Annotated in this window: 55 protein-coding genes, 2 rRNA genes and 1 riboswitch (2 of these 58 only partly in view); of the genes, 50 read left to right on the forward strand and 7 right to left on the reverse strand. The window is 46.3% G+C overall.

The window, feature by feature from the left end; translation table 11 throughout:
- The 17 genes from M1J35_RS04380 to purD all read left to right on the forward strand — a co-directional run.
- Positions 1–444 (forward strand): 23S ribosomal RNA (locus M1J35_RS04380) (it extends 2,490 nt beyond the left edge of the window).
- A gap of 103 nt (positions 445–547) precedes the next feature.
- Positions 548–664, forward strand: a 5S ribosomal RNA gene (rrf, locus tag M1J35_RS04385).
- Between the two features lie 767 nt (positions 665–1,431).
- Positions 1,432–2,082, forward strand: a complete 651-nt coding sequence (locus tag M1J35_RS04390; protein WP_254652828.1) for a peroxiredoxin-like family protein — start codon at positions 1,432–1,434, stop codon at positions 2,080–2,082.
- A gap of 258 nt (positions 2,083–2,340) precedes the next feature.
- On the forward strand, positions 2,341–2,871 hold the full coding sequence (locus M1J35_RS04395; RefSeq protein WP_206858423.1) for a DUF2179 domain-containing protein: 531 nt from the start codon (positions 2,341–2,343) through the stop codon (positions 2,869–2,871).
- The gene (locus tag M1J35_RS04400; RefSeq protein WP_254652829.1) at positions 2,868–3,068 is read left to right on the forward strand and encodes an NETI motif-containing protein; all 201 of its coding nucleotides are present in this window, start codon (positions 2,868–2,870) and stop codon (positions 3,066–3,068) included. The genes M1J35_RS04395 and M1J35_RS04400 overlap by 4 nt, the downstream gene beginning before the upstream one ends.
- 87 nt (positions 3,069–3,155) lie before the next feature.
- A riboswitch (purine riboswitch) is annotated at positions 3,156–3,257 on the forward strand.
- A 161-nt stretch (positions 3,258–3,418) separates the two neighbouring features.
- Complete coding sequence (purE, locus tag M1J35_RS04405) at positions 3,419–3,898, forward strand: 5-(carboxyamino)imidazole ribonucleotide mutase (protein WP_254652830.1); 480 nt, start codon at positions 3,419–3,421, stop codon at positions 3,896–3,898.
- Complete coding sequence (gene purK / locus M1J35_RS04410; protein WP_254652831.1) at positions 3,885–5,045, forward strand: 5-(carboxyamino)imidazole ribonucleotide synthase; 1,161 nt, start codon at positions 3,885–3,887, stop codon at positions 5,043–5,045. The genes purE and purK overlap by 14 nt, the downstream gene beginning before the upstream one ends.
- Entirely contained in the window at positions 5,042–6,337 is a 1,296-nt protein-coding gene (gene purB / locus M1J35_RS04415) for an adenylosuccinate lyase (RefSeq protein ID WP_061810341.1), read from the forward strand. The genes purK and purB overlap by 4 nt, the downstream gene beginning before the upstream one ends.
- Before the next feature lie 108 nt (positions 6,338–6,445).
- Complete coding sequence (purC, locus tag M1J35_RS04420) at positions 6,446–7,171, forward strand: phosphoribosylaminoimidazolesuccinocarboxamide synthase (RefSeq protein WP_224521588.1); 726 nt, start codon at positions 6,446–6,448, stop codon at positions 7,169–7,171.
- The gene (purS, locus tag M1J35_RS04425) at positions 7,159–7,413 is read left to right on the forward strand and encodes a phosphoribosylformylglycinamidine synthase subunit PurS (RefSeq protein WP_224521587.1); all 255 of its coding nucleotides are present in this window, start codon (positions 7,159–7,161) and stop codon (positions 7,411–7,413) included. The genes purC and purS overlap by 13 nt, the downstream gene beginning before the upstream one ends.
- Positions 7,410–8,096 carry a phosphoribosylformylglycinamidine synthase subunit PurQ gene (gene purQ, locus M1J35_RS04430; protein ID WP_159361075.1) on the forward strand — a complete coding sequence of 229 codons (687 nt, stop codon included), beginning with the start codon at positions 7,410–7,412 and terminating at the stop codon, positions 8,094–8,096. The genes purS and purQ overlap by 4 nt, the downstream gene beginning before the upstream one ends.
- Positions 8,080–10,314 carry a phosphoribosylformylglycinamidine synthase subunit PurL gene (gene purL, locus M1J35_RS04435; protein WP_254652832.1) on the forward strand — a complete coding sequence of 745 codons (2,235 nt, stop codon included), beginning with the start codon at positions 8,080–8,082 and terminating at the stop codon, positions 10,312–10,314. The genes purQ and purL overlap by 17 nt, the downstream gene beginning before the upstream one ends.
- Positions 10,290–11,711: an amidophosphoribosyltransferase gene (gene purF / locus M1J35_RS04440; RefSeq protein WP_034760830.1), complete on the forward strand. Its 1,422-nt coding sequence runs from the start codon at positions 10,290–10,292 to the stop codon at positions 11,709–11,711. The genes purL and purF overlap by 25 nt, the downstream gene beginning before the upstream one ends.
- 11 nt (positions 11,712–11,722) lie before the next feature.
- The gene (purM, locus tag M1J35_RS04445) at positions 11,723–12,751 is read left to right on the forward strand and encodes a phosphoribosylformylglycinamidine cyclo-ligase (protein WP_254653682.1); all 1,029 of its coding nucleotides are present in this window, start codon (positions 11,723–11,725) and stop codon (positions 12,749–12,751) included.
- A gap of 36 nt (positions 12,752–12,787) precedes the next feature.
- The gene (purN, locus tag M1J35_RS04450; RefSeq protein WP_206858402.1) at positions 12,788–13,363 is read left to right on the forward strand and encodes a phosphoribosylglycinamide formyltransferase; all 576 of its coding nucleotides are present in this window, start codon (positions 12,788–12,790) and stop codon (positions 13,361–13,363) included.
- A 118-nt stretch (positions 13,364–13,481) separates the two neighbouring features.
- Positions 13,482–15,017, forward strand: coding sequence for a bifunctional phosphoribosylaminoimidazolecarboxamide formyltransferase/IMP cyclohydrolase (purH, locus tag M1J35_RS04455; protein WP_254652833.1), 1,536 nt, complete (start codon positions 13,482–13,484; stop codon positions 15,015–15,017).
- 242 nt (positions 15,018–15,259) lie between these two features.
- Positions 15,260–16,531, forward strand: a complete 1,272-nt coding sequence (purD, locus tag M1J35_RS04460; RefSeq protein WP_254652834.1) for a phosphoribosylamine--glycine ligase — start codon at positions 15,260–15,262, stop codon at positions 16,529–16,531.
- Here purD and M1J35_RS22800 read toward each other — a convergent pair.
- Positions 16,509–16,598: an EYxxD motif small membrane protein gene (locus M1J35_RS22800; protein WP_330994755.1), complete on the reverse strand. Its 90-nt coding sequence runs from the start codon at positions 16,596–16,598 to the stop codon at positions 16,509–16,511. The genes purD and M1J35_RS22800 overlap by 23 nt on opposite strands.
- Positions 16,599–16,778: 180 nt before the next feature.
- Entirely contained in the window at positions 16,779–17,231 is a 453-nt protein-coding gene (locus M1J35_RS22805; protein ID WP_082197432.1) for a YgaP family membrane protein, read from the reverse strand.
- A gap of 125 nt (positions 17,232–17,356) precedes the next feature.
- Here M1J35_RS22805 and M1J35_RS04470 point away from each other — a divergent pair, with 125 nt between their 5' ends.
- The 17 genes from M1J35_RS04470 to M1J35_RS04550 all read left to right on the forward strand — a co-directional run bounded on the left by M1J35_RS04470 (position 17,357) and on the right by M1J35_RS04550 (position 40,527).
- Positions 17,357–19,096, forward strand: coding sequence for an adenine deaminase C-terminal domain-containing protein (locus M1J35_RS04470; protein WP_254652835.1), 1,740 nt, complete (start codon positions 17,357–17,359; stop codon positions 19,094–19,096).
- A 30-nt stretch (positions 19,097–19,126) separates the two neighbouring features.
- Positions 19,127–20,164 carry a DUF3048 domain-containing protein gene (locus M1J35_RS04475; protein ID WP_254652836.1) on the forward strand — a complete coding sequence of 346 codons (1,038 nt, stop codon included), beginning with the start codon at positions 19,127–19,129 and terminating at the stop codon, positions 20,162–20,164.
- A 21-nt stretch (positions 20,165–20,185) separates the two neighbouring features.
- Positions 20,186–20,485: a YerC/YecD family TrpR-related protein gene (locus tag M1J35_RS04480; protein ID WP_034760840.1), complete on the forward strand. Its 300-nt coding sequence runs from the start codon at positions 20,186–20,188 to the stop codon at positions 20,483–20,485.
- A 137-nt stretch (positions 20,486–20,622) separates the two neighbouring features.
- Entirely contained in the window at positions 20,623–21,309 is a 687-nt protein-coding gene (locus M1J35_RS04485; RefSeq protein ID WP_254652837.1) for a heptaprenylglyceryl phosphate synthase, read from the forward strand.
- 84 nt (positions 21,310–21,393) lie between these two features.
- On the forward strand, positions 21,394–23,619 hold the full coding sequence (gene pcrA / locus M1J35_RS04490) for a DNA helicase PcrA (protein WP_079530702.1): 2,226 nt from the start codon (positions 21,394–21,396) through the stop codon (positions 23,617–23,619).
- Between the two features lie 60 nt (positions 23,620–23,679).
- Positions 23,680–25,686: an NAD-dependent DNA ligase LigA gene (ligA, locus tag M1J35_RS04495; protein ID WP_254652838.1), complete on the forward strand. Its 2,007-nt coding sequence runs from the start codon at positions 23,680–23,682 to the stop codon at positions 25,684–25,686.
- Between the two features lie 15 nt (positions 25,687–25,701).
- Entirely contained in the window at positions 25,702–26,853 is a 1,152-nt protein-coding gene (locus tag M1J35_RS04500; protein WP_254652839.1) for a CamS family sex pheromone protein, read from the forward strand.
- A 524-nt stretch (positions 26,854–27,377) separates the two neighbouring features.
- Positions 27,378–28,967, forward strand: a complete 1,590-nt coding sequence (aceB, locus tag M1J35_RS04505; RefSeq protein ID WP_254652840.1) for a malate synthase A — start codon at positions 27,378–27,380, stop codon at positions 28,965–28,967.
- Positions 28,968–29,124: 157 nt separating this feature from the next.
- The gene (aceA, locus tag M1J35_RS04510) at positions 29,125–30,405 is read left to right on the forward strand and encodes an isocitrate lyase (protein WP_034760848.1); all 1,281 of its coding nucleotides are present in this window, start codon (positions 29,125–29,127) and stop codon (positions 30,403–30,405) included.
- Positions 30,406–30,599: 194 nt separating this feature from the next.
- Positions 30,600–31,634, forward strand: a complete 1,035-nt coding sequence (argC, locus tag M1J35_RS04515; protein ID WP_254652841.1) for an N-acetyl-gamma-glutamyl-phosphate reductase — start codon at positions 30,600–30,602, stop codon at positions 31,632–31,634.
- Between the two features lie 14 nt (positions 31,635–31,648).
- Entirely contained in the window at positions 31,649–32,878 is a 1,230-nt protein-coding gene (gene argJ / locus M1J35_RS04520) for a bifunctional ornithine acetyltransferase/N-acetylglutamate synthase (RefSeq protein ID WP_305882329.1), read from the forward strand.
- Complete coding sequence (argB, locus tag M1J35_RS04525; RefSeq protein ID WP_254652842.1) at positions 32,841–33,650, forward strand: acetylglutamate kinase; 810 nt, start codon at positions 32,841–32,843, stop codon at positions 33,648–33,650. The genes argJ and argB overlap by 38 nt, the downstream gene beginning before the upstream one ends.
- Complete coding sequence (locus M1J35_RS04530) at positions 33,647–34,807, forward strand: acetylornithine transaminase (RefSeq protein WP_254652843.1); 1,161 nt, start codon at positions 33,647–33,649, stop codon at positions 34,805–34,807. Before argB ends, M1J35_RS04530 begins: the two co-directional genes overlap by 4 nt.
- A 68-nt stretch (positions 34,808–34,875) precedes the next feature.
- The gene (locus M1J35_RS04535) at positions 34,876–35,940 is read left to right on the forward strand and encodes a carbamoyl phosphate synthase small subunit (RefSeq protein ID WP_254652844.1); all 1,065 of its coding nucleotides are present in this window, start codon (positions 34,876–34,878) and stop codon (positions 35,938–35,940) included.
- Positions 35,933–38,977 (forward strand): carbamoyl-phosphate synthase (glutamine-hydrolyzing) large subunit, encoded by a 3,045-nt coding sequence (locus M1J35_RS04540; protein ID WP_254652845.1) that lies wholly within the window; start codon positions 35,933–35,935, stop codon positions 38,975–38,977. Before M1J35_RS04535 ends, M1J35_RS04540 begins: the two co-directional genes overlap by 8 nt.
- Positions 38,974–39,927: an ornithine carbamoyltransferase gene (gene argF, locus M1J35_RS04545; protein WP_224521572.1), complete on the forward strand. Its 954-nt coding sequence runs from the start codon at positions 38,974–38,976 to the stop codon at positions 39,925–39,927. Before M1J35_RS04540 ends, argF begins: the two co-directional genes overlap by 4 nt.
- 150 nt (positions 39,928–40,077) lie before the next feature.
- Positions 40,078–40,527: a YueI family protein gene (locus tag M1J35_RS04550; RefSeq protein WP_254652846.1), complete on the forward strand. Its 450-nt coding sequence runs from the start codon at positions 40,078–40,080 to the stop codon at positions 40,525–40,527.
- Here the strand turns inward: M1J35_RS04550 and M1J35_RS04555 are convergent.
- Together M1J35_RS04555 and M1J35_RS04560 are read right to left on the reverse strand one after the other, a co-directional pair.
- Entirely contained in the window at positions 40,524–41,588 is a 1,065-nt protein-coding gene (locus tag M1J35_RS04555) for an AbrB family transcriptional regulator (protein ID WP_254652847.1), read from the reverse strand. The two genes, M1J35_RS04550 and M1J35_RS04555, sit on opposite strands and share 4 nt — an antisense overlap.
- Before the next feature lie 73 nt (positions 41,589–41,661).
- The gene (locus M1J35_RS04560; protein ID WP_254652848.1) at positions 41,662–42,018 is read right to left on the reverse strand and encodes a cupin domain-containing protein; all 357 of its coding nucleotides are present in this window, start codon (positions 42,016–42,018) and stop codon (positions 41,662–41,664) included.
- 574 nt (positions 42,019–42,592) lie between these two features.
- Between M1J35_RS04560 and gatC the strand changes: the two genes are divergently transcribed.
- The 4 genes from gatC to M1J35_RS04580 all read left to right on the forward strand — a co-directional run bounded on the left by gatC (position 42,593) and on the right by M1J35_RS04580 (position 47,744).
- Positions 42,593–42,883: an Asp-tRNA(Asn)/Glu-tRNA(Gln) amidotransferase subunit GatC gene (gene gatC / locus M1J35_RS04565; protein ID WP_226671692.1), complete on the forward strand. Its 291-nt coding sequence runs from the start codon at positions 42,593–42,595 to the stop codon at positions 42,881–42,883.
- 12 nt (positions 42,884–42,895) lie between these two features.
- On the forward strand, positions 42,896–44,356 hold the full coding sequence (gene gatA, locus M1J35_RS04570) for an Asp-tRNA(Asn)/Glu-tRNA(Gln) amidotransferase subunit GatA (protein WP_254652849.1): 1,461 nt from the start codon (positions 42,896–42,898) through the stop codon (positions 44,354–44,356).
- A 12-nt stretch (positions 44,357–44,368) separates the two neighbouring features.
- Positions 44,369–45,799, forward strand: coding sequence for an Asp-tRNA(Asn)/Glu-tRNA(Gln) amidotransferase subunit GatB (gatB, locus tag M1J35_RS04575; RefSeq protein WP_254652850.1), 1,431 nt, complete (start codon positions 44,369–44,371; stop codon positions 45,797–45,799).
- Positions 45,800–46,115: 316 nt separating this feature from the next.
- Positions 46,116–47,744, forward strand: a complete 1,629-nt coding sequence (locus tag M1J35_RS04580) for a M4 family metallopeptidase (RefSeq protein WP_371928736.1) — start codon at positions 46,116–46,118, stop codon at positions 47,742–47,744.
- Between the two features lie 76 nt (positions 47,745–47,820).
- On the opposite strand, the gene M1J35_RS04585 is transcribed toward M1J35_RS04580, so the two are convergent.
- Entirely contained in the window at positions 47,821–47,976 is a 156-nt protein-coding gene (locus M1J35_RS04585) for a hypothetical protein (protein ID WP_156030059.1), read from the reverse strand.
- Positions 47,977–48,077: 101 nt separating this feature from the next.
- On the opposite strand from M1J35_RS04585, the gene M1J35_RS04590 reads away from it, so the two are divergent.
- From M1J35_RS04590 to M1J35_RS04620, 7 genes are all read left to right on the forward strand, one after another.
- The gene (locus tag M1J35_RS04590) at positions 48,078–48,506 is read left to right on the forward strand and encodes a DUF4257 domain-containing protein (protein ID WP_034760872.1); all 429 of its coding nucleotides are present in this window, start codon (positions 48,078–48,080) and stop codon (positions 48,504–48,506) included.
- Positions 48,472–48,636, forward strand: a complete 165-nt coding sequence (locus M1J35_RS04595) for a hypothetical protein (protein ID WP_156030061.1) — start codon at positions 48,472–48,474, stop codon at positions 48,634–48,636. Before M1J35_RS04590 ends, M1J35_RS04595 begins: the two co-directional genes overlap by 35 nt.
- A 418-nt stretch (positions 48,637–49,054) precedes the next feature.
- Positions 49,055–49,621 carry a thioredoxin family protein gene (locus M1J35_RS04600; protein ID WP_224521565.1) on the forward strand — a complete coding sequence of 189 codons (567 nt, stop codon included), beginning with the start codon at positions 49,055–49,057 and terminating at the stop codon, positions 49,619–49,621.
- A gap of 181 nt (positions 49,622–49,802) precedes the next feature.
- Positions 49,803–50,183 (forward strand): helix-turn-helix domain-containing protein, encoded by a 381-nt coding sequence (locus M1J35_RS04605; protein WP_034760875.1) that lies wholly within the window; start codon positions 49,803–49,805, stop codon positions 50,181–50,183.
- 343 nt (positions 50,184–50,526) lie between these two features.
- Positions 50,527–51,303, forward strand: coding sequence for a class I SAM-dependent methyltransferase (locus M1J35_RS04610; protein WP_254652852.1), 777 nt, complete (start codon positions 50,527–50,529; stop codon positions 51,301–51,303).
- A gap of 14 nt (positions 51,304–51,317) precedes the next feature.
- Complete coding sequence (locus M1J35_RS04615; protein WP_224521563.1) at positions 51,318–52,115, forward strand: arylamine N-acetyltransferase; 798 nt, start codon at positions 51,318–51,320, stop codon at positions 52,113–52,115.
- A 299-nt stretch (positions 52,116–52,414) separates the two neighbouring features.
- Complete coding sequence (locus tag M1J35_RS04620; protein WP_034760879.1) at positions 52,415–53,329, forward strand: diacylglycerol kinase; 915 nt, start codon at positions 52,415–52,417, stop codon at positions 53,327–53,329.
- A 506-nt stretch (positions 53,330–53,835) separates the two neighbouring features.
- On the opposite strand, the gene M1J35_RS04625 is transcribed toward M1J35_RS04620, so the two are convergent.
- Positions 53,836–54,186 (reverse strand): hypothetical protein, encoded by a 351-nt coding sequence (locus tag M1J35_RS04625; protein WP_224521562.1) that lies wholly within the window; start codon positions 54,184–54,186, stop codon positions 53,836–53,838.
- Between the two features lie 216 nt (positions 54,187–54,402).
- On the opposite strand from M1J35_RS04625, the gene M1J35_RS04630 reads away from it, so the two are divergent.
- From M1J35_RS04630 to M1J35_RS04650, 5 genes are all read left to right on the forward strand, one after another.
- Complete coding sequence (locus M1J35_RS04630) at positions 54,403–54,708, forward strand: antibiotic biosynthesis monooxygenase family protein (protein ID WP_061810367.1); 306 nt, start codon at positions 54,403–54,405, stop codon at positions 54,706–54,708.
- Positions 54,708–55,079 carry a hypothetical protein gene (locus M1J35_RS04635; protein WP_254652853.1) on the forward strand — a complete coding sequence of 124 codons (372 nt, stop codon included), beginning with the start codon at positions 54,708–54,710 and terminating at the stop codon, positions 55,077–55,079. Before M1J35_RS04630 ends, M1J35_RS04635 begins: the two co-directional genes overlap by 1 nt.
- Positions 55,080–55,211: 132 nt before the next feature.
- Positions 55,212–56,588 (forward strand): 23S rRNA (uracil(1939)-C(5))-methyltransferase RlmD, encoded by a 1,377-nt coding sequence (gene rlmD / locus M1J35_RS04640; protein ID WP_254652854.1) that lies wholly within the window; start codon positions 55,212–55,214, stop codon positions 56,586–56,588.
- A gap of 19 nt (positions 56,589–56,607) precedes the next feature.
- Positions 56,608–56,838 (forward strand): excisionase family DNA-binding protein, encoded by a 231-nt coding sequence (locus M1J35_RS04645; RefSeq protein WP_034760887.1) that lies wholly within the window; start codon positions 56,608–56,610, stop codon positions 56,836–56,838.
- Positions 56,839–56,881: 43 nt separating this feature from the next.
- Positions 56,882–57,079: a YwbE family protein gene (locus M1J35_RS04650; RefSeq protein ID WP_254652855.1), complete on the forward strand. Its 198-nt coding sequence runs from the start codon at positions 56,882–56,884 to the stop codon at positions 57,077–57,079.
- A 157-nt stretch (positions 57,080–57,236) separates the two neighbouring features.
- Here M1J35_RS04650 and M1J35_RS04655 read toward each other — a convergent pair whose 3' ends face one another.
- Positions 57,237–57,671 carry the end of an NRAMP family divalent metal transporter gene (locus M1J35_RS04655; RefSeq protein ID WP_371928737.1) on the reverse strand. The gene runs 708 nt beyond the window's last position, so only the last 435 of its 1,143 coding nucleotides appear in the window; the start codon falls outside the window, past its right edge; the stop codon is at positions 57,237–57,239.

Here is a 57,671-nt window from a genome sequence, read left to right on the forward strand (position 1 = left end):
CTTATCTCCCCCAAGAGTCCACATCGACGGGGAGGTTTGGCACCTCGATGTCGGCTCATCGCATCCTGGGGCTGTAGTCGGTCCCAAGGGTTGGGCTGTTCGCCCATTAAAGCGGTACGCGAGCTGGGTTCAGAACGTCGTGAGACAGTTCGGTCCCTATCCGTCGTGGGCGCAGGAAATTTGAGAGGAGCTGTCCTTAGTACGAGAGGACCGGGATGGACGCACCGCTGGTGTACCAGTTGTCTTGCCAAAGGCATCGCTGGGTAGCTATGTGCGGAAGGGATAAGTGCTGAAAGCATCTAAGCATGAAGCCCCCCTCGAGATGAGATTTCCCATCACGTAAGTGAGTAAGATCCCTAGAAGATGACTAGGTAGATAGGTCAGAGATGGAAGCATGGCGACATGTGGAGTTGACTGATACTAATCGATCGAGGACTTAACCACAAAGAGTCATTATTTTAATGAACAACTATTGGTCGATATTCGGCTTTCTTGACATCAATCCTTTATCTAGTTTTGAAGGAACAATCCTTCAATTGAATATTCGTCTGGTGATAATGGCGAAGAGGTCACACCCGTTCCCATGCCGAACACGGAAGTTAAGCTCTTCAGCGCCGATGGTAGTTGGGGGATCTCCCCCTGTGAGAGTAGGACGTCGCCAGGCGAATAGGAAAAAGAGTAGCTCTTAGAGGTTGCTCTTTTTTGTTTTGATTTGAAGTTCGAAGAACATAAGTGTTTTATTAGATCTCTCCTGGACCGCAGTGCGAGGGTAGGGAGGAGCAAGAAGGTCGAGGACGCGAGGGAGAGAAGACCGGAGTGTGGTTCCCACACGAGGATCTGAACGAGTGAAGCGGACGAAGAGATTCGCCGCTCATCACTAGCCGCAGCCTACAGCGCCGATGGTAGTTGGGGGCTCCCTTGTGAGAGTAGGACGTCGCCAGGCAAATGTGAAGAAAGAGTAGCTCTTAGGAGTTGCTCTTTTTTTTGTTTTAAAATGGTGTGCAATGAGTCTCCGGAAAGGAATTATTCGGTAAAATACGCAATAAACGAAAAAATGACGCAATTATCCCGAAAATGACGTAATCAGGCTTAAAAACGACGCAATTATTCCATCATACCTGTACTAATCTCTTAATACAGCTACCCTTTCTACCAATTTGACATCCTCATCAAAGTATTTCATCCGAAGTGTTCCCACTAGGATCAAATATAAAGGAAAAGTAGACTCATTTTTAAAAAATAGAATAGGAATCTATCATTTATTCAATATAATGCTATCGAAACTTTATTTGTTCAATTTTTCACAATTTGAACCAGATCTAACCCAAATCCCGCCCCACACAAAGCAACCCATCCCCCCAAGCACATCCCTTTCCTCCCCACCCCCAACCCCTTTATACTAAACCCAAACCCCAAAAGGAGGTCATCTAAATGACAACAACAAACATGCGTGAACAATACAACGAATACATCGCTAAGTTCAAAGAGAAAACCCCTCAGGAAATGCAGGACAAGATGGGGAAAGCCATCACAGAACTAGAGAACTCAGAGGACGGTAAAGGTCTCCGCGTAGGGGACAAAGCACCAGACTTCACATTACCCGATGCTTCAGGCAAAGAAGTGAAATTAAGTGAGATTCTAGACCAAGGACCAGTGATCCTGACGTTCTATCGCGGCGGATGGTGCCCGTATTGCAACATGGAGCTGCGTGCCTACCAACAGCTGATGGAGGACATTAAAGCTGCGGGAGCTGAGCTTGTAGCGGTCAGTCCGCAGACGCCGGATGCATCCCTTTCTACTAAAGAAAAAAATGAACTTGATTACTTTGTTCTGAGTGATGAAGGAAATAAAGTGGCGGATGAATATAAGCTTGTGTACAAACTTCCTCCATACTTGGTAGACATCTACAAAGAAAAGGGACTCGATCTTGAGAAAGCGAACGATAGTGATTCCTGGACCCTTCCTGTTTCTGCGACGTATATTATTCAGCAGGATGGAACGATTGCGTACGAATATACGAAAGCCGATTACAAAGATCGTGTAGAACCTTCTGAAGTGGTTGAGAAGTTAAAAGCTTTATAAGAATGCAGTCCAGGACGGCTATGTAGCTGCTTATGAAAAGCGGCCACATAGCCGTTTTTGTTTTAATCCGCCCCAAATAGGAAAAACAAGGAGTGTGGAACTGCGTTTTTTCTAGAAATTGTCATCTAATATTTACTCATAATTCTTTCTGAAGTGGTTCATATTCTCGATTTTTTCTAGTAAAATAGGAACTTAATTTGAGCATACTACAGTAGTAGTGTAGAGAGGAGCATCCAGGTGTTAGAGAACAGTGTGATGATGGTCATCATTATTTTATTGATTAATATCGTGTATGTATCATTTTTTACGATAAGAATGATCCTGACGTTGAAGGGTTATCGATATTTTGCAGCTTTTGTGAGTACGTTTGAAGTGGTCATTTATGTGGTGGGTCTCGGGCTTGTGCTGGACAATCTGAATGAGATCCAGAACTTGATTGCGTATGCAGTCGGGTACGGTCTTGGTGTCATTGTCGGTATGAAGATCGAGGAGAAGCTGGCTCTTGGATATATCACGGTGAATGTGATTACGAAGGAGTATGATAAGGCCCTTCCGAATGAGCTTCGTGCACGTGGATACGGTGTGACGAATTGGGAGGCGAATGGCCTTGAGGGGAACCGGATGGCCCTGCAGATCCTGACGCCGCGAAAGTATGAGATGAAGCTGTATGATACAATTAAGGAGCTTGATCCGAAAGCATTCATCATTGCCTATGAACCGAAAGCGATTCATGGTGGGTTCTGGGTGAAGACGGTGCGAAATATACGTAAAGGAAAATTAAAAGAATGAGTAAAAAGAAATTATTATTTGAAGTGCAGGAAAATGAGACGATTGCAGATTGCCTGGATCGTATGAAGGAAATGGGCTATATGCCGGTCAGACGGATGGAAAAGCCTGTTTTTGAAGAACAGAAAGAAGGAAGTAAAACGGAGTATGTCCCTATTAGACAGACAATTGTCTTTGAAGGGAAGAGGATGGAGGAGTAAAACGCTTTAAATCCGAACATTAATTTTCAGACTTTTATTATCGTTCGATTATTCGTTGACAGGGTCTCGATATCACGTTATGATGGAGACAAATAAACCGAATACCCTCATATAATAATGGGAATATGGCCCATGAGTCTCTACCTGACTACCGTAAATGGTCGGACTATGAGGGAAAGTAGATGTCTGGATAAAGATCTCATGTGTGGACCTTCCCCTGAGTGAAGGGACCATTCTCTGTAAAATACCCAGATCAATTGCTTTCTCTCAAGAAGAGTAGAGAACAATTGATCTGGGTATTTTTTGTTAGCGAGGGTTCGGGTAAACTACGGGAGGTGCCTGTCACCATTATGATATCAGTAATCATGGGAAGTACATCGGACTGGGAAACAATGAAGCATGCGTGTGAGGTATTGGAGGAGCTTGAGATTCCATTTGAGAAACAGGTGGTATCGGCTCACAGGACACCTGATTATATGTTTGAATTTGCAGAAGGGGCAAGAGACCGGGGAGTGAAAGTGATCATAGCGGGTGCAGGAGGGGCTGCCCATTTACCGGGGATGGTGGCTGCGAAAACCACATTGCCTGTAATCGGGGTGCCGGTGCAATCGAAGGCATTGAATGGAATGGATTCACTGTTATCGATCGTGCAAATGCCTGGCGGAGTGCCCGTTGCGACGGTAGCAATCGGGAAAGCAGGAGCAACAAATGCCGGACTCCTTGCCGCACAGATTCTTTCAATTGAAGATAAAGAATTGGCTAAGACGCTTGAAAATAGAAGGAACGCACTAAGGGAAAAAGTGATAGAAAGCAGTGATGACCTTGAATAATAAGACGATTTTACCAGGACAGATGATCGGGATTATCGGTGGCGGACAGCTTGGCAGGATGATGGCACTGGATGCGAAAGCAAGAGGATTTCGGGTGGCTGTATTAGATCCTTCGCCGGACTCACCATGTGCACAGGTTGCCGATCTTGTGATCACGGCAGGCTTCGATCAGTATGACGCGTTATATAGACTGGCGGAAGAGTGTGACGTGATTACATATGAATTTGAAAATATCGATTATGAAGCGCTGAAATGGCTGTCAGAACGTGCTTACTTACCACAGGGTGCCGAATTGATCCGCATTACTCAGGATCGTATCATGGAAAAGGAAGCCCTTACGTTTGCAGGGGTGGAAGTCGCTCCTTATGCTGTGATTAAACAACAGAAGGACATCTATGATAATATAGAAAAGCTTGGCTATCCAGTGGTTTTGAAAACGACGAGGGGCGGTTATGACGGGAAGGGACAGTATGTGATCCGACAAGCAGGTGAGATAGACGAAGCCGCTGCTTTATTGGAGAACGGTCCATGTGTGTTAGAGAAATGGATTCCTTTTGAAAAAGAGCTGTCCGTGATCGTGACACGTAATCCCGATGGGCAGCAAACGAACTTTCCGGTAGTGGAAAATATTCATGTGGATAACATCTTACATGAAACAATCGCGCCGGCTAGGGTGAGCGAAGCAACAGCAGAGAAAGCGATTGGGATGGCTAAACAAATCAGTGAGACGCTTGATCTTGTGGGAACGCTGGCAATTGAAATGTTCCTGACAGCAGACGGGGACATCTACATCAATGAACTGGCTCCAAGGCCGCATAATTCCGGCCATTACTCGATTGAAGCATGTGATTTCTCCCAATTCGCCCAGCACGTCAAAGCGGTTTGTAATTGGCCGCTTGTCCAGCCTACCTTATTAAAGAACGCTGTGATGGTTAATCTATTAGGAGAGCATATCGAGCCTATAATGAAGGCTGTTCCAAAACACCCGGACTGGTTTATCCATCTGTACGGCAAGGGTGTACCGAAGCCGAAGCGCAAGATGGGGCATGTCACGATCTTAACGAATGAGTTAGAAGAGACAATGTCGAACGTAAAGGAAGCCGGGATTTGGAAGGTGCAAGAAAAGATCGGAGGACGACTGGTATGATAGAACGTTATACACGCCCTGAAATGGGAGCAATTTGGACAGAGGAAAATCGTTTTCAAGCATGGCTTGAAGTAGAAATCCTTGCTTGTGAAGCATGGGCTGAGATCGGGGACATTCCGAAAGAGGATGTGGCGAAGATCCGTGAGAACGCAGGCTTCAATGTGGACCGCATCAAGGAAATTGAAGAAGAAACAAGACACGACGTCGTAGCTTTCACAAGAGCGGTTTCTGAAACGCTTGGGGAAGAAAGAAAATGGGTTCATTACGGACTGACTTCTACGGACGTTGTAGATACGGCCCTTTCGTATCAACTGAAGCAAGCGAACGAGATTATTTTAAAAGACTTGGAACGCTTCGTTGAAATTTTAAAAAACAAAGCGATTGAGCATAAGCATACGGTCATGATGGGACGTACGCACGGTGTTCATGCGGAGCCGACTACATTCGGTCTGAAGCTTGCCCTTTGGTATGAAGAGATGAAGCGTAACGTGGAACGATTCAAAGCAGCGGCTGACGGAGTGGAATTCGGTAAGATTTCCGGTGCGGTTGGAACGTATGCCAATATCGATCCTTTCGTGGAGTCTTACGTGTGCGAAAAGCTAGGCATCAAGCCTGCACCGGTTTCCACACAAACACTTCAGCGTGACCGTCACGCTCATTACATGGGGACGCTTGCCCTGATTGCGACGTCCATCGAGAAGTTCTCTGTTGAGGTTCGCGGGTTGCAGAAGAGTGAGACGCGTGAAGTGGAAGAATTTTTCGCGAAAGGTCAAAAAGGTTCATCAGCGATGCCGCATAAGCGTAACCCGATCGGTTCTGAGAACATGACGGGAATGGCACGCGTAATCAGAGGATACATGCTGACAGCGTATGAGAACGTGCCACTGTGGCATGAACGTGATATCTCTCACTCATCTGCAGAGCGTGTGATCCTGCCGGATGCGACGATCGCCCTTAATTACATGCTGAACCGTTTCGGAAACATCATCAAGAATTTGACGGTCTTCCCGGAGAATATGCAGCGTAATATGGATCGCACACTTGGCTTGATTTACTCTCAACGTGTTCTTTTGGCCCTTATCGATAAAGGGATGACTCGTGAAGAGGCGTATGATACGGTTCAGCCGAAAGCGATGGAGGCGTGGGAGAAGCAAGTGGCCTTCCGTTCTCTTATCGAGGAGGATGCTACCATCACGTCCAAGCTGTCACCGGCTGACATTGATGACTGCTTCGATTACAATTATCACTTAAAACATGTAGATACCATCTTTGAACGTTGCGGCTTGGTATAAGTCCTTCTGACAAATGAATAAGGCAGGGGTTTTTAACGGAATCCCTTCCTTTTTTTATGAAAATATAGACTGAAGATTGGCAATTTTCAACGAACAGGGGGATTTCATATGGAAAAAGGAACGCTTTTATATGAAGGGAAAGCTAAGCAGATCTTCGAAACGAACGATGAAGACGTTGTCTGGATTCAGTATAAGAATTCTGCCACTGCTTTCAATGGGGAGAAGAAAGCGGATATCGACGGCAAAGGGGTTTTAAATAATAAGATTTCGAGCTTGCTATTTTCAAAGCTTGCTGAAAAAGGGATACAGAGTCACTTTATTAAACAGATTTCAGAGGATGAGCAGCTGGTCAAACGTGTAAGGATTATTCCACTTGAAGTCGTGGTCCGGAACGTGATTGCAGGAAGTTTATCCAAACGGCTTGGAAAAGAAGAGGGGACACCCCTTCAAAAGCCGATCATCGAATTTTACTATAAAGACGATGATCTTGGAGATCCGCTGATCACGGATGATCATATTGATTTCTTGGAGATCGCGTCTCGGGAAGAACGTGCCGAGATCAGAGAGATGGCACTTGGTGTGAATGAAGTCCTTCAAGAGATATTTAGAGAAGCGGGAGTCACGCTTGTCGACTTCAAATTAGAGTTTGGGAAAGACCGAAATGGGACGATTCTATTAGGGGATGAAATCTCACCAGACACATGCCGTCTGTGGGACGCCGAAACGAATCAGAAACTAGATAAAGATGTTTTCAGAAGAGATATTGGAAGTTTAACAGAAGTATACTCAATCATTTTAGAACGCTTAGGAGGAAACAAACTATGTACAAAGTAAAGGTTTATATCACATTAAGAGAAAGTGTATTAGATCCTCAAGGAAGTGTTGTGAAACAGGCGCTGCATTCAATGGAATTCAAAAGTGTGGAAGATGTGCGCGTCGGAAAGTATATGGAGTTGACTCTTCCATCATCTGTTGAAAACGTGGAAGCGACGATTGAGGAAATGTGTCATCGCCTGCTTGCGAACCCTGTCATCGAGGATTACCGATATGAAATCGAGGAGAGTGTCGCTCAATGAAGTTTGCAGTAATTGTATTCCCAGGCTCTAACTGTGACATCGATATGTACCATGCGATCAAGGATGAAATCGGTGAAGAAGTGGACTATGTTTGGCACGATGCTGATAATCTGGAAAACTATGATGCGATTCTATTACCAGGGGGATTCTCGTACGGAGATTACCTTCGTTCAGGAGCGATTGCCCGTTTCTCGAATGTCATGAAAGAGGTCGTGAAGGCGGCAGAGCAAGGGAAGCCGGTTCTGGGTGTGTGCAACGGATTTCAGGTTTTACTCGAAACAGGTCTACTGCCAGGGGCCATGCGCCGGAATGACAGCTTGAAGTTCATTTGTAAAACCGTACCGTTAACCGTTGAGAATAATGAAACGATGTTCACGAACGGCTATGAAAAGAATGATGTGATCCAAATTCCGATTGCCCACGGCGAAGGGAACTACTTCTGTGATGAGGAGACGATGATCACACTGAAGGAAAACAATCAAATTGTCTTCACGTATACGGATGAAAATCCGAACGGAAGCGTTGAGAATATTGCAGGAATCACCAATGAAGCAGGAAATGTCCTTGGGATGATGCCTCATCCGGAACGTGCCATGGATACTTTACTAGGTAGTGAAGACGGGAAGAAACTATTTCAATCGATTGTGAAACACTGGAGGGAAAAACATGTCGTTAATGCTTGAACCAACTTCAACGCAAGTGAAAGAAGAGCAGCTTTATCGTGAGATGGGTTTAACAGACGAAGAATTTTCAATGGTGGAAAACATCCTGGGAAGAACGCCGAACTACACAGAGACCGGTCTTTTCTCTGTTATGTGGTCAGAGCATTGCAGCTATAAAAATTCGAAGCCTGTACTGATGAAGTTCCCAACGACAGGTGAACGGGTTCTTCAGGGACCTGGAGAAGGAGCTGGGATTGTTGATATTGGCGATGATCAAGCAGTGGTGTTCAAAATCGAGAGTCACAATCATCCGTCAGCGATTGAGCCTTATCAAGGAGCAGCAACGGGTGTCGGGGGTATTATACGAGACGTATTCTCGATGGGGGCAAGACCTGTCGCACTCCTCAACTCTTTACGCTTTGGAGAGTTGGATTCTCCTCGTGTTCAGTATCTATTTAAAGAAGTCGTAGCGGGTATCGCCGGATACGGTAACTGTATCGGGATCCCGACGGTCGGCGGGGAAGTTCAGTTCGACGCTTCGTACGAAGGAAATCCTCTTGTAAACGCCATGTGTGTCGGGTTGATCGATCATAAGGATATTAAAAAAGGTCAGGCGCATGGTGTCGGCAATACCGTCATGTATGTCGGGGCTAAAACTGGTCGTGATGGCATTCACGGAGCGACTTTCGCATCCGAGGAATTGAATGAAGGATCGGAAGAGAAGCGTCCGGCGGTTCAAGTGGGAGACCCATTCATGGAAAAATTACTTCTTGAAGCATGTTTGGAGCTTGTTCAGAACGATGCTCTTGTGGGAATTCAGGATATGGGGGCGGCCGGCCTGACAAGTTCTTCAGCGGAAATGGCGAGTAAAGCGGGATCCGGAATCGAAATGGATCTTGATCTTGTACCACAGCGGGAAAGAGGCATGACGGCATATGAAATGATGCTGTCAGAATCACAGGAACGCATGCTGATCGTCGTGGAAAAAGGCCGTGAACAAGAGATTGTCGATCTTTTTTCTAAATATGACTTAGAAGCGGTTTCCATCGGGAAGGTAACAGATGATAAGCGTCTTCGTCTTCTTCACAAAGGGGAAGTTGTCGCAGATGTGCCGGTCGATGCACTAGCTGAAGAGGCGCCTGTTTATCACAAGCCTTCCCAAGAAGCGGCTTACTATAAAGAGTTTCAGGCAATGGAAACGCCCGCTCCAAAGGTTGAGGATTACAAAGAAACGCTTAAGGCATTGTTACAGCAGCCAACGATCGCAAGTAAGGAATGGGTATATGATCAATATGATCATCAGGTGAGAACGAGTACGGTTGTGAGCCCGGGTTCTGATGCAGCGGTCGTACGTGTACGCGGTACGAGAAAAGCACTTGCCATGACAACGGATTGTAATTCCCGTTACTTGTACCTGGATCCCGAGGTCGGAGGAAAGATCGCTGTAGCAGAAGCGGCCCGTAACATTGTGTGTTCAGGAGCGATCCCACTTGCAATTACAGACTGCTTAAACTTCGGAAACCCGGAGAAACCGGAAATTTTCTGGCAAATCGAGAAGTCGGTTGACGGGATGAGTGAAGCTTGTCGTGAGCTGTCGACTCCAGTCATCGGGGGAAATGTATCCTTATACAATGAATCAATGGGGACGGCGGTTTATCCAACACCTGTAGTGGGGATGGTAGGCCTGATTGAGGACATCGACCATATTACGACTCAAAGCTTCAAGGAAGCCGGAGATTCTATTTATGTCATCGGTGAAACCCGTGAAGAATTTGGCGGAAGCGAGCTTCAAAAACTGACGGAAGGAAAAATCTTCGGTCAGGCACCTGCGATCGATTTGCAGACAGAGCTTCGTCGTCAAATGCAGTTGTTAGAAGCGATTCAAAAAGGTCTTGTGGCATCTGCCCATGATATCGCTGAAGGTGGCTTCGCCGTTGCCCTTGCCGAATCGACTTTTGGGACAAATGGATTGGGAGCAAGCGTCCAGGTTTCTGGAGAAAACACTGTGGCTGACCTTTTCAGTGAAACTCAATCCAGATTCATCGTATCGGTGAAACCGGAACACAAGAATGAGTTTGAGAAACTCGTTCCAGAAGCGAAAGCCATTGGTAACGTGACCGATCTTGGATCAATCAAGGTGTCATCAGAAAATGAAGACATCATTTTACAAGCATCTGTAGAAGAATTGGAGTCAGCTTGGAAAGGAGCGATCCCATGCCTGCTGAAATCAAAGGTTTAAACGAAGAATGTGGCGTATTCGGGATTTGGGGACATCCCAATGCAGCACAAATTACGTATTATGGCCTTCATAGTTTACAGCATAGGGGACAAGAGGGGACAGGTATCGTCGTTTCAGACGGTGACACGTTACGCTGCCTTAAAGGGGAAGGCCTCGTGACGGAAGTGTTCCAGGAAGGCACAATCGAGAAGCTTGAAGGGGATTCGGCCATCGGTCACGTGCGCTATGCGACGGCAGGAGGCGGAGGCTACGAGAACGTCCAGCCTCTTCTCTTCAACTCGCAGAGCGGTAGTCTTGCTCTTGCCCACAACGGGAATCTGGTCAATGCGAACGCCTTGAAGCACCAGCTTGAAGGACAGGGGAGTATTTTTCAAACAAGCTCGGATACAGAAGTGCTGGCTCACTTAATTAAAAGAAGCGGGTACTTTAATCTGAAAGATCGCGTGAAAAACGCACTGACGATGTTGAAGGGTGCTTACGCATTTGTCGTCATGACAGAAACAGAGATGATGGTGGCCTTGGATCCACACGGTCTTCGCCCATTATCTCTCGGTAAGCTCGGGGATGCTTACTGTGTGGCGTCAGAGACATGTGCCTTTGATATCGTTGGGGCTGAATTTGTACGGGATATCGAGCCGGGGGAGCTTGTGATCATCAATGATGAGGGATTGACCTCAGAACGGTTTAGTTTTTCAGGCGGAAATGCGATGTGTACGATGGAATACGTATACTTCTCACGACCGGACAGCAATATCCAGGGAATCAACGTCCATTCGGCGAGAAAGCGGATGGGGATGGAACTGGCGAATGAAGCGCCGATTGAGGCAGATGTTGTAACGGGTGTCCCGGATTCCAGCATCTCAAGTGCTATCGGCTATGCGGAAGCTTCAGGGATTCCGTATGAAATGGGACTGATCAAGAATCGTTACGTAGGCCGTACGTTCATTCAGCCCTCTCAATCCCTTCGTGAACAGGGTGTGAAGATGAAGCTTTCACCTGTAAGGGGAGTCGTTGAGGGTAAGCGTGTCGTCATGGTCGACGATTCCATCGTACGGGGAACAACGAGCAAACGGATTGTCACCATGCTAAAAGAAGCGGGAGCGAAGGAAGTGCATGTGTGTATCAGTTCACCGCCCATCAAGAACCCTTGCTTCTACGGCATCGATACATCCACTCATGAAGAATTGATCGCCTCTTCCAACTCAGTGGAGGAAATGCGTCAGATCATCGGTGCGGACTCGCTGACATTCTTAAGTCCGGAAGGCGTGATTAAAGCCATCGGCCGGGATGATTCATCGGAGAACCGCGGTCAATGCATGGCTTGCTTTACAGGGAAGTATCCAACGGAAATCTACCCGGATACACTTCATCCACATGAAAAAGAGTTAGTGAAATAGGGGGAATCATGATGGCAAATGCGTATCGTCAGGCAGGAGTAGATATTGAAGCGGGGTACGAATCCGTAGACCGGATCAAAAAGCATGTGAAACGAACGGCCCGTGAAGGCGTCCTTGGTCAATTGGGCAGCTTTGGAGGAATGTTCGATTTATCTTCCTTGAACTTGAGTGAGCCAGTTCTCGTTTCAGGCACAGATGGAGTAGGAACGAAGCTGAAGCTTGCCTTCATGGCAGACAAACACGACACGATCGGGATCGATTGCGTCGCCATGTGCGTGAATGACATTGTCGTTCAAGGAGCGGAACCACTGTATTTCTTAGACTATATAGCGACCGGGAAAGCTCTCCCGGAGAAGATAGAAGGTATTGTAAAAGGAATTGCGGACGGATGTGAAACAGCGGGCTGCGCGCTGATCGGTGGAGAAACTGCCGAGATGCCGGGTATGTATTCAGACGAAGAATATGATATCGCCGGCTTTGCTGTAGGTGCCTGTGAAAAAAAAGAGATCATCACAGGCGAACAAATTTCTGAAGGAAATGTGTTAGTCGGACTGGGGTCCAGTGGTATACACAGTAATGGGTACTCCTTAGTGAGAAAAGTATTCTTCGAAGATCAGTCGTTTTCTTTGGAAGAAACAATCCCTGAAATCGGGACTACATTAAAGGAAGCATTGCTTACACCAACAAGAATTTACGTGAAGCCTGTACTGGCGGCACTTAAACAATTCTCCATTAAAGGGATGTCCCATATTACGGGTGGAGGCTTCATTGAGAATATTCCACGGATGCTGCCTAATGGGTTGCAAGCAGAGATAAAGGAAGGCAGCTGGGATATTCCAAGCATTTTCCCTGCCCTGGAGCACTATGGCGATATTCCGCGCAGTGAAATGTACAACATTTTCAACATGGGGATTGGATTTGTGTTAGCTGTAGAGGAAGAGCAAGCAGAAGACATTCTTCGATTCTTCAATGAACAGGGAGAAGACGCCTTTATCATTGGACGCGTTTCGAAAGGAACAGGGGTTAGCTTTGTTCGTTGAGAATAAGGATGAGCATGTCAATAACGGGGGCGAGTCATGAGACAGATTGCCATTTTTGCATCAGGAAGCGGAAGTAATTTTCAAGCACTAGTAGACGCTGTACAAAGCGGAACTCTGAAAGCGAATATCAGGCTTCTTGTATGTGACCAGCCGGGCGCGTTTGTCATTCACCGCGCCCAAACTGCAGGAATCCCAACCTTCGTCTTTCGGGCAAAAGACTATGAAAATAAGCAGGCATTTGAACAGGAAATCCTAAATGAGCTGGCTCATTTGGGTGTTGATTTTATTGTATTAGCAGGGTATATGAGATTGGTCGGTCCAACGCTTCTTGAAAGCTTCGGTGGAAGAATCGTCAACATCCATCCGTCACTCCTTCCTTCTTTTCCAGGGAAGGACGCTATCGGACAAGCCATCGACGGCGGAGTGAAAATCACCGGCGTCACGGTTCACTTCGTCGACGCAGGCATGGACACAGGTGAGATCATCGCACAGGAAATCGTCCGTGTCACAACAGGTGAAACCCGGCAGTCACTACAGGACAAAATCCAGCATGTCGAACACCACCTTTACCCAAACACCCTGAACCACCTCTTCCTCACAACGGGTCACTAAAGAGGGGGAAGAGTGGTTGCTTTATCATGGTAGTGTGGTAAAGTGGTGAGGGACGGACCTTTGATTTCAATATAATGAAATAAAATCAGCAGTACATAAGGCAGAGGAGGATCATACATTGAAAAAAAGAGCATTGATCAGTGTTTCAGATAAAAGCGGAGTCATCGAATTTGCGAAGGAATTAAAGACATTGGGGTATGAAATCATTTCGACTGGCGGAACGAAGAAGCTCCTTTTAGAAAATGACGTAGACGTCATGGGAGTCGAAGAAGTGACGGGGTTTCCAGAAATCCTTGAAGGTCGCGTAAAGACCCTTCACCCGAATATCCACGGAGGATTACTTGCAAAACGCGGTGAGGAAAGCCATCGAAAACAGCTTCAGGAACAAGGAATCGAAGGGATCGACCTTGTATGTGTCAACCTTTATCCGTTCCAACAGACCATCTCAAAGCCCAATGTCGGTGTAGAAGAAGCGATTGAGAACATCGATATCGGTGGCCCGACGATGCTGCGTGCGGCTGCTAAAAATCATCAATACGTGACGGTCGTAGTAGATGCACTGGACTATGATGAAGTGATTGCCGAGTTAAAGCTTCAAGGTGAATTACCTCTTGAAAAACGCCGTAAATTAGCTGCAAAAGTATTCCGCCACACAGCAGCTTACGATGCATTCATCGCTGAATACATGACGGACATTTCAGGTGAAGAGCACCCCGAACGTTTTACGAGAACATACGAATTAAAGCAAACGCTACGATATGGAGAAAATCCGCATCAGCAGGCTTCTTTCTACCGTGCGCCACTTGGCTCTGAATTCTCTGTGGCCATGGCTCGACAGCTTCACGGAAAAGAACTTTCCTATAATAATATCAATGATGCCAATGCGGCCCTTCAAATCGTAAAAGAATTCACGGAACCAGCAGCTGTTGCTGTGAAGCATATGAATCCGTGTGGTGTCGGCATCGGATCGACCATCGAGGAAGCCTTCTCGAAAGCGTATGAAGCGGATTCCACCTCCATTTTTGGCGGCATTGTCGCGTTGAACCGCGTCGTGGATGAAGAAACAGCGAAGCAGCTTCATGAAATTTTTCTTGAGATCGTGATCGCTCCTGCGTTCAGTGACGAAGCATTTGAAATTCTTTCAGGTAAGAAGAACATCCGTTTATTGACGGTTCCTTTTGAAACCACAAACAAAATCGAGCGTAAGTTAACCACGGTGGAAGGCGGATTGCTCGTTCAAGCCGATGACACGTTCACCCTTGATGATGCAGACCTCAGAGTCGTGACAAAACGTGAACCGACGGAAGCGGAATGGGAAGCAATGAAGCTGGGCTGGAAAGTCGTGAAGCATGTGAAATCGAACGCAATTGTGGTAACGGATGCTCATATGACCGTTGGAGTCGGTGCGGGACAGATGAACCGCGTCGGTGCTGCAAACATTGCACTCGAGCAAGCCGGAGTGAAAGCCAAAGGAGCCGCCATGGCATCAGATGCCTTCTTCCCGATGGACGACACCGTAGAAGCCGCTGCCAAAGCAGGCATCACAGCCATCATCCAACCTGGAGGCTCCATCCGTGACGAAGACTCCATCAAAAAAGCAGACCAATACGGTATCACCATGGTCATGACAGGAATCCGCCACTTCAAACATTAATGGGAGGGACGGACCTCGAAATTTGACTGAATTACTAATGAGGTTTACTGTTCAACCCTAATAACAAGGGGTTATTCAAGAAAAACAGCTGGTTCATGGGGAGTGGGATGAGGGACGGACCTCACACCCCTCCTCTTCGGTGCCATCAGTGCACATCCAGCACATATTCATTCCATATACCAACCTCTCCTTATCTACAGTTCAACAGGAGGGGTTTTCTTAAAAAAGGGGGCTTTTTCAAGATGAAAGTATTAGTGATCGGACGTGGCGGCCGCGAGCATGCCATATGCAGGAAGTTTGCGGAAAGTACAAGTGTGACAGAAGTGTTCTGTGCACCTGGGAACGCAGGGATCGCAAGCGTCGCAACAAATCTTCCATACACTGAATCCGACGTGAGTGAACTCATTGATTTTGCCAAAACAGAGGGTATCGCGTATACGTTTGTAGGTCCGGAAAATCCATTGCTCGATGGGATCGTCAACCGTTTCCAGGAGGAAGGACTGTCTATTTTCGGCCCTACGAAGGAAGCGGCGATCATTGAAGGAAGTAAATCGTTCTCGAAAGAATTAATGAAAAAGTACAATATCCCAACGGCATCGTATGAAGTATTCACAAGCGTGGAGAAAGCGATCGAATATGTGAAGGAAGCCGGTGCCCCGATCGTAGTGAAGGCCGATGGACTTGCTGCAGGTAAGGGTGTGGTAGTTGCGGAAACAGAGGAAGAGGCCATCAGTGCACTGGAAGAAATGCTCCTGAACGAGAAATTCGGGGATGCCTCATCGAAAGTCGTTGTCGAAGAATGCTTATTTGGGGAAGAGTTTTCCCTCATGGCATTCGTAAATGGTGAGTCGGTTTATCCAATGGTCATCGCACAGGATCATAAGCGTGCCTATGATGGGGATCAAGGTCCGAATACAGGAGGTATGGGTGCGTATTCCCCGGTGCCGCATATTTCGGAAGAGGTTGTGCAAGAAGCGATTTCCACGGTCCTCCACCCGACTGCTCAAGCGATGGTGAAAGAGGATCGTTCATTTACCGGAATTTTATATGCCGGGCTTATGTTGACAAGTGAGGGCCCGAAAGTGATTGAATTCAACGCACGATTTGGTGATCCTGAAACGCAGGTAGTACTGCCGCGTCTGACTTCTGATTTCGGTCTCGTAGTGAAGAACATCATTGAAGGAAAGCCTGTCGATTTGGAATGGTCAGGTGACGCGGTCCTTGGCGTGGTGCTGGCAGCAGAAGGTTATCCAGGTGACTATGAAAAAGGGATCCCACTGCCTGATCTTGAAAAGTCGATGGATGATACACTCGTTTATCATGCAGGAACTGAATTAACAGAAGACGGTTCCCTTGTTTCAAATGGCGGAAGAGTGTTACTGGTCGCTTCCTCTGCTCCCACTGTAGAAAAAGCGCAAACAGCCGTTTATAAAGAATTAGCTAAAGCAGAGTGCAAAGGCTTGTTCTATAGAAGAGATATCGGCCGGAAAGCTATCGAACACGTCTCTTCCTAGATTTACGGACATACACGTAGGCAATGGCGACGATGCCGCCGATCAACGAAAACAGAACATACGACATATCGGTTAAATATTCCCAGAACAATACAAACAACTCCTTTAATGAAATATGGATGCAAAATTGCCGAGGGATGTCCTATAAAGAGGGACGGACCTCGGCAATCATGCCTTTTTGAAGGGAGCCAATCAACAGGATTCCCGCTGTTACGGCATTTCACAGGATATATGTCCTTTCAGACCCTTAAGAATGAAGGTCCGTCCCTTTAGAACCCGTCAATGCTTCCTGGACTTCCTGGTTGGTGAGTTCTTCGGGGTTGAAGTTGGATTCTTTTTTGGTGTTTTTCGTCGGGTCTTGTGTGTGTTCGTTTGTTGGTTGGTGCTGGTGCCCATTATCAGTGTGGTCCTTCTTGTCGGATTTCAGCATGTCTTTGAAGTTCATCATATCCTTTGCTTTAAATCCTCCAAAGCCGCCGTTCTTGCCTTCTCCATCTCCACCTTTTTCAAACAGGGCCGTGACAGGGCAATAACGCAGGATTCCTTCTCCGACTTTCATGGCGCCGATTACGGCCATGACAAGATAGGAGTCCCTCCATGGACGTCTTGCAAGCTTTGATGTACTCCACGCTAAAATGGTAAATCCAACGGTGATGCGGATCAGGGCATTGATGATCCCGATGTTTGATGATACTTTCATTTGTAAATTCCTCCTTAATCGAAAATTCACATAATTGTTGTAAACCTTTAATGCGTTAAATAGTAAAATATGTTAACATAAATTGAAACTTAAACTAATACCATTCCACTAGAGGAGTGTTCACTTTGGAACAGCGCTACAGATGGAAAAACAAACAACTCCGAGAACATGTACAAGTACTGAATGGAGAATTGTCTCCCAGTCTTCTTTTAAAGAATGCAACATACCTTCACTCGACATTAAAGAAATGGGTGCAGGGACATATTTGGATTTACAGGGACAGGATTGTCTATACTGGTGATCAACTCCCGGAAAACCTTGAGCAATGCGAAGTGATGGATTGCCAATCACAGTACCTCGTTCCAGGATATATCGAACCGCATGTACACCCGTTTCAGCTTTATAATCCCCAATCTTTTTCCAAGTATGCATCCCAAACCGGTACAACGACATTCGTCAATGATAACCTGATGATGTTTTTACAATTGGAAAAAAAGAAAGCGTTTACTTTATTGAGGGAGTTCAGCAAAATGCCGGTCACGATGTACTGGTGGACACGTTTTGACTCTCAAACCGAGATGGTCGATGAAGAGGTTACGTTTTCAAATGGGGAAGTGAAATCGTGGCTCGAACATGATTCGGTGCTTCAAGGCGGGGAATTGACCGCATGGCCGCGTCTCCTCGAAGGAGATGACCTGATCCTTCACTGGATGCAGGAAACCAAACGGATGGGGAAAATTGTGGAAGGTCATCTTCCGGGGGCTTCAGACAAGACGATTGCCAAGCTCCGCCTATTGGGCATTGATGGCGACCATGAAGCCATGACGGGTGAGGATGTATACAAGCGCCTGATTCAAGGGTTGACCGTCACACTGCGTCATTCCTCGATCCGGCCGGATCTACCGGCTCTGTTAGACGGGCTAAAAGAAAAAGGCATCGATTCATACGATTCCCTTCTCTTTACCACAGATGGATCGACACCGGGCTTTTATGAGAAAGGTATCCTGGATTTCATGATCAAAATGGCCATCGACAAGGGCATACCGCCTATCGAAGCCTATAATATGGCAAGTTACAACGTTGCCAATTATTACAATATCACTCACCTGCACGGGATGATTGCTACCGGCCGGGTCGCAAACATTAATTTTCTCCGGGCAAAAGATGATCCGACTCCGGTCTCCGTACTTTCCAAAGGTACCTGGGTCCGTAGAAATGGTGACCAGATGGAAGATTCCACCGAAATCAATTGGGGACCTAACGGGTTCACCCCGTTATCCCTGGATTGGGAAGTAGGGTATGACGATCTCCAATTCTCCATGCCGTTTGGGATCGAAATGGTGAACGATGTCATCACCAAGCCTTACTCCATTTCCATCAATCCATCAGAGGAATTGCTTGATCCCGATCATGACCAATCCTTCCTCATGTTGTTGGACCGGAATGGCAATTGGAGGATCAGCACCATGATCAAAGGATTCTCTAAAGGTGTGATGGGGTTTGCATCGTCTTACTCCAATACAGGGGACATTATCCTGATTGGAAAAAGTAAGCCTGATATGATTGCAGCTTTCAACAGGATGAAAGAAATCGGTGGCGGGATCGTTCTTGCAGAGAACGGTGAAATCCTGCACGAGATTCCACTGCCATTAAGCGGATTGCTTTCAGAGAAGGAAATGCCCGAGCTGATTGAGGAAGAAAAGACACTTAAAGACTTATTAAAAGAGAGGGGCTACCGCTTCTCTGATCCGATTTATACATTGCTGTTCCTTCAGTCCACTCATCTGCCTTATATAAGGATGACACAAAAGGGAATCTATGATGTAATGAAGAAAACGGTACTCTTTCCAACAATAATGCGTTAAAATAGTAAAGTAAATAGGGGTGTCAAAAACATGCTGAAAAGAGCTTTGATCATTGCGTTAAGCTCGTTCGCACTTGTCGCATGTAGTTCAGATAAAGAGATAAAGAAAGAATCTGATAAAGAAGCCGCAACTCCAGTGGTGAAGGAAGAGACAGGCGTAGAAACAGAAGAAATGAATCAGTATCCTTTAACGGGGATGGCCGATAAGGAAGAATCAATGAACCGGGCGGTCGCCGTGATGGTGAATAACCATCCGAAGGCAAGGCCCCAATCCGGACTGTCGAAAGCGGATATTGTGTATGAAGTGTTGGCCGAGGGGGATATCACCCGTTTCCTAGCCATATTCCAAAGCAGGATGCCGAAAGAAATCGGCCCTGTCCGAAGCGCCAGAGATTACTATATAGAGCTTGCAAAAGGATATGACAGTCTGTATGTCGCTCACGGATACAGTCCTGAGGCGAAAGAAATGCTGACCAACGGTTTTATCGAGGACCTTAACGGAATCCAATATGACGGGACGTTATTCAAACGGGCAAGCTTCCGGAAAGCCCCTCATAATTCTTATATCACATATGAACATATCAAAGAGGGAGCGGAAAAGAACGGCTTTGACATGGAGCGACCGCCTGATTCACTGAATTTCAGTGATAAAGGGAAGAGTAATGGGGAAGCTGCAAATTCCGTGATGATTTCATACAATCATAATCCCCTGTTTAATGCTGTGTATGATTTTAATGAAAAAGAAGGCCGATACGAGCGCTTTTCAAATGGGGAGCAAACCATCGACTATGACTCAAAAGATCCCGTCCTGATCGAAAATCTTTTCATCGTAGAAGCTCCACATAAGATAGTCGACGACAAAGGAAGACGGGATATTGACCTCAAATCGGGTGGAGATGCTTACTTGATACAGGAAGGGAAGCTCCGGAAGTTACAATGGAAGAATGTGAATGGCCGGATACTTCCTTATGAAAAGAATAAACCTGTGAGCCTGCGGAAGGGCTCGACGTGGATTAACGTCATCCCAAGCTCTCCGGGGCTCGCGGGTTCGGTATCCTATCAAGAATAGAAGGAAAAAGGAGTCTTTTTAATGCAAATAAATAAACTTAGAGGCAAGGAGCTGGATCAGTTATTCAACGCTGTTCTTTCCCTGCAAGACCTTGAAGAATGTTATCGTTTCTTTGATGACCTTTGCACGATCAACGAAATTCAATCACTTGCCCAGCGCCTTGAAGTCGCACGTATGCTTCAGGACGGGAAGACGTATCATAAGATCGAAACTGAAACAGGTGCAAGTACGGCAACGATTTCCCGTGTGAAACGCTGCTTGAACTACGGAAATGATGCATATCAATTGGTACTGGATCGTGTACATCAGGAAGAAAAATAAGAGAAGGACCGCTGTCTATGACAAGCGGTCTTTGTTTTTTGTTGGAATAGTAATTCTTAACATCAGACGAGTTAATGCGACAGTTTCTCACAAATGATATAATACGTTAGATGGATGTATGAATGGAGGAACAGAGCATGTATGATGTCCAAAAGTGGAGCCATGTGTTTAAACTAGATCCGAATAAACGAATAGATGATGAAGATTTAGAAGCAGTATGTGAATCGGGAACAGACGCGATCATCGTGGGGGGAACGGACGGTGTAACCCTTGAAAAGGTTCTTGATTTGATGGCACGAGTGAGACGATATACGGTTCCTTGTATTCTGGAGGTATCAAATTTGGAGTCGATTACTCCCGGCTTCGATTTGTATTTCATTCCGATGGTGATGAACAGTCAGAACATGAACTGGGTGACAGGACTGCATCATCAGGCTGTGAAGGAATATGGAGAAATCATGAATTGGGACGAAATCCTTGTAGAAGGATATTGTATATTGAACCGTGACTGCAAGGCGGCGAAGGTAACGGAAGCGAACACAGACATTTCAAGTGAAGACGCTGCAGCTTATGCCATGATGGCAGAAAGAATGTTCAACCTGCCGATCTTTTATCTGGAGTACAGTGGTACATATGGAGATGTTGAAACGGTAAAAGAGGTAAAGGATTCATTGGAAAACACGACATTATTCTACGGCGGGGGAATTGAAACCTGGGAGCAGGCGAGGGAAATGGCTGCTGTCTCAGATGTTGTCGTCGTTGGAAATGCTGTTTATGACAATCTGAAAGAAGCTTTAAAGACGGTAAAAGCAGTGAAAGGATAAGGATCGAACTGGTGGTCCTTCCCTGATTGATATATAATAGAAATAAAAATACAGAACGTACGTTCGTTATGGTGGTGTGAGACTATGCAATTTTTGACTGATCGACTGTTGAATGGAATGAATCCCGAGCAGGCAGAAGCTGTGAAGGCAACGGAAGGGCCGTTACTGATCATGGCAGGGGCAGGCTCCGGGAAGACAAGGGTATTGACGCATCGGATTGCGTATCTGATGGTGGAAAAAGGCGTTAATCCTTACAATATTTTAGCGATTACCTTTACGAATAAAGCGGCAAGAGAGATGAGGGATCGTATTGAAAACATCCTGGGCGGGGCCTCTGAGAACATCTGGATCTCAACTTTTCACAGTATGTGTGTACGAATCCTGCGACGCGATATTGACCGCATCGGGATGAACCGTAATTTCACGATCCTTGACTCTACCGATCAGCAGTCGGTGATCAAAGCGATTTTAAAAGAAAAAAATATCGATCCCAAGAAATTTGATCCCCGTTCCCTTCTCGGGTCCATTAGCTCTGCAAAAAATGAGCTGACCACTCCTGAAGAGTTATCGAAGCAAATAGGCGGTTATTATGATCAGGTGGTCTCTGATGTGTATACAGAGTATCAGAAGCGTTTACGTAAGAATCAGGCCCTGGATTTTGATGATTTGATCATGACGACGATCCAATTATTCCAGCGTGTGCCGGAAGTACTGGAATACTATCAGCGTAAATTCCAGTACATCCACGTGGATGAGTATCAGGATACGAACAGGGCGCAGTATATGCTTGTGAAGCTACTTGCCTCCCGTTTTCAAAATCTGTGTGTCGTCGGGGATTCGGATCAGTCGATCTATCGCTGGCGCGGCGCGGATATTGCCAATATCCTTTCATTTGAAAAGGATTATCCGAGGGCGACCGTCATTTTCCTGGAACAGAATTATCGTTCAACGAAACGGATCCTCCAGGCGGCGAACGAAGTCATCCAGAAGAATTCAAATCGAAAACCGAAGAACCTCTGGACTGAAAATCATGACGGTGAGAAGATTTCCTACTTCAGGGCGGATACGGAGCAGACCGAAGCTCAATTCGTCACAGGGAAAATCAAGGAATTGATGGAAACCGGTAAGAAGAAGTATTCTGATTTTGCCATCCTGTACCGTACCAATGCACAGTCCCGTGTCATGGAGGAAGTGCTGCTTAAATCGAATATCGAATACTCCATCGTTGGCGGCATCAAGTTCTACGATCGGAAAGAGATCAAGGATATCTTAGCGTATCTCAGGCTCATTTCGAATCCGGATGATGATATCAGCCTTCAGCGTGTCATCAATGTTCCGAAAAGAGGAGTAGGGGCCACTTCGATCGATAAAATTGCCCGTTACGCACAGGATCATGACATTTCCATGTTCAGGGCACTCGCAGAAGCCGACTTCATCGGACTCAGTCCCAAGATCACCAAAGCCGTGATTGAATTCATGGAAATGGTGAAAGGCTACACAAGTATGCAGGAGTATCTGTCTGTCACGGAACTGGTAGAAGAGATCCTTGAGAAATCAGGCTACACCGATATGCTGAAAGCGGAAAAGTCCATAGAGTCTCAATCAAGACTCGAGAACTTGGACGAGTTCCTGTCTGTCACGAAAAGCTTTGAACAATCCAACGACGATAAGAGCCTCGTGGCATTTTTAACGGACCTTGCATTAGTCGCCGACATCGATAAACTTGATGAGGACGACCAGCCGAAGGATTCTGTTATCCTGATGACACTGCACGCAGCCAAAGGCTTGGAGTTCCCTGTCGTATTCCTCATGGGAATGGAGGAAGGGGTCTTCCCTCACAGCCGTTCCCTTATGGAAGAGGATGAAATGGAAGAAGAACGCCGTTTGGCATACGTGGGGATCACCCGTGCGGAAGAGCAGCTCTTCCTGACCAATGCCCAGATGAGGACGCTCTTCGGACAGACGAAGATGAACCCGGTTTCCCGTTTCATCAATGAAATTCCTGCAGACCTGCTGGATGATGTGATGGCAGAGAAGAAGAGTGCCTTTACTCCTTTCGGGAAATCAGCGGCTAAATCACCTTCACGCCCTGCTCCCAGAAAGCCTGTTGCACGTCCGGTCCAAACCACAACGGGTGGAGAATCCGTTGCGTGGCAGGTCGGCGATAAGGCCCAACATAAGAAGTGGGGGACAGGAACGGTTGTCAGCGTGAAGGGATCAGGAGACAGTGTCGAGCTCGATATCGCTTTCCCGAGTCCAATGGGAATCAAGCGTCTCCTGGCCAAATTTGCTCCAATTGAAAAAGCATAACAGGTCGGAAGGGATCCCCTTCCGGCTATAACCGAATATAAGCAAGAAAGGGTTGTGGAAATGGATCGACAATCAGCCGAAAAGCGTATCAATGAACTCCACGAACGATTGAACCAATATAATTACGAATATCATGTCCTCGACAAGCCCTCTGTCCCGGATTCAGAGTATGATCAACTCCTCAGAGAACTCATTGAACTCGAGGACCAGTTTCCGGAATTAAAATCAGCGGATTCACCTTCCCAGCGTGTGGGTGGAACCATTCTTGATTCGTTCGAAAAAGTCGAACACAGAACGCCGATGCTGAGCCTTGGGAATGCCTTTAATGAAGAAGATCTTCGTGACTTTGACCGCCGTGTCCGTCAAGCGGTCGGCGAGGACTTCTCCTACGTTTGCGAGTTGAAGATCGATGGTTTGGCCGTTTCTCTCAGATATGAAGACGGGGCGTTCGTCCAAGGGGCTACACGGGGTGACGGGTCCATAGGTGAGGACATCACATCGAATCTGAAGACCATCCGTTCCATCCCGTTAAAGATTTCAGAAAAAGTGTCCTTCGAAGTTCGGGGAGAGGCATTCATGCCGAAAGGATCCTTCGAAGCACTGAATAAGATCAAAGAAGAAAAAGGAGAAGAACCCTTTGCCAATCCGCGTAACGCAGCGGCAGGTTCACTCCGCCAGCTGGATCCGAAAATCGCGGCCTCCCGGAATCTCGACATTTTCCTGTATGCCCTGGCTGATATCGGGGATACAGGAATCGACTCCCATAGCGAGGGATTGGACACGCTTGATAAACTCGGGTTTAAAACAAACCCCGAACGCAAGCGTTGTGCGACCATTGAAGAAGTCCTCGAATTTGTCGGGAAGTGGACAGATGAACGTCCGAATCTATCCTATGATATTGACGGGATCGTCATTAAGGTCGACTCCCTTGATCAGCAGCAGGAACTTGGAACGACTGCGAAAAGCCCGAGGTGGGCCATTGCGTTCAAGTTCCCTGCCGAAGAAGTCGTCACGGTCCTGAAGGAAATTGAATTAAGTGTAGGGCGCACAGGTGTCGTCACACCGACTGCGATCCTGGAGCCGGTCCGTGTAGCTGGAACGACCGTCCAACGTGCCTCCCTTCATAATGAAGATTTGATCAGGGAGAAAGATATCAAGATCGGTGACCACGTCGTCATTAAAAAAGCGGGGGACATCATCCCTGAAGTGGTGAACGTACTGGAAGACAAGAGAACCGGTGACGAACAGGAATTCCTGATGCCGACTCATTGTCCTGAGTGTGAAAGTGAACTTGTGAGACTTGAAGGGGAAGTGGCCCTCCGCTGCATTAATCCGAAATGTCCCGCTCAAATCCGGGAAGGGCTCATTCACTTTGTATCCCGCAACGCCATGAACATCGACGGCCTGGGTGAAAAGGTGATCAGTCAGCTGTTCAGGGAAAAATTGATTGAAGACGTAGCCGATTTATACAGACTTGAGCGCGATCAGCTTCTTCAGCTGGAACGGATGGGCGAGAAATCCGTTGATAATTTGTTGGAAGCCATTCAAACGTCGAAAGGGAATTCTCTGGAGAAACTGTTATTCGGTCTTGGCATCCGTCACGTAGGAGCCAAAGCCGCGAAGACGTTGGCACAGGAATTCGGCTCAATGGACAGGTTGATGGACGCCCGGAAAGAAGAACTGACGAATGTGAATGAGATCGGGGATAAAATGGCCGACGCCATTGTCGCTTACTTTGAAAACGATGAAGTGAAAGAACTCATGCAGGAGCTGAAAGAGGCAGGTGTGAACCTTGAATACAAAGGACCGAAGCCTGTATCAGCCAGTGACGTCGACTCGTATTTTGCAGGCAAGACCATAGTCCTCACAGGGAAAATCGAACGATTGAGCCGAAATGAAGCAAAAGAAAAAATTGAGATGCTCGGCGGAAAAGTGACCGGCAGTGTCAGTAAGAAAACCGATCTTGTCATTGCAGGGGAAGAAGCGGGATCGAAGCTTACGAAAGCGAATGACTTAAATATAGAAGTCTGGGATGAGGATAAGCTGATGGAAGAACTTAACCGATAAGAGGTGTAACGAGGAATGAAAAAAGGGATTTCGGTCGCTCTCGCCGCATTAGTGTTACTGGGAGGCTGTGCACCGACATTTGAGAAACAGGATCAGGTCGTCCAGGAAAATCAGGATAGCGAAGCCAAGAAAGCCATCATACCAAGCTTTCAAATTTCGAAAGAATACTACAAGACGATGCTTCCGTATGAAACGAGTAATACCCGGGGAGTCGTCGTGAATGACCTGGGTTCAAGATATGATATTAATGAAATCGAGACGGGCTTATTAAGGGTTGCCCAAAATCGGTTTTCGACGGATGAATATTTCTTTAAAGAAGGTCAATTCCTTACCAAGAAGACGGTTGATAGCTGGCTGCAACGAAAGTACACCAGTGAACAGCTGAAGGAAAAAGGGTTGAAGGAGTCTGAAAATGTCGGACTTAATCCCGTGCAGTCAAAAGGGGAAAATGCCCCCATCTATTTGGCCCACGTCGTCGAACATAATTACTTGATGAAAAAAGAAGATAATAAGGTGCGTCTTGGTGGAGTGGCCATCGCCCTGTCCCTGAATTCTGTTCAATATGAGACCAATATGTCAAATGGTACAAGAACTGTAAAGAACCTTTCCAATGAGGTTTTGAAAGAGCAGGGAGCGGAAATCGCGGGTGAAGTCCTCAACCGACTTCGCCAGAAGAAAGAACTCCAGAACGTGCCGATTATGATTTCACTTTATAAGCAGGCTCCGAAAGATCAGGTCGTACCCGGTCACTTCTTCGCCTACACAACCGTGGAACCGGACCAAACCGGCATTCAGGACTGGAAAGGGATCAATGAAGACTATTATTTATTCCCTTCCCCGGAAGCCCAGGAGAACCATCCGAACGATTACAAAGTCTTTAATGAACTGAAAACAGACATCGAAAAGTATTTTCCTGTATACACAGGACTGACAGGACAAGCGCTCTATCAAGATCAGAAGCTGTCCAAAATGGAATTCGAGGTGGCCCTGTCCTTCCAGGGGAAAGCGGAAACCATCGGATTCGCCCAGCATCTGACCAATATGATCGGCAAACAGACCCCGGACAGCTGGGATGTAGAACTCCTCGTCTCCTCTTCCTATGGACCGGAAGCGCTGATCATCAAGAAGCCCGGCAGTAAAGAAACCTATTTACACATATATGAATAAATAGAGAGAGAACTAATCCAGAAAAGGGTTAGTTCTTTTTTTTTTGAGGGACGGACCTTACGTATTTCCAAAAAAATGAAACTAACAGGTCGATTTATACGTAAAAGATTAGTGAATCGATCGAGTGGTGCAGAAAGTAAGACTTTTATATACAAAATTAAAGAATAAGGAGGTAGCTGAGATGATGAGTTTTATCGCTCTTATAGTGGCTGGGACGTCCCTGACATTTGCAACGCTTGTTTATGAACAGAATAAAAAAATGGAGATGAGAATGAAAGACTTGGAGAACAAACTATAAATATCGAAATGGTTATGGTTACTGAAGGTCCGTCCCTCACCGCTTTTATGCGATGAGGGACGGACCTCTTTTTGTGTTAGTAACACCCTTGCGAAAAATGTCGAATGAAAATTCTGAAAAAAGTGTTCCAAATTCAATCTATCTGTTATACAATACAAACATGTTAATTAATCTGTATTATAACAATTATGATTTGTTTAATACCCTTAAGGAGTGAATACGTTCTATGTCGACTCAAATGGTTGGTATCAAGGTAACCGGGGAACTTAAACCGGGCTTTGATGAGATGTTATCCTCTGAGGCACTGCAGTTTTTGGAACAGCTGGAGCGCAGGTTCGGGGAGAAACGCAGGGAGCTGTTACACAACAGAGAGAAGAAGCAGGAGCGGATCAATGGAGGAGAGCTTCCTCACTTTTTGACGGAAACCGAATCGATCCGCCAAAGTGAGTGGAAGGTTGCTCCGATTCCGACAGCACTCCAGGATCGAAGGGTGGAGATCACAGGCCCTGTCGATCGGAAAATGGTCATCAATGCTCTGAATTCAGGAGCGAAATGTTTCATGGCGTGTTTTGAAGATGCCACTTCACCTACATGGAACAACCTCATAGAAGGACAAATCAACCTCCGAGACGCTGTACACCACACGATAGACTTCGAGACAAACGGGAAGCGTTATGAATTGAACGAAGAGCACGCGGTTCTGATCGTAAGACCCAGAGGACTTCACCTGGAGGAGAAACACATCGAACTGGATGGAGAGTCTCTATCAGGAAGCCTTGTCGACTTTGGGTTATTCTTCTTCCATAATGCGACTCACCTAACTTCACTGAATAAAGGCCCTTATTTTTACTTACCTAAATTAGAAAGCCATGAAGAAGCACGATTCTGGAATGAAGTATTTGTATTTGCCCAGGATTATGTTGGAATTCCCCAAGGGACGATCAAAGCGACGGTGCTGATCGAAACGATCACAGCGGCATTTGAAATGGATGAAATCCTTTATGAGTTAAAAGAACACTCAGCAGGGTTGAATTGTGGAAGATGGGATTATATCTTCAGCTATATCAAAAAGCTTCGGGAACAGGAAAATGTGATTCTTCCCGATCGTTCATCGGTCACGATGACGGCGCCATTCATGAGAGCATATTCCCTGCTTACGATTAAGACCTGTCACAGAAGGGGAGCTCCTGCAATAGGCGGTATGGCGGCGCAGATTCCTGTCAAGAACGACCCTGTCAAGAACGAAGAAGCGTTCAATAAAGTGAAAACGGATAAAGAACGGGAAGCAAGGGATGGTCATGATGGAACGTGGGTCGCGCACCCTGGTCTGGTCCCGGTTGCCATGGACGTATTCAATCGGGAAATGAAAAAAGAGAACCAGATTGAAGAGAAAACATTGATGGAGCTGGAAGTATCTGAACAGGAACTTCTCGAAGTTCCTCAAGGAGCGATAACCGAAGAAGGTGTCCGCCTGAACATTAATGTAGGCATTCAATACATTTCATCCTGGCTGAGCGGCCAAGGAGCGGCACCGATCCATCATCTGATGGAAGATGTGGCCACGGCAGAAATCTCGCGTGCCCAGCTATGGCAATGGATCCGTCATCCGAAAGGGATCCTCGAGGATGGACGGCATATCACTATGGAGCTCTACGAACAGCTCAAGCAGGAAGAGCTGACAGTACTCAAAAGCCAACTGGGAGAAGAACGATACAAGGAACGCCGATTCTCTGAAGCCGTCGACCTGTTCGACCAGCTCATCCAGAATGACCAGTTCACAGACTTCCTCACCATTCCCGGCTACCGAATCCTTTAACGGGGGGCGGACCCGGTCAACTGTTAATAGAACACGCATAATCACTTTGCTCAATTACCGCTTCACCTGGATGAGGGACGGACCTCAACCGATGACGCAAGACCATACATCAAACATACACCGGTATGTATAAAAACAAAAAAGGGAGAGATTTAACATGGTAAAAGCAAATAACGAACGTGTAACGGCACTTCAGGAGAACTGGGAAATGGATAAACGATGGAAAGGGATCACCCGTCCTTACTCAGCGGAAGATGTTATTCGACTAAGGGGATCGATTGATATCGAACATACAATTGCCCGCAGGGGTTCTGAGAAACTATGGAATTTGCTTCATGAGGAGGATTATATCAATGCCCTGGGTGCCCTGACAGGAAACCAGGCGGTCCAACAGGTAAGAGCCGGACTGAAAGCCATTTATCTAAGCGGGTGGCAGGTTGCAGCGGATGCTAACCTTTCAGGTCATATGTATCCAGATCAAAGTCTGTACCCTGCTAACTCCGTACCATCCGTCGTAAAGAGGATCAACCAGGCCCTTCAGCGCGCAGATCAGGTTCATTATGTAGAAGGGGATGAATCGATTGATTGGTTCGTACCGATCGTTGCCGATGCAGAAGCGGGATTCGGCGGACAGTTGAATGTGTTTGAATTAATGAAAGGCATGATTGAAGCAGGGGCGTCAGCGGTCCATTTTGAAGACCAGCTTTCTTCGGAGAAAAAGTGCGGTCATCTCGGAGGTAAGGTGCTTCTTCCTACTCAAACTTCTGTAAAGAACCTCATTTCCGCCCGTCTTGCAGCGGACGTAATGGGTGTGCCGACCTTGATCGTTGCCCGTACGGATGCCAATGCCGCGGATTTGATCACGAGTGATGTCGATCCGTATGATGCCCAGTTCATTACCGGTGACCGAACTCCTGAAGGGTTCTTCCGCACAAATGCAGGTCTTGATCAAGCCATCGCAAGAGGTCTTGCATATGCCCCGTATGCAGATCTTGTGTGGTGTGAAACGTCAGAGCCAAGCCTTGAGGAAGCACGCCGGTTTGCAGAGGCAATTCATGCTGAACATCCAGGAAAGTTACTGGCTTACAACTGTTCCCCGTCCTTTAACTGGAAAAAGAAATTGGACGATGAAACGATTGCCAAATTCCAGGTGGAGCTCGGTAAAATGGGCTATAAATTCCAGTTCGTTACACTTGCCGGCTTCCACGCACTGAATCACAGTATGTTCGAGCTTGCGAGGGGTTACAAAGATCGTGGTATGGCCGCCTATTCACAGCTACAAGAAGCAGAGTTTGCCAGCGAAAAGCATGGATATTCCGCTACAAGGCATCAGCGTGAAGTCGGAACCGGCTATTTCGATGAAGTTTCCATGGTGATTTCAGGTGGCACATCCTCCACAACAGCTCTGAAAGGTTCAACGGAGGCAGCACAATTCTAAATTGTTTTTAATATACAGATGAAGGTCCGTCCCTCGCTATTGAGGGACGGACCTTTATCTGTTTCTAGTACTATCGGAGTGAATTTGTGAATAAAGTAACTTTATAGAAAAATTTATAAATATACTATTGATTTTATTAATATACACTCATATAATTAGACCTAATTTAAATTTATTGTTTGGGGTGAGAGGTATTGGATGTTGGTATTGTTGGTAGTACTGGGTATGGTGGTGTGGAGTTGTACCGTCTGTTGTCAAACCATCCGATTGTGAATGATTGTATTTTGTATTCATCTTCTCTGGAGGGGAGTTCATATGCGGAACAGTATCCGCATTTATCCGGTCTTTCCCAAGAAAGGGTGAAGCCGATCATGATCGAAGAAATGCAACAGCTTGATTTCGTATTCCTGGCGGTGCCTTCCGGCGTCTCAAAGGAGCTTGCCCAGAAGCTCATCGGAAAAAAGGCGAAAGTGGTCGATCTTTCAGGCGACCTGCGCTTAAAGGATCCGGGTGAATATAAAGAGTGGTATAAAGGAGAATCTGCTCCGCAGGATATCCTTGGGAAAGCGGTCTATGGACTGACTGAAATCAATCGACACGCCATCCGGGAAGCGGATCTGATTGCCAACCCGGGCTGCTTCCCGACGGCGACCCTGCTGGGGCTGGCTCCGCTCTATCAACAGGATCTTATAGACCCTCATTCCTTGATCATCGATGCCAAAACAGGTTTATCCGGGGCAGGGAGGAAAGCGAGTCAATCCAGTCATTTTTCCGAGACACAGGAAAATCTACGAATCTATAAGGTCCATCAGCACCAGCACACTCCTGAAATTGAACAGCAATTGAAGGAATGGAGTAGTGAAGCGGGACCGATCACACTCACAACCCACCTCATTCCCATGACGAGGGGGATTATGGTGACGATGTACGCCGACTTGAAGGATACCTGCACCACTGAGCAGTTACATACCCGCTATGAAAGCTTTTATGAAAAGCATCCATTCGTCAGGATTCGTCCGGTCGGGCAGTTCCCGAGCACCAAAGAAGTATTCGGCACCAATTTCTGTGACCTATCCATCAAAGCAGATCCACGGACGAACCGGGTCACGATCGTATCAGTCATCGATAATTTGGTAAAGGGAGCGGCGGGTCAAGCGGTGCAAAATATGAACGTGATGCTGGGTTTGGAAGAAACGACAGGTCTTCATCACTATCCAATTTATCCATAAGAGGGGGAGAATCAATGAAACTGGTAAAAGAAGAAACAGTGAAACCTATCAAGGGAGGAACGATTCTGTCACCTCTTGGATATAAGGCTGGCGGTATGCATACCGGCCTGAGATATGCCAAAAAAGATTTTGGTGTCATTTACAGCGAGAAGCCTGCACAATGCGGAGCGGTTTATACGCAAAGTCATTTTCAAGCGGCTCCCCTCAAAGTCACACAGGAAAGCATCTCACAATCTCATAAACTACAGGCAATCGTCGTAAACAGTGCCATTGCAAATGCGTGCACAGGTGAACAAGGGTTAAGGGATGCGTATCAAACGAGGGAATGGACCGCCGAACGGTTCCAGATCCCCGAAGAGTACGTCGCTGTTGCATCGACAGGTGTCATCGGAGAATGGCTTCTCATGGATAAGATGAAAAAGGGCTGCAGTGACATCCAGGTCGGTGAGGACACGGAAAGTGCACAGTCTTTCCAACAGGCGATCCTCACGACGGATACAATCGAGAAATCGTCGTGCTATCAGGTCATGATCGACGGGAAGGCCGTCACCATCGGAGGCTGTGCGAAAGGATCGGGGATGATCCATCCGAACATGGCGACAATGCTCGGTTTTATTACAACCGACGCCACCATATCATCGGACGTTTTGCAGACTGCCCTTAAAACTGCCATTGATCAATCCTTCAATCAAATCACTGTAGACGGGGAAACGTCCACCAACGATATGGTCATCAGTTTGGCCAATGGCATGGTGGATCATGAAACTCTTCATGAAAATCATCCTGACTGGACTCACTTTCAAAAAGGATTGACCCTTGTATGTGAAGATCTGGCGAAACAAATCGCAAGGGATGGAGAAGGTGCAACCAAACTGGTGGAAGTGAATGTCACAGGAGCACAGTCCCATCAGGATGCCAACATTCTAGCCAAAAAAATCGTTGGTTCCAATCTGGTGAAGACGGCCCTCTTCGGCGGGGACCCGAACTGGGGAAGGATCGTCGGAGCGATGGGCCATAGTGGAGTCGACCTCAGCCCTCATCAATGTGATATTCGCATCGGGGACACCCTCGTATTTTCAAAAGGGACTCCTCAACCGTTCAATGAAGAGGAAGTCAGCGGGTACATGAGTGATGAATATGTTTGCATCTCTGTATTACTGAATAGTGGGGAAGGATTAGGAAAAGCATGGGGGTGCGATCTTACGTATGATTACGTCAAAATCAATGCAAGTTACCGAACATAAGCCTGTGATTGTAGTGAAACTCGGTGGGAGTATCATTTCGAAGCTGTCGTCCCTTTTCTATAAAAGCATAAAAGATCTTCAGAAGCACTACCATGTGATCCTCGTTCATGGCGGGGGTCCTGAGATTACGGCAACACTTAAAGAGCTTGGAATACAGTCCACGTTCATCAACGGCCAGCGAAAGACCACGAAGGATGTCTTCAACATTGCTGAACAAATGCTGAAGGGGAAGGTGAACAGCGCATTGGTCCACCGACTAAACCGGGATGGGGTAAAAGCTGTCGGGTTAAGCGGGTACGATGCTCAATTACTCGAGGCGAGTTTCATAGATCAAGAGTCTCTTGGGTTTGTCGGGGAAATTGAAGAGGTCAACCTCACGCTGCTGCACAATCTACTCTCATTAAACTACTTGCCGGTGATTGCCCCTCTTGCAACGACAGGGGAAGGAGAAAGGGTGAATGTGAATGCCGACCTTGCTGCAGCAGCCGTCGCCAAAGCCCTGAAGGCTGAGAAACTGGTATTTGTCACCGATGTACCTGGAATCTTGAAAGATGGTGAACTTGTTCCACGTGTAACAATCGAAGTCGTTCAACATTATATCGAAACCGGTGTGATCTACGGTGGAATGATTCCTAAGGTGCAGGCGGCTCTTTCGGTTTTAAACAAACATATTAAAGAAGTGATGATTGTCGGATGCCGGGATTCCATCATCCAGGATGGGGAAATGATCGGCACCCGAATGACAGAAGAAAAAGGGGTTAAAGCGATATGAGTCATGTATTCCCAACGTATAATCGGTTAGACATTGAATTGGTCTCGGGTAAAGGCACGGAGGTCCAGGATCAACATGGTACATCCTATTTGGATTTCATCTCTGGAATCGCCGTTTGTAACTTAGGGCATTCACCTTCTGTTGTAAAAGAAGCAGTGGAGAAGCAAATGGATACACTTTGGCACGTGTCCAATCTGTTTACGATCACGAAACAGGAAGAGGCGGCCACACTCCTCGCTTCTGCAAGTGGCCTTGATGCCGTCTTCTTCTGCAATAGCGGAGCGGAAGCGAATGAAGCGGCGATTAAGCTTGCGAAGAAACATACAGGAAAGACGAAGATCCTGACATTTGAGCAATCCTTTCACGGCCGTACATTCGCAACGATGAGTGCGACCGGACAGGAGAAGATCCACAGCGGATTTGGTCCTCTGCTGCCGACCTTTGAATATCTTCCATACAACGATGAGGAAACACTATCAGAAGTGAAGGATGGGGATGTGGCCGCCATCATGCTCGAAGTGATCCAGGGGGAAGGGGGAGTCAACCCGGGAACCCTTTCCTTTTTGCAGGCGGTTGAAGCCAAATGCCGCGAACTGGATGCGTTACTCATCATTGATGAAGTCCAGACAGGGGCGGGACGGACGGGACTGCCCTTTGCTTACCAGCACTATTCCCTGGATCCGGATATCGTCACGGCTGCAAAAGGACTCGGCAGCGGATTTCCCGTGGGGGCCATGATGGGGAAGAAAGAACTCATCCCATCCTTTTCACAAGGCACACACGGATCGACATTCGGAGGGAATCCATTAGCGATGTCGGCAGCGACGGCAACCATGGAAACCATTTTCGAAGAGGGATTCCTGAAAGAGGTTCAACATAAATCAGAGTATTTCCTGGAACAACTGACCCTCAAGCTTCAGGAATATCACATGGTCCAGGAAGTAAAAGGGATCGGTTTTATGATCGGTATCTCCTTCGATCAGGAAGTGAGTGATATCATTGCCGAGCTCCGGCATAATGGATTATTGACCCTTCCGGCAGGACCGCATGTCATCCGGTTATTACCACCATTGACGGTTACCCATGCTGAACTCGATCAGGCCCTTCAAATATTGATCGATACAATCAAGCAACACCAATCAACCGAAGTCTACTAAAATTTTTTAATAACAAATGCATAAAAATACTTAAACATAATTATTTATTCATAATTGGAGGTCAACTCATGACAGGCTATTTATGTTTGCAAAACGGCAGCACCTTTACAGGGAAAGTCATGATGGAGGAAGAGGGCCCCGTTCAGGGTGAGATTGTATTTTTCACAGGAATGACAGGGTATCAGGAAGTGTTGACGGACCCTTCCTATAAGGATCAGATCGTCGTTTTCACTTACCCTCTCATCGGTCAGTACGGTGTGAATGAAGACGATTTCGAAAGCGGAAAGCCCCAGGTGAAAGGGGTCGTCATGCTCGGTTCAGCTGAATCATTTTCCCACTATAATGCGGCTTCGTCCCTTAAGGATTATCTTCAAAAATGGGAGATTCCTTTCATGACAGGGGTGGATACGAGACAGGTTGTAAAAGAGATCCGTCATGAGGGAAGTCAAAATGCATGCATTTCATATACAGAAGTGCTGCCTGAAGAAGAAACACTCAACGGTCAAATCGAAAAAGTCGCTGCTTCAGAAATTTTTCAAATGGGAAGCGGCAGCAAGCATATCGCCGTCATCGATTTCGGTGTAAAAAAATCGATCGTATCAAGCTTGTTGAAAATGGATTGTCTCGTGACGGTCATCCCGTATCACCAATTGGCGCAGTTGGATCAACTGAATGTCGATGGACTGGTATTATCCAACGGCCCTGGGGACCCGAAGGAAATGATGTCCTTCTTACCACAGCTGAAAGAAAAAATCCTGCAAATGCCGACACTCGGGATCTGCCTGGGTCACCAATTGATCGCCCTTGCACTGGGAGGGGAAACGGATCGATTGTTATTCGGGCACAGAGGGGCGAATCACCCGGTCATGGACAACGAGACGGGTGAGGTGTTCATCACATCGCAAAACCATAATTATGTAGTGAATCAAGATAGTTTAATCGGGACAGGGCTTGAGCCACGATTTATGAACGTCAATGATGGTTCCCTTGAAGGCCTGCAGCATAATAGTAAGCCGATCCTTTCCGTTCAATTCCATCCCGAAGCACGTCCTGGACCGGAAGACGCTTCGTGGATATTCCAGCAATTCTATCATTCGATTAAACAACCGGGGAGAGAGAAAATGTATGCCTAAAGATTCCAGTATTCAAAAAATCCTGATCATCGGATCGGGACCCATCATCATCGGGCAGGCGGCTGAATTCGATTATTCCGGCACGCAAGGGTGTCTTGCCCTGAAAGAAGAGGGCTATGAAGTGGTCCTGGTGAATCACAATCCGGCAACGATCATGACGGATACCGCTTATGCCGACACAGTGTATTGTGAACCTCTGACCGTAAAGACCTTGACGGCCATCATCGAAAAGGAACGACCACAAGGGTTGGTCGCGAGTCTCGGTGGGCAGACCGCCTTGAATCTGGCTGTCGGGCTCGATGAGAAAGGGGTCCTTGAGAAGTGCGGTGTGAAACTGCTCGGTACGTCCGTTGATTCGATCCAAAAAGGGGAGGACAGAGAAAAGTTCCGGTCGTTAATGGAAGCTTTGGGTCACCCGACGGCGGAAAGCAGCATCGTCCATGACCTGGAAGAGGCCCTGGATTTTTCTAAAGAGATTGCCCTTCCGATCATTGTCCGGGGGAGAGGGGGCGGGATCGCTTCCTGCATGGAGGAATACAAAAAACTCGTGCTATCCGGTTTGAAAGCGAGTCCGATCCATCAAGTGCTTGTGGAAAAAAGCATCGCCGGTTTCAAGGAAATCGAGTATGAAGTGATGAGAGATTCGAAAGGAAATTGTATATCGGTCTGTAATATGGAAAACTTCGATCCAGTAGGGGTCCATACGGGGGATTCCATCGTCGTGGCACCGTCCCAGACGTTGACAGACCGGGAGTTTCATATGCTCCGTACGGCCGCCTTTGATATCGTAAGCGCATTAGAAGTAGTGGGAGGATGCAATATACAATTTGCTTTAGACCCTAACAGCAACCAATACTATGTCATTGAAGTGAATCCGCGGGTGAGCAGGTCATCTGCCCTGGCGTCCAAGGCAACGGGCTATCCCATCGCCAAAGTAGCAGTGAAGATTGCGGTCGGCTACACATTGGATGAAATCATCAATCCCCTGACCAGGACCACCTATGCAAGCTTTGAACCTGCCCTTGATTACGTGGTCGTGAAATTCCCGAGATGGCCGTTCGATAAATTCCCTGAAGCGAACAGGATCCTCGGCACCAAGATGAAAGCAACGGGAGAAGTGATGGCGATCGAGCGCTCATTAGAGGCGGCGTTTCAAAAGGCGCTTCAATCGTTGGATCTTTCACTGGAGAGCCTGTATGGGGGAATGTCAGATCTGACATTGGAAGAATTGGAAAAAAAGGTTGTGACGCCGACGGATTCACGATTCTTTGAACTGATGGAGTTGTTAAGAGGGGGGCGATCCATCGATGCCCTCCACGAAATGACGGGGATCGATAAGCTGTTCCTGTCGGTGATGAGCAATCTTGTTGATATGGAACATAAGCTCAGTACATCTTCATTGAGTGCAGAGCTATTGAAAGAAGCGAAGGAGTTACGGTTTGAGGACAGTACCATTGCAGGGCTGACGGGAATGGCTGAAGCGTCTATCGTCGATTTGAGAATGGAAGAAGGAATCGTTCCCGTATTTAAAATGGTCGATACGTGCGCCGGCGAGTTTGAGGCCATCACGAACTACGCCTATTCAACGTATTATGGGACAAATGAAATCGAGTCTTTACCAGGGGAGAAAAAAGTCCTGATCATCGGGGCGGGACCGATCCGGATCGGTCAGGGAGTCGAATTTGACTACAGCGCCGTCAAGGCCATCAAGCGTTTGAAAGAGCACGGGTACACCACGATCATGGTGAATAACAATCCCGAAACCGTCAGTACCGATTATGAAACCGCGGACAGATTATATTTCGAACCGATTACGAAAGAAGCGGTCCTTGCCATCATCAAGCATGAGAGGATCGATACCGTACTGGTTCAATTCGGTGGACAAACGGCGTTGAACCTTGCCGGTATGTTAGAAGGAGAGGGAATCACACTGCTCGGAACGTCATCCGATATCATTGACCGGGTGGAAGATCGGGAGCGTTTTTATCAACTCCTAGATGGATGCATGATCCCCCGTGTGAAAGGGGACATATGCCACAGTAAAGAAGAAGCGATGCATGTTGCCGGGAATCTGGCCTTCCCTCTTCTATGCCGCCCTTCCTATGTCATCGGTGGCAAAGGGATGGTGAAAGTGAAGAGCCTTGAGGAAATGCAACGCTTCATCCAAACCGCAGATGAAGAATATTTTCCTATATTGGTAGATGAATTTAAAGAAGGCCGGGAAGTGGAAATCGATCTTGTAGGGGACGGGGAAGACGTCTATGTGCCTGGTGTGATGGAACATATTGAACGGGCCGGCGTCCACTCAGGGGACAGCATGTCCATCTTCCCTTCCGAGTCTCTATCAGGGGAAATCAAGGAGACGATTGAAGAGTATGCCCGTAAAATCGTATCCGCGCTTCAGTATAAAGGGATCATGAATATTCAATTCCTGCTGCAGAATCAAAACGTGTATGTATTGGAAGTCAACCCCCGGGCCAGCCGCACCGTACCGATAGTCAGTAAGATCCTTGGTTTTCCGTTGATCGATATGGCTACGGATCTCATGTGCGGGGAGCGTTTGACCATCGATGCGTTTTATCCTCCTTCCGAAATAAAAGGAGTCGGGGTGAAGTATCCCGTGTTCTCATCCCATGCTTTACCTGAGATCGATCAGATCCTCGGTGCGAATATGAAGTCGACGGGAGAAGGTCTATGTCTCGGGGAAACCGTTGAAGAAGCTCTATACAAAGTATTTGAAGAGCTGCATGCGGGAGTTGAAGCAGGGGGAACCATCTACGTCGATTGTGTGCAGGCTAAGCAATATCAAACGGCTGAAGAAGCATCATTCAATGAATGGATCAAAACCGATCATGCATGTCTCTACTTCAATGATGAGGAAACGGACGCGAAGAAAAGAATCGCTGCATTGGAAGCGGGTGTCACCGTCATAACGGAAGCGGAAACCCTGCAAGCCTTCATGCGGAGCAAGAATGCATACGTCCAGCCGAAGCCTTTAGTCCATTCAAAATCCATTCAGGGAGTGAGCCGAGTATGAACCATTCAACCATTGCACCATCTCCGGAGAACATGTCGTTAAAAGGAAGAGACCTCGTCACGTGGCTCGATTACACGGCGGAAGAGGTCCATGAGCTCTTATCATTGGCTCAGTACTTGAAGGAAAACCCTTATTCGAAGAGCCTCGAAGGAAAGACTCTCGGAATGATCTTTGAAAAGTCATCCACAAGAACACGGGTGTCATTTGAAGCGGGAATGCTCCAATTGGGAGGCCACGCCATCTATTTGAATTCCCGTGATATCCAGCTTGGAAGAGGGGAGTCGATTGCGGATACGGCACGCGTCCTGTCCTCTTATGTGGACGGGATCATGATCCGCACGTTCGAAACCGAGAAGGTGACACAGCTGGCAGAGTATGCCAGTGTCCCCGTCATCAACGGTCTTTGCGATACGTATCATCCATGCCAGGCGTTGGCCGATGTCCTCACGATCCTGGAAACCAAGGGGACGCTGAAAGGGGTGAAGGTCGTCTATATCGGGGATGGCAATAACGTGGCCCACTCCTTCATGATCCTCTGTGCCATGCTTGGGATGGAGGTCGTCGTTTCCTGTCCCGAGGGGTACGAACCGAAGGAAGATATCATAGGGAAAACGTTGGATCTGGCCGTGAAAAGCGGAGGGAGTTTCACCCTGACCCATGACCCGAATGAAGCGGTGAAGGGTGCTGATGTCGTTTACACGGACGTTTGGGCCAGTATGGGGCAGGAAGAGGAAGCGTTCAAGCGTCTCCAGGATTTTAAAGGATACCAAGTGAACGAGGAGTTGTTGAGTCATGCTTCTCCAAATGTGACATTCCTCCATTGTCTTCCGGCACACCGGGAAGAAGAAGTCACTGCAGCCGTCATCGACGGTCCATGTTCCGCCGTATTTCAACAGGCGGAGAATCGATTGCATGTCCAGAAGGCAATTTTACAATCGTTTTTCATATAAATGGCAAAGGGTCCGCTCACGTGTATGAGCGGACCCTTTTAGTTGCCTGAAAGCATTCCCATAAGAGAAAATGGGACAGAACCAAATGAACACATGTAAACATATAGTGTAGGAGAAACTGTAATTAGACGTTTTGGAGGTGCAATGTTTTTGAGTAAGCCAACCATAGATGATTACTTGGAAAATGGAATATATGGGCAGAAACAAACCAAGCCTGATGAAAGAAGGAAGTTTCTGGGGACCCTGCGAGAGCGGATCGTCATTGCCCTTACCCAAAGCCAGGTGAGGGAAAAGGGAATATACAAGGAAGTTCAGGATCAATTGAAGAAGCATCCTGATGCAAAGCTTTTACTGAATGGGAACATGAGCTATACCTTTTTATCTAAATACATTAAGCTTGCCGATACGTATCATGTGTCGTTTTCCATGGTGACCAATAAGGAGATCGAGACGGATATCGGACTCGTCCTCGCTTATGATCATGCCATTGATCAGGAAGAGATCTTTGTGCAGAAAAAAAGTGAGAAAGTGATGGAAGCAAAGGCGAAACCCAAGCCAAAGAAAAGCCTATTCTCATCCATTAAAAATAAGCTTTTCTAATCGTGATGGCCCCTTTGGAAAATCGACAGTTTGAAAAGCCCTTTCAAAATCGCTGGGATGATGAACAAAATAAATAAAATCCGGAATAAATGGTATCCGGTAATGATGGAAAGATCTGCGTTGACGGCTTGTCCGACCAGTGCCATCTCTGCCATGCCCCCTGGAGCCATGCTAATGAACGCAGTCAAAAAAGACACATCATGCCAGCGGCTTAATAAAAAGCTGAGTCCTACACAACCCAAAAGCAGGCACAGGGAAGTAAATAACGACCATAAGATGAACTTGCCCATCGAGTTGGATGACGAGAAATTCATCATGAAGCTAAAATAAATACCCAAAGATAATTGGGCCAGGATAATGAACAGTCCTGGCATATGCGGGACCGGCCATTCAGCCACCATGAAGCCGCCGATCACCAGGATCGGACCAAGTAAAGTCGGGGTGGGCAGGTGGATTCTCCTAGCCATGAAGCCTGCTGCAATGGCAATCATGAAAAAAAGGACAAACCCCCAGTGAAAAGAAGGAATCTCAAATTGACCAGATGCAGGACGTGGACCCGTTCCTCCTCCAGCTAAAAGGGGACTGAACACAAGGAACGGTACCACGAAAATGACAGACAGCAGCCGGATGACCTGAAGGATCGTCACAACGGTTAAGTCAATATCCTTCATTTCCTCTCCGAGAGCCACCATTTGGGAAAGGCCGCCAGGTATACTACCGGTAACCATCGAAGACAAACCGATTCCCGTCATTTTGGACGTAATGTAAGCAAGGACCATACTGAAGGCAATGATCGCAACCGTCATCGTCAGCATGGAAGGAAGCTGAGTAAAGATTTCAATCATCGTTTTCTGACTGAACGACTGCCCGATGGAATAGCCGACGATGATCAATCCAAGATCCCGGAGGTAAGACGGCCAGGCAAGCTCAAACTTTGTCCATCTGTTGATGAGAAAGACAGAAACCATGGAACCGAGAAGCCAGGACAAGGGAAGGTGCAGGAGCGTGAACAGCCCGCCGCCTAACACACCCGCTATGAAGGCTAGTAGAATTGGATACATTGTGAAAACCCTCTCCATTTACATACTCTATTTAAAGGTAATCAAATGGAGGAAAGGAAGCAAATGGAATGCTTTAGTTCGCAGTCAGGTACCGCTCGGGGTCGAGACTGCTTCCTTCGGCTACAATGGCGGTCATACCATCTTCAGATCCGGATTCATGCATTTCACCCTCTTGCCAGAAGACGGCCATGCCCGGTTCCACTATGATTTTTTCTCCCCCTTCGATCCTCACCCACCCACGTCCTGACGTGATCATCAGAAGCTGATCGCACATGGCTGGATGCATGCCCAGCACGCTGTTTTCCTCTAAATAAAAATACCCGATTTGGAATGGATCATCAGGCTTCAGTAAAGGATGGATCGTAACGTTTTGACTGTTGAATTGATGAATGGATTTTCCGGTCTTTTGTTTGAAACTATATATTTTCATGAAATCACCTCTTTTTATAGATTCGGTTTTGGGGTCGGGGAATCCTTTATTTTGGGGAGTGAAAAGAGTGGATATAACCATTATATGGAATATTACGCAATTAAAAGAAAAATGACGCAATTAAGTATGTAAATGACGCAATAAATAAAATAACGACGCAATTATCTCCAAAATGACGCAATCACCGGCCAAAACGACGCAATCTATTTCCCATGCCCCTTATTAACAGCCTTTTCCCCCATAAATTAGCAGATACCCCATTCAGAAAATAGCGAAGAAAGATCTCAATCATAGAATCCAGGCCAAATCGGCCACGAATCATCATGAAGAACCACTCCCCAGCTAAAAAAGACAATTTATCCCTATCATTTTATACAGGGTCGGACAGTCTAAACCAGTGTTCTTCACAAACTCACACCCACCCCTCATTTCGTGATAGAATAAACGGAGGTATGGACAAGAATCAGCCATGCCCCTAACAATGGTTATCTCTTATCATAGTTGCTTTAATGAAGCGAATTTTGGTATTATCAATAGTATTGTGAGTGTTCGAACATATACGGAGGTGAAGAAGATGTCTAGAATTTCTGAAGAGCAGGTGAAGCATGTTGCACACCTTGCACGACTAGCCATCACTGAGGATGAAGCGAAGAAGTTTACGACTCAGCTGGATGCGATCATTGGGTTTGCCGAGCAGCTGAATGAATTGGATACATCGAATGTGGAAGCAACAAGTCACGTACTGGATATGAAGAATGTGATGCGTGAAGATAAGCCTGTTGATGGCCTGCCACGTGAAGAAGTATTGAAGAACGCACCAGACAAACAAGATGGACAAGTTCGCGTTCCATCAATCTTGGACTAAGGAGGGGACCTCATGTCATTATTTGACCATAAATTATCAGAGCTTCATGAGCTTTTACATAAGAAAGAAGTTTCTGTCACAGATCTGGTAGACGAGTCATACAAACGAATCGACGCCGTTGAAGATAAAGTAAAGGCATTTTTAACACTGGATGAAGAGAATGCCCGCAGTAAAGCGAAGGAAATGGATTCCAAACTGGGGACGGATGAAAGTAAAGGTCTTCTTTTCGGAATGCCGATCGGGATTAAAGATAATATCGTCACAAAAGGTCTTCGTACCACTTGTGCAAGTAAAATCCTTGAAAACTTCAATCCGATTTATGATGCAACGGTCATCAATAAATTACATAGTGCCGATACGATCACGATCGGTAAATTGAATATGGATGAGTTTGCGATGGGTTCATCTACTGAAAACTCCGGTTTCCAGAAAACAAGCAACCCATGGAATCTTGAAACGGTCCCAGGCGGATCTTCAGGTGGATCGGCAGCATCCGTTGCAGCTGGGGAGGTACCTTTCTCACTTGGTTCAGATACAGGTGGATCGATCCGCCAGCCGGCCGCATTCACAGGGACTGTTGGATTAAAACCGACATACGGACGTGTATCCCGTTTCGGTCTTGTGGCATTTGCTTCATCTCTTGACCAAATCGGACCGATCACTCGTAATGTAGAAGACAACGCGTACTTACTGCAGGCCATCGCTGGGCTTGATCCGAATGATTCAACTTCAGCCAATGTGGAGGTTCCGAATTATGCGGAGGCTCTGACAGGCGATGTAAAGGGTCTTAAGATTGCTGTGCCGAAAGAATACTTAGGTGAAGGTGTCGGGGAAGAAGCCCGTCAAGCTGTGCTTGCTTCACTGAAAGTGTTGGAAGGTATGGGAGCGACTTGGGAAGAAGTTTCCCTTCCGCATTCTAAATTCGGTGTTTCAACTTATTACTTACTAGCATCTTCGGAAGCGTCTGCCAATCTTGCACGTTTCGATGGTGTTCGTTACGGCTACCGTACACCGAACGCAGAGAACCTTCTTGATCTTTACAAGAAGACACGTGCAGAAGGATTCGGGGACGAAGTGAAGCGTCGTATCATGCTTGGAACGTTTGCTTTAAGCTCCGGTTACTATGAGGCTTATTACAAAAAAGCACAACAGGCGCGTACGCTGATCAAGAAAGACTTTGAAGATGTATTTACGAAATATGACGTCATCATCGGACCGACAACACCGACGCCTGCTTTCAAAATCGGTGAAAAAATCGATGATCCATTAACGATGTATGCGAACGATATTTTAACGATTCCAGTGAACCTTGCAGGGGTACCGGGAATCTCAGTACCTTGTGGATTCTCTTCAACAGGACTTCCGCTAGGTCTTCAAATCATCGGAAAACATTTTGACGAAAGCACGATTTATCGCGTCGCTCACGCATTTGAGCAAGCGACAGATTTCCATACAAAAAGACCACAACTGTAAGGGGTGAAATCAATGAACTTTGAACCAGTAATCGGACTAGAAGTCCACGTAGAATTAAAAACGGACAGTAAGATGTTCTCTCCGGCGCCGAACCACTTTGGAGCAGAGCCGAACACAAATACAAACGTGATTGACCTTGGATATCCTGGTGTTCTTCCGGTGGTAAACAAGCGTGCCATTGAGTTCGGAATGAAGGCGGCGATCGCATTGAATTGTGAAATCGCAACGGATACCAAGTTTGACCGTAAAAACTATTTCTATCCGGATAACCCGAAAGCGTACCAAATCTCTCAATTCGATAAGCCGATCGGTGAAAATGGCTGGATCGAGATCGAAGTGAATGGTGAAAAGAAACGGATCGGAATCACTCGTCTTCACCTTGAGGAAGATGCAGGGAAACTGACTCACTCAGGTGACGGTTATTCCCTTGTCGACTACAACCGTCAAGGAACACCTCTGATCGAGATCGTATCTGAGCCGGACATCCGTACACCGGAAGAGGCATATGCGTATCTTGAGAAGCTTAAATCCATCATCCAATACACAGGGGTTTCCGATTGTAAGATGGAAGAAGGATCGCTTCGCTGTGACGCCAATATTTCCCTGCGTCCAATCGGTCAGGAGAAGTTCGGAACGAAAGCCGAGCTTAAAAACCTGAACTCCTTTAACTTTGTGAAAAAAGGATTAGAGTATGAAATCGTACGTCAGGAGAAAGTTCTTTTATCTGGAGGCTTGATTCAACAGGAAACGCTTCGTTTCGATGAGTCGACGGGTAAAACGATCCTGATGCGTGTCAAAGAAGGATCGGATGATTACCGTTACTTCCCTGAACCTGATCTTTTACATCTTCACATCGATCAAGAGTGGATGGACCGCATCCGTGCTGAGATCCCTGAGCTTCCGGATGAGCGTAAAAAGCGCTATGTAAAAGAGATGGGACTGCCTGCATACGATGCCATGGTTCTCACATTGACGAAGGAAATGTCTGATTTCTTCCAGGATACCGTTGAAGCAGGTGCAGATGCGAAGCTTGCCTCCAACTGGCTGATGGGTGAAGTATCAGCATACCTGAATGCACAGCAGAAAGAACTGGAAGATGTTAAGCTGACTCCACAAGGACTCGCGGGCATGATCGAGTTGATCGAAAAAGGCACGATTTCTTCCAAGATTGCGAAGAAAGTGTTCAAAGAGCTAGTAGAAAACGGTGGAGATCCTGAGCAGATCGTGAAAGACAAAGGCCTTGTTCAAATTTCTGATGAAGGTGCGCTCCTCAAGATCGTGACGGAAACGCTGGATGCGAATCCACAATCCATCGAAGATTACAAGAACGGGAAAGATCGTGCCATCGGCTTCCTTGTCGGTCAAATCATGAAAGCGACAAAAGGTCAGGCCAATCCGCCGCTTGTAAACAAATTATTGCTTCAAGAAATTCAAAAACGCTAACATTTTTCATATTGCCCCCCGAAAACATTTGGTTTTCAGGGGGCTTTCCTATGGGGGAGAGGGACGGACCTTGAAATAGTTCAAGGTCCGTCCCTCTTTTTGTTCAAATTTTCCTGATCCTAGTGGTTTTTACCCGTTTTGTGTAGGTCATTTAACCCGAGGTTGGAAAAGGTGAATATTAGGTCTTTCGGCTCGTTCGTAATATAGAAGGCTTGTATTATAGTATATCTAATGTTTTAAATAGTTTGAAAATTCTTTCAAAGAGGTGTTGTAATTGAAGAAGAAAGTCGTTGCACTAGGATTGACAGCAGGGTTAATGATGAGTCCGGTCTTGGCCTCGGAAGCATTTGGGGCTTCGAATGTTAGTGAAAAGGTGAATTTCAATTCACAGATGGGGACTCCTCAATTTATTTCGGGTCATTTGACGAAGGCATCTTCAAAGGCTCCGGAAACAGTTGTATTTGATTATTTAACAGACAAACAAAAGACGTTCAAGTTTAAAGGTGATTCGAAATTATCGTTCAAAGTAGTAGAAAAGCAGAAGGATGATCTGGGATTTACATATCTTCGCATCCAGCAGGTATATAAGGGCACTCCTGTTTATGGGGCTGTTCTGACAGCACATGTAAACAAAGAAGGGGTGCTCACAGCTCTATCGGGTGCGCCGGCAGCGAACCTGGATGGGAAACAAAACCTGAAACAAGCGAAGAAACTATCGAAAAAAGAAGCCGTTTCATCAGCTGAAAAGGATCTGGTTAAGGCAGTAGGCAGCCAGCCTGATTATGAATACGCCCCGAAATCCGAATCAGTGATCTATGTGAAAGATGGCGAAGCACATTATGCATATCTCGTAAACTATAATTTCCTGGCTCCGGAGCCTGGGAACTGGAATTATTTCGTGGATGCGGTCACAGGTGATATCCTTGCCAAGGTGAATGAAATTCATGAAGCAGGGAAAGGAGCCGGTAAGCCTGGCGGCGGTGGGGGTGCCGCTGGAGGTACAGATACTGTCGGTTCTGGTAAGGGTGTATTGGGGGATACGAAGTCTCTGAATACGTATCTTTCTTCTTCAACCTATTATTTACAAGATCGCACTAGAGGGAAAGGGATCTTCACTTATGATGGATCCAACCGTACCCGTCTTCCCGGCTCACTTTGGGCAGACAGCGATAACCTATTTAACGCAAGTTACGACGCAGCTGCAGTAGATGCACATTACTATGCAGGAACGACATATGATTATTATAAGAATACCCATAATCGAAATAGCTACGACGGCAATGGAGCAGCCTTGAAATCGACTGTCCATTACGGCAGAAACTATAATAACGCTTTTTGGAATGGTCAACAGATGGTATACGGTGATGGAGATGGATCGACGTTCGTATCCTTATCCGGCGGACTTGATGTCATCGCCCATGAGCTGACACATGCCGTGACAGATACAACAGCGGACCTGATTTATCAAAATGAATCAGGGGCCATCAATGAATCCATGTCCGATATTTTTGGAACATTGGTAGAATACGATGCCAATAATAATCCTGATTGGGAAATTGGGGAAGACATCTATACACCGAACAAAAGTGGAGATGCTCTTCGCTCCATGTCTGATCCTGCGAAGTACGGTGATCCAGACCACTATTCTGTAAGATACACAGGAACGCAGGACAACGGCGGTGTTCATATTAACAGCGGAATCGGTAATAAGGCGGCATACCTGTTAAGTCAAGGTGGTACACACTATGGTGTGAAGGTGACGGGGATCGGAACGGATAAGACCGGTAAGATTTACTACCGTGCCCTTACACAATATTTAACACCATCCTCGAATTTCAGCCAGCTTCGTTCAGCGGCGGTTCAGGCAGCAACGGATTTATATGGTGCAGGAAGTGCTGAAGTGGCAAGTGTGAATGCTGCGTATAATGCGGTAGGCGTCAACTAAACAGGTAGAGAGGAGAGAAGGGCTGTCATGGCTCTTCTTTTTTTGTATTTTTACAAGGAAGTACAGTGAGAAATCATTACATTTGCTTCCTTTTGGCCTTCTCCAGGATTTGTTTGGCTAATCGGTAATACGTATCGGCTTCTACTTTCGATTCAGCCCTTTTTAGCTGCATCATATAGTTTTGAAATCGAAGTTTGTCGATTGACGAGACTTTCATCACAATTTTTCGCATAATGGCGCTCCTTTAGTGGACAAAATTGCGTCCAATTATCTATTCTGAATTTTCTGTAAATAATATATAATAATAGTAAATGATTCCAGAGGGTGGATAGAATGTCCTTATTCGAAGTGATCTTGTTGCCAATGTTGATGGGTGGTATTGGGGGCTTAGGACATATTCTGGTTTTCAAAAACGGTCATTTCACTTTTCCGCGAAAATTTATTGATGACCAGGGTGAGAAACATTATCTTTTTGGCTCAACGAAGGATATTATCATAGGCGTTCTGGCAGGGTATCTGTCCGTGTTACCGGTGGTTGATACAGTCCCGATCTGGTATGTGATCTATATCAGTTTATTATCAGGGATCGGGGGAAGTTCCGTCATCACACGAAAAATCGAACAGAATTTAGCAGCGACCAAAGCAACCTATATTCAAGAGCTATCTCATTATCAGCTCGAACCGACCTCTAAGGGAGGATCTCCAAATCATAATGAGGTGAAACCTGTTGGCGAAGTGGAAGAAAAAAAGAATCAAGGTTGAACTGCCACCAGAAGATTATGAAAAAGCGAACCACTATTTAAAGAGGCTGAAGGAGGCAGATAGCCTAGTCGAGCTGGACTACTACTACAATAAAGTGACAAAAATAATTGAGAAATCACAGGATGTCTAAGATGGTTCATTGGAAAGCGTCGTCCTATATCCATTTAATGTAACCGAAAAATGAGAGGATGAAACTGACAATTGAGTCAGCTTTTTTTCTGTCAGGGAAAGATGCAAGAAAGAGATGCTTCTTTCCATACTTACCTATTTCCATCCCCCTCTGGAAAAATGGATAAGGAGTAGCGGTTTCGCTATTCCTTTTTTTAAATGGAAATGAATCATCTTGGAGCAGTTCATTCGAACCTGTTCACGAAGTTGCTTTTCTTATATTATATTCCTACAGGCATAATCGTACAATTGAAAATTTGAGTAAATCCATTATGACTTTCACTTGTAGATTACGAGAAACACGCCTATGCTAGAGAGAGAATTTCCAAGAAAAGAACACAGTGATTCGACAGGTATGAACCACTGGAGGAGGAAAAAGGATGAACTTGGAACAATGGTTTGATAAAGGAATGACACCGGAAGAATACATAGAAAATATGAGTGCTCATAAAGAAAATACAGAAGCCATCCGGAAGGGCTTTAAGATTCCGCGAGAAGACGTAGATGTGTTGAATCGACTGGGAGATCAATCTTTGCGGGTGATTGCCATTACGGAGGATTGGTGCGGTGACGCCATGCTGAACATCCCGATCCTTCTTACTGTTGCGGAGGCGGCCAATCTGGACGTCCGGATGATTTTGAGGGACGAAAATCTTGAACTGATGGATCAATATCTGACCAATGGAACGTCGAGAGCGATCCCGATCTTCATTTTTATCGATAAGGAAGGTCAGGAGAAGCTGGTGTGGGGGCCGCGAGCTCCCATGGTGAAAAAGATCGTCGATGATGAACGGGCGAAGCTTCCTCCGCGGGATCATGAACTGTTCCCTGAAAAGCAGAAAGAGATGATCCAGCGCCTGACCTCCCAATACATCAAGGATAGAAGGGTATGGGAGGAAGTATACGAAAGCTTGAAGACGAGCCTCGTTCAAAACGTATTGATGTAACACGATTAAGATGGGGGAGACTTCCGGGACACGTTCCGGAAGTCTTCTTTCATTTAATTCATGGTGATTCATGATGCTCAAAATGAAATGGTCTTAAGTACCCGTTCTGATGGTATTTATTGCCGGTTCACGAATGGGGGTATTCACGTTAATATGATATAGGATGAGGAGTTGAAGCATCATGATTCACCAAAAGACAAATACAATTGTTATAGAAGCGCTAAATAAATTTCCCCATAAAATTCACATTAAATTGGGAGAAATCCTGCGTGAACGAGGATTGACTCAAGGCGATCTTCACCGCTTAACAGGATTAAGAGTGGCTACGATCAATGAGTTAGTGAATTTCAAGAAGAAATCCTTAACAGTGGCTCACCTTGTATCCATTATGATCGCCCTCAGAATTACAGACATTCGTGATCTAATTGAAATAGAATTCGACCAGGAAGTCCAAGACTACTTCAACGAAGAAAATCAGCGAATGAAAAACGGATTCACCCCGGACCTCACGAAAACCGCCGAACAAAACGTAAAGCGGATCGCAGCCGGAGCCAACAACTAAAGAACACCACCCAGCAAACGGTCATCTCTGATGACCGTTTTTTTTTAGGGACGGACCTCTATTCCTTCATGAAATCCCCCTCTAAAATGATAGAAATATAATTTACGATAAGGTTTACCACGAGTAGAAATAGGATAATTTCTTAAAGTAACCGATCAATCAAAGAATTACAAATTATGACGATATAAAGGTAAGCGAGGTCCGTCCCTCGGCAGGAGTTTCCCCTTGGCATACAGAATGTAGTATGTAGGAAGGCTCTTAGTGCAGGCGGTTGTGATGGAGTTGACATGAAATCGTAACGTTCAGCAGAGTGAAAATCAATTATGATAGGGGAAGAGAGTGAATGGAAGTGAATTTTGGTAATGTGACCTCCCGTTACGCTGCGTCTTGTGATGATATTCCGCATCAATTTTTTGATACGTTGAAGGTAAGAGGAATCGTGTGGGAAGGAAGGAAAGTGGCTGAAATTGGTGCAGGTACCGGAGCCCTGACACGAAAGCTTCATAAGCGTGGAGCCGAAGTGATCGGAGTCGAACCTTCTATTGACCTGAGGAAAACGGCCAAGGCATTGGAAAGCAGGCAATACCTCGAGATCCCTTATCTGACCGGCACTGCAGAATCAACGAATCTGCCAGATCACTACTACGATATCACGATGAGTCATAGAAGCTGGCATTTATTCGATCGCCCGAAAGCGATACATGAAATGAAGCGGATTTTGAAGGAGAAAGGAACGTTCATTGTAAGCGATTCAAGCTTCCTTCCAAATCAGGAACTCGTAAAGGATACGATGACGTTTTTACATGAATATATCGGTGAAACCCCGGAAGGAAAAGCTGATCCGGGCAATCAAGTAAATGGATTTCCCGTGGAATGGTTGTTAGAATGGCAGCAAGCCGACTTTACGATCAAAGATTTTTATACATTTTACTATATGGTCGATTTCACCATACAGTCCTGGTGCGAGCGCGTAGGATCCCTTTCCTTGCTCTCTCATTTAGAGGATACGGAGATAGAAGGATTACTGCAGTCATTACATACCTTCTTATCCAGACGTCACGATTCCCTCCATGAGTTTACTCTTCAGCACCAGTTTACAGTCTGCCTGATGAAAAAGTAGAAAGAGTGATCGGATTGGAAGCAGTAAAAAAATATGTGAACTATTTAAATATGGATATCGAGCCCCCTACGTTGAACTACTTACAGCGGTTGATCCAACAGCATCTGATACGGATTCCCTATGAGACATTCAGTAAATTTTATTATTTCTCAGAGGGTGGCTCCTTTGTCCCCTCGTTGGAGACATTTGCGGAAAATCTCCATTTGAAAGGGTGGGGAGGAACGTGCTTTACGCTGAATATTAATTTTGGAAGGTTGCTAAAAAAACTAGGCTTCCATTGTCAATTTGTCAGAGTGAACCCGGGACACCTGGGACTGATGATTTCGATTGATAACCGTAAGCTGTATGTCGATGTCGGTTATGGTTCTCCCATCATGAAGCCTGTGGAGCTCGAGGCGAGACAGAAACATCTGCTTCACGGATTTGGAGAGGAAATCATCTTTACCCAGAAGGACATCCGTGAGTTCGAAGTCGATCGCCGTTCGAACGGGAAGACGTTTGTAAAAAAGACTATAGAGTGGATACCGCTAGAAGAAGAAGACCTGGAGAGGGACATACAGGCGTCCTATCTGGATTCCGATGACAACATCACCATGAGAAGAATCACCGCCGTCCGCTTCCAGGGGAACCAGTGTTATTTTCTCCGTAATCGGACGTTGAAGGTCATGACCTACCGGAATATCCGGGAGTATCAAATGAAGGATCTGGATAAGTGGAAAGACATCATTGGGGAAGTCTATCATTTTGATATGAAGTCCCTTGACGAATCCATCCATTTTTTGCAAAAACGGAACATACATCTATTCCCATAACCGTACAGAATATCAGGGTGATATTCTGTACGGTTATTTTTTTGCTTCCCTCTCAGTATAACTCCCCATTTATGAATTCTTTCTGACAATCATGGATCCGGCTCCCATCAGGCGTGGGAAATTTCATATTTCATTAGATTTTTCCTATGAAAAGAGTTATGATATTGACCGGTGGACGATTTGAAAAATCCTGCCTTTTGAACATATTTTGCATGAATAAATTAAATTGGTATATGATGTTAAAAGATGGTATATACATGGACGAGTTTTTTTAATCAATACAGATTAGGATGATGGGTATGAAACGAGCAAGAATAATATACAATCCGACTTCGGGGCGGGAGCTTTTTAAAAAACACCTCGCTGAAGTATTAATCAAATTGGAGCAGGCAGGATATGAAACATCTGTACACGCCACCATTTGTGAAGGGGATGCAACCGAAGCGGCACGGATTGCTGTTGAACGCAAATATGATATCGTCGTCGCTGCAGGTGGGGACGGTACGTTAAATGAAGTCGTGAATGGATTAGCTGAACAGGACTACCGGCCGAAGCTGGGGATTGTTCCGATGGGGACAACGAATGACTTCGCCCGTGCCCTGCACATTCCAAAGGATATCAGCTCGGCCATTGATGTGATTACGAAGGGTGAAACGATCCCAGTCGATATTGGACGCATGAATGAGCGCTATTTCATCAATATCGCCGGTGGGGGAAGAATCACTGAATTGACCTATGAAGTACCGAGTAAGCTTAAAACCATGATGGGGCAGCTTGCTTATTATCTGAAGGGCATTGAAATGCTTCCTTCTATTAAACCGACGGATGTATCGATCGAATATGATGGAAAGCTGTTTGAAGGACAAGCGATGCTTTTCCTCATCGGATTGACCAATTCCGTCGGCGGCTTCGAGAAACTGGCTCCCGATGCTTCGATCAATGACGGTTTATTTTCACTCCTGATTCTGAAGAAAACGAATCTGGCAGAATTTATCCGCATTGCTTCCCTGGCAGTACGTGGAGAGCATGTGAATGATCCGAACGTCATTTACACACAAGCCAATCGAATTAAGATCAAGGCGAAAGAAAAGGTGCAGCTGAATGTGGACGGCGAGCTGGGAGGGGTCCTTCCTGCCGAATTCGAAAACCTATACCGTCACCTGCAAGTCTTCGTCCCCCTTGATAAGATCCGGCCGGAAGATAAAGCAGAATGATAAAAAGGAATGCCGTTGGGGTTACGGCATTCCTTTTTTTGTTTACATTGATTATGGTTTGCAAATGCTCTGTCATTGAGTGTTTGCAAGAGGGAGAGGGGAACTGCTCCGCTTTCCGCGGACGTTCGGCCGAGCCTCCTCAGCAAAATTCGCTTCCGGGGTCTCGCCACGCCCGTTTTCCGCAGGGGTCTACGCAGTTCCCCTCTCCCTCTATATAAGTTTGTCGTGACAGAGCTATATAATAAAAAACAGTGACAGTAATTATTCTTGTAAAGATCTCAGTTGATTGGAGCGGAAGGTGCTCGACTCCTGCGGGAAACGCGGGAAAGTTGAGACCCCACAGGGCAGCGCCCGAGGAGGCTCAACTCACGCCCCGCGGAAAGCGAGCACCTGGAGCGGAAATCAACTACTACTCGCTACTTTAAAAGCAACAATGTTTACGAAAACAGCCCTTTAATCTATATATGTTTCCATGAATCACTTCGGAAAAGCCATAAAAAGCTTCCTCAGTTGATAAGTAAAAACACAAAAAACGTCAATGGAAATCCGATTAAAAAGCCCCATCCGATCTGTTGTTTATGACGGAAAGGAACCTTCCGGACGATCCAGGACAATAGATGGGCGACAATCACAAAGGCAAAGACCCATATCAGTTGCCCGACGACGAACACAAATAAATAGGCAAGGATCGATTCTTTATTCAGCAAAAGGGATATCCCGAATCCAAAGGTCAAGGTTAAAAAGGTGAGTCCGATCAGTATATAGGGTAGCCACCACCTTCTTGACTTGAGAGCGAATAACACTCCAAGAAAAACATTCCCTACAAGGATAAGGTTTACTAAGAAGTCTGGGTTCATATTTATCTACCTTCTCTTTCTAGAATTGTTGCACATACCATTGTACCCTTTGTAGATAGGATAAAACGCGGTAAGTTTTTACATCCTAACAAGAAAATGTACATTGTGTCTCTTTCTTTTGCAGCCTGTTAAATTTTGTATACCCCGGCACTCCCTGACTGTGTTACAGTGAATAAAAAGCATGGCTGATCATGTGCCGGTGAGAAGGAGAATATCATGTATATCGTACATTCAACATTTGTAGTGCCTGATGAGAAGGCAGAGGAAGTCATATCAATCTATCATACCCGTTCAGGTCTGGTAGACAAAGCAGACGGATTCCAACGGTTCCTCCTGCTGCAAAATGAAAAAAAGCCGGGAGAGATCACCGTCCATATGGAGTGGGATACGAAAGAAGATTTCATGAAATGGGTACAAAGTGAAGACTATAAGCGGATTCATGATCTGGAAAAGAAATACCCTGATCAGGAATTGGCCTCCATCATCCCGTCCATTGACCGGTATAAAGTGGTGGCGTACTGATGGAAAATAAGTATAAACATGTTATAGATGAAGCCGTTGTGAAACTATACGATCGATACCCGGAATTGGATGAAAAGTTTGGAGAAGCCGGCCGGAAGAAATGCTATGAAGATAATATCCATCACTTCAATTACCTGGAGTCTGCTGCCGATGTAGGTGAATCGAAGGTGTTTTCCGATTATGCCCTCTGGCTGAACAGCGTGCTTGTGAGCAGGGGCATGAAATCCGATCATCTCATCGATAATTTCAAGTGCATCGTGGAATCCCTCGGAGAGACCCGTGTCGAAAAGGGTGAAGCCTTCGAACTTTATCTGAAACAGGCTATCGAATCCATCCAGGCCGCAGACAGGGAAGAATCCGCCTCCTCCTGAACACAAAAAGCATCGGCCCTTCGATGCTTTTTTTTCATAGAGAGGGACGGACCTCCATCCATTTCATTCTCCTTATCCATTTATGGTACAATCAGTAGAGTCTTAAAAAGGAATTCGTAAAGGAAGATATACGTGAGTAAAAAAGCACCCGTTCAAAAAAATGATTATATAGATGAAGCCGTATTCGAGGATTTGACCCATGACGGCAATGGAGTCACAAAGGTCGATGGATACCCCTTATTCGTCCCCAATGCCCTGCCCGGGGAAGAAGGCCGGGTCAAAGTCGTGAAAACGAGTAAAGGATACGGGTTCGGCCGACTGTCAGAACGCACGAAAGAAAGTCCGTTTCGTCAGGAGCCTCCTTGTCCGATCTACAGGGAATGCGGAGGCTGCCAGATCCAGCATATGACGTATGAAGGCCAGCTGAAAGCGAAAGAAAAGAATGTAAGGGACGTCATGCAGCGTATCGGAAAACTTCAGGATGTCCCTGTACATCCGGTCCTTGGAATGGAAGAACCATGGCGCTACCGCAATAAAGCCCAGGTTCCTGTAGGGGAAAAGGACGGACGGTTTGTAGCAGGATTCTATCAAAAGCGCAGTCATGAGATCATCGATATGGACAAATGCATCATTCAATATGAAAAAAATGATGAAGTGATCCAGCATGTGAAGGATGTATGTGGAAAATTGGAGGTCCGTCCCTATGATGAGAAGAATCATAAAGGGACTCTCCGCCATATTATGACCCGGACGGCATATGCGACGGGTGAGGTGATGGTGGTATTGGTCACGCGGACGCCTGAGCTTCCACATAAGAAGGCGATAGTGGATGCACTTATCGAAAACATAGAAGGCTTGAAATCGGTCGTCCATAACGTGAACCCTAAACGGACAAACGTGATCATGGGCGATACAACCCAAGTCTTATGGGGGGAAGAAGTGATCCACGATTATATCGGTGACGTGAAGTTTGCGATCTCAGCAAGATCCTTCTATCAGGTGAACCCGGAGCAGACGAAGGTGCTTTATGATAAAGCGTTGGAGTATGCCGATTTGCAGGGAGAAGAAACGGTCATCGATGCGTATTGCGGAATCGGTACGATCTCCTTATTCCTCGCTCAAAAGGCGAAGAAGGTATACGGGGTGGAAATCGTTCCACAGGCGATAGAAGATGCGAAGCAAAATGCGGAATTGAATGATATGACAAATGTGGAATTCAAAGCGGGACCTGCGGAAGTGGTCATCCCCGATTGGTATAAGGAAGGGATCAAAGCGGACGTCCTTGTCGTGGACCCTCCGCGAAAGGGCTGTGATGAAGCCCTTCTGAACACAATCCTTGCCATGAAGCCGAAGCGGGTGGTCTATGTATCCTGCAACCCGGCAACCCTTGCCCGGGATCTAAGAATATTGGAAGACGGCGGGTATAAAACAACGGAGGTGCAGCCGGTCGATATGTTTCCACAGACCATGCACTGTGAAGCCGTTGCGAAGATCGAGTTAGTTGAATGAAAAGTGAGGGATGATCACCATGTATCTCACCATTAAAGAAACAGCCGAATATCTGTCCCTCCCCGAATCGTATATTGAAAGCCTCGTGCAGCAAAGGAAGATTCGGGCAGTCCATGATGGAGAACAGTATTTACTATACCGGGATCAATTCAATCAGCATCTTGAGCAAATGGAGAAAATGAAGCGACAGCTCGCAGAATATCTAAGTGAACCGATCCCTGAAGATATTGATGTGAAGGATGAAGACTAGTCCTGGACGAATCCAAAAATTTTTTTAAGGAATGGAGAATACAATGAACGGACAACAGCGTTCCAATATAAAACCGGGTCTTGAAGTGGACATCGTCCTGAAAAAAGACCAGCGCACAGACAAACTGACTCGGGGGATCGTGAAAGATATACTAACGAATTCCCCCAATCACCCACACGGCATCAAAGTCCGATTAGCAGATGGACAGGTTGGCCGGGTGAAGAATATTATTGAGAAATAAGAGGCCGGTGCGGTCTCTTTTTTCTATGTCTTGAAAGAGGAAGTACCAAAGTGGTGTACCCGGTACAATTCAATGGGATTGTACCGGGTACAAAAAATCAGCTGACAAAAAAAGACCTCGATCTCCTCAAAGGGACCCGAGGTCTTTCCATTTTTGTTTAACTAAACAATTGAGGGATGCCTTGGATCAGCGAGTAGACACCCATATAAGACATGGCTACGACAATCAGCACACCGAATACGGTCATCCAGATCGGGTGCTTGTAGTCACCGACGATTTTTGTTTTATGGGCGGCAATCAGCATGACACCGAGGGCGATCGGCAGGATCAATCCATTGAGGGATCCGACCAGGATCAAGATGGCAACCGGTTTACCGACAATCACGAAAACAAGTGTTGAGATCGTAATGAAACCGACGATCAGCCACTTATGATATTTCTCAAGGAGCGGGCTGAATGTACGGATGAAGGATACCGATGTATAGGCTGCCCCGACAACGGATGAAACAGCGGCAGACCACATGACGATTCCGAACATCTTGTACCCGATATCACCGGCAGCCAGCTGGAATACGGACGCAGGTGGGTTCTT

This window comes from Rossellomorea sp. KS-H15a (assembly GCF_024195245.1).
GTDB classification, from domain to species: Bacteria; Bacillota; Bacilli; order Bacillales; family Bacillaceae_B; genus Rossellomorea; species Rossellomorea vietnamensis.

What these genes read in the sequence shown, in the direction of transcription:
- purK (WP_254652831.1), top strand. Translation starts at nt 3,885, where the DNA reads ATGACCTTGAATAATAAGACGATTTTACCAGGACAGATGATCGGGATT.
- M1J35_RS04650 (WP_254652855.1), top strand. Translation starts at nt 56,882, where the DNA reads ATGAACGGACAACAGCGTTCCAATATAAAACCGGGTCTTGAAGTGGAC.
- M1J35_RS04600 (WP_224521565.1), top strand. Translation starts at nt 49,055, where the DNA reads ATGAACTTGGAACAATGGTTTGATAAAGGAATGACACCGGAAGAATAC.
- purC (WP_224521588.1), top strand. Translation starts at nt 6,446, where the DNA reads ATGGAAAAAGGAACGCTTTTATATGAAGGGAAAGCTAAGCAGATCTTC.
- M1J35_RS04630 (WP_061810367.1), top strand. Translation starts at nt 54,403, where the DNA reads ATGTATATCGTACATTCAACATTTGTAGTGCCTGATGAGAAGGCAGAG.
- purS (WP_224521587.1), top strand. Translation starts at nt 7,159, where the DNA reads ATGTACAAAGTAAAGGTTTATATCACATTAAGAGAAAGTGTATTAGAT.
- M1J35_RS04610 (WP_254652852.1), top strand. Translation starts at nt 50,527, where the DNA reads ATGGAAGTGAATTTTGGTAATGTGACCTCCCGTTACGCTGCGTCTTGT.
- M1J35_RS04390 (WP_254652828.1), top strand. Translation starts at nt 1,432, where the DNA reads ATGACAACAACAAACATGCGTGAACAATACAACGAATACATCGCTAAG.
- purF (WP_034760830.1), top strand. Translation starts at nt 10,290, where the DNA reads ATGCCTGCTGAAATCAAAGGTTTAAACGAAGAATGTGGCGTATTCGGG.
- gatB (WP_254652850.1), top strand. Translation starts at nt 44,369, where the DNA reads ATGAACTTTGAACCAGTAATCGGACTAGAAGTCCACGTAGAATTAAAA.
- M1J35_RS04560 (WP_254652848.1), bottom strand. Translation starts at nt 42,018, where the DNA reads ATGAAAATATATAGTTTCAAACAAAAGACCGGAAAATCCATTCATCAA.
- M1J35_RS04620 (WP_034760879.1), top strand. Translation starts at nt 52,415, where the DNA reads ATGAAACGAGCAAGAATAATATACAATCCGACTTCGGGGCGGGAGCTT.
- M1J35_RS04590 (WP_034760872.1), top strand. Translation starts at nt 48,078, where the DNA reads ATGTCCTTATTCGAAGTGATCTTGTTGCCAATGTTGATGGGTGGTATT.
- purE (WP_254652830.1), top strand. Translation starts at nt 3,419, where the DNA reads ATGATATCAGTAATCATGGGAAGTACATCGGACTGGGAAACAATGAAG.
- M1J35_RS04625 (WP_224521562.1), bottom strand. Translation starts at nt 54,186, where the DNA reads ATGAACCCAGACTTCTTAGTAAACCTTATCCTTGTAGGGAATGTTTTT.
- M1J35_RS22800 (WP_330994755.1), bottom strand. Translation starts at nt 16,598, where the DNA reads ATGTCGTATGTTCTGTTTTCGTTGATCGGCGGCATCGTCGCCATTGCC.
- M1J35_RS04400 (WP_254652829.1), top strand. Translation starts at nt 2,868, where the DNA reads ATGAGTAAAAAGAAATTATTATTTGAAGTGCAGGAAAATGAGACGATT.
- ligA (WP_254652838.1), top strand. Translation starts at nt 23,680, where the DNA reads ATGGATCGACAATCAGCCGAAAAGCGTATCAATGAACTCCACGAACGA.
- argB (WP_254652842.1), top strand. Translation starts at nt 32,841, where the DNA reads ATGATTACGTCAAAATCAATGCAAGTTACCGAACATAAGCCTGTGATT.
- M1J35_RS04605 (WP_034760875.1), top strand. Translation starts at nt 49,803, where the DNA reads ATGATTCACCAAAAGACAAATACAATTGTTATAGAAGCGCTAAATAAA.
- M1J35_RS04585 (WP_156030059.1), bottom strand. Translation starts at nt 47,976, where the DNA reads ATGCGAAAAATTGTGATGAAAGTCTCGTCAATCGACAAACTTCGATTT.
- M1J35_RS04500 (WP_254652839.1), top strand. Translation starts at nt 25,702, where the DNA reads ATGAAAAAAGGGATTTCGGTCGCTCTCGCCGCATTAGTGTTACTGGGA.
- pcrA (WP_079530702.1), top strand. Translation starts at nt 21,394, where the DNA reads ATGCAATTTTTGACTGATCGACTGTTGAATGGAATGAATCCCGAGCAG.
- argF (WP_224521572.1), top strand. Translation starts at nt 38,974, where the DNA reads ATGAACCATTCAACCATTGCACCATCTCCGGAGAACATGTCGTTAAAA.
- purQ (WP_159361075.1), top strand. Translation starts at nt 7,410, where the DNA reads ATGAAGTTTGCAGTAATTGTATTCCCAGGCTCTAACTGTGACATCGAT.
- purN (WP_206858402.1), top strand. Translation starts at nt 12,788, where the DNA reads ATGAGACAGATTGCCATTTTTGCATCAGGAAGCGGAAGTAATTTTCAA.
- purM (WP_254653682.1), top strand. Translation starts at nt 11,723, where the DNA reads ATGGCAAATGCGTATCGTCAGGCAGGAGTAGATATTGAAGCGGGGTAC.
- gatC (WP_226671692.1), top strand. Translation starts at nt 42,593, where the DNA reads ATGTCTAGAATTTCTGAAGAGCAGGTGAAGCATGTTGCACACCTTGCA.
- purL (WP_254652832.1), top strand. Translation starts at nt 8,080, where the DNA reads ATGTCGTTAATGCTTGAACCAACTTCAACGCAAGTGAAAGAAGAGCAG.
- M1J35_RS04535 (WP_254652844.1), top strand. Translation starts at nt 34,876, where the DNA reads ATGACAGGCTATTTATGTTTGCAAAACGGCAGCACCTTTACAGGGAAA.
- gatA (WP_254652849.1), top strand. Translation starts at nt 42,896, where the DNA reads ATGTCATTATTTGACCATAAATTATCAGAGCTTCATGAGCTTTTACAT.
- M1J35_RS04395 (WP_206858423.1), top strand. Translation starts at nt 2,341, where the DNA reads ATGGTCATCATTATTTTATTGATTAATATCGTGTATGTATCATTTTTT.
- argJ (WP_305882329.1), top strand. Translation starts at nt 31,649, where the DNA reads ATGAAACTGGTAAAAGAAGAAACAGTGAAACCTATCAAGGGAGGAACG.
- M1J35_RS04480 (WP_034760840.1), top strand. Translation starts at nt 20,186, where the DNA reads ATGCAAATAAATAAACTTAGAGGCAAGGAGCTGGATCAGTTATTCAAC.
- aceB (WP_254652840.1), top strand. Translation starts at nt 27,378, where the DNA reads ATGTCGACTCAAATGGTTGGTATCAAGGTAACCGGGGAACTTAAACCG.
- purD (WP_254652834.1), top strand. Translation starts at nt 15,260, where the DNA reads ATGAAAGTATTAGTGATCGGACGTGGCGGCCGCGAGCATGCCATATGC.
- M1J35_RS04475 (WP_254652836.1), top strand. Translation starts at nt 19,127, where the DNA reads ATGCTGAAAAGAGCTTTGATCATTGCGTTAAGCTCGTTCGCACTTGTC.
- M1J35_RS04530 (WP_254652843.1), top strand. Translation starts at nt 33,647, where the DNA reads ATGAGTCATGTATTCCCAACGTATAATCGGTTAGACATTGAATTGGTC.
- M1J35_RS22805 (WP_082197432.1), bottom strand. Translation starts at nt 17,231, where the DNA reads ATGAAAGTATCATCAAACATCGGGATCATCAATGCCCTGATCCGCATC.
- M1J35_RS04635 (WP_254652853.1), top strand. Translation starts at nt 54,708, where the DNA reads ATGGAAAATAAGTATAAACATGTTATAGATGAAGCCGTTGTGAAACTA.
- M1J35_RS04540 (WP_254652845.1), top strand. Translation starts at nt 35,933, where the DNA reads ATGCCTAAAGATTCCAGTATTCAAAAAATCCTGATCATCGGATCGGGA.
- M1J35_RS04580 (WP_371928736.1), top strand. Translation starts at nt 46,116, where the DNA reads ATGATGAGTCCGGTCTTGGCCTCGGAAGCATTTGGGGCTTCGAATGTT.
- M1J35_RS04645 (WP_034760887.1), top strand. Translation starts at nt 56,608, where the DNA reads ATGTATCTCACCATTAAAGAAACAGCCGAATATCTGTCCCTCCCCGAA.
- M1J35_RS04485 (WP_254652837.1), top strand. Translation starts at nt 20,623, where the DNA reads ATGTATGATGTCCAAAAGTGGAGCCATGTGTTTAAACTAGATCCGAAT.
- aceA (WP_034760848.1), top strand. Translation starts at nt 29,125, where the DNA reads ATGGTAAAAGCAAATAACGAACGTGTAACGGCACTTCAGGAGAACTGG.
- M1J35_RS04555 (WP_254652847.1), bottom strand. Translation starts at nt 41,588, where the DNA reads ATGTATCCAATTCTACTAGCCTTCATAGCGGGTGTGTTAGGCGGCGGG.
- purB (WP_061810341.1), top strand. Translation starts at nt 5,042, where the DNA reads ATGATAGAACGTTATACACGCCCTGAAATGGGAGCAATTTGGACAGAG.